Origin of the sequence: Azohydromonas caseinilytica (assembly GCF_012927045.1) — a bacterium.
Lineage (GTDB): Bacteria > Pseudomonadota > Gammaproteobacteria > Burkholderiales > Burkholderiaceae_C > Azohydromonas > Azohydromonas caseinilytica.
Window position 1 is genome coordinate 1 of the sequence record NZ_JABBFW010000033.1, and the last position, 55,651, is coordinate 55,651.

Consider the following 55,651-nt stretch of genomic DNA (forward strand, 5'->3'; position numbering starts at 1 on the left):
AGCAGTTCAGCAACCTCGACCCCTGGGGCGCGATGCTGCACTACATCAGCGATCGCATCGCGCCGTCCTTGCGCGCTTCTCCTGTACCTCCCGGCCTTCCGGCAACGGGGTAACTGCCGGATTTAGGCTGATTGGAATTCCACCTGGGTCGTGAAATGACCCGTTCGCACTGAGGTATCGAAGTGCGAATCCGTGGGCTGCGCGATGGTTGCACCCCGGCGAGGGCCGTTCACCCTTCGATACCTCAGGGCAAACGGAATACTTCATCACGGCATGAGCGTTACGGCGTCCAGAAGTAGCGCACGAGGTGGGAGAACACCGGCGCGGCGAAGGTGATGGAGTCCAGCCGGTCCATGTAGCCGCCGTGGCCGGCGATGCCGTGGCCCCAGTCCTTGGCGCCCAGCGAGCGCTTGACCGCCGACATCACCAGCCCGCTCAGCACGCCGCAGGCCACGATCTGCGCCGCCATCAGCGCCGCCACCCAGGGCCCGAAGGGCGTGACGCCGTGCAGCGCCGCGCCCAGCACGACGGTCGTGAGCGCGCCGCCGATCAGCCCCTCCCAGGTCTTGTTCGGGCTCAGCCGCGGCACCAGCTTGTGCCGCCCGAACAGCTTGCCGAACACGTACTGCAGCACGTCGCTGATCTGCACCGTGAAGGTGAAGAAGAACAGCAGCTCGACGTTGCGGCCTTCGAAGCCGGGGATGCGCAGCATCAGCAGCGCCGGCGCGTGGCTCACGCCGTACACGGCGGCCATGAGCGCGAAGATGATGCGGGCGTTGCGCGACAGGAAATCCTCCGTGTCCTGCGCCAGCGCCGAGGCCGAGGAGATCAGCCCGAACATGTAGACCGGGATGAAGATGGCGAACAGGCCGTACCACTGCACCCCCAGCAGCACGTACTGCACCGGCAGCGCCACGAAGAAGGCCAGGAACAGCGCCCAGTAGTCGCTGGACTTCGTCGGCGTGAGCGTGAGGAACTCGCGCAGCGCCATGAACGAGGAAAAGCCGAACACCACCACGGTGGCCAGCGGCCCCAGCGCCATGGCCACGAACAGCACCGCCACCATCACCCACCAGGCGCGGATGCGGGCATTGAGGTTGTGCACCGTCTCGCTGGCGCCGCCGGTGCGCGCGTGCAGCACGGCGCCGATGAGGGAGGCGATCACCAGGATCGCCAGCAGCAGCGCGCCGGTGCGCAGGAAGTACGGGCTCAGCGTGGGCATGGCATCAGCCTTGGGCCAGCGCGCACACCGCGTCGCGCATGCGGGCGAGGAACGAGGCCTTGTCCTCGCCGGGCTGCCGCGCCTGCGCGCTGCCGAAGTGCACCCGGCACATCAGCGGCAGCGGCACCGGCGCGCCCTTGGGCCACGAGCGGTACAGGTTCTCCAGGTAGGCCGGCACCAGCGCCACGCCGGGATGCGCCTGCGCCAGGTGGTAGAGGCCGGACTTGAAGGGCGCGGGCAGCGGCTGCGTGCCGCGCGTGCCCTCGGGGAAGACGATGAGCGAGTCGCCGGCGGCCAGCGCCGCGTGCAGCGGCTCCAGCGCCTGGGCACCGCCGGCGACGCGGTCGATCAGCACCACGCGCAGCAGCCGTTGCGCGACGTAGCGGCGCAGCGGCGTGGCGTCCCAGTAGTCGGCGCCGGCCACGGGGCGGACCAGGGCGCGCTGGTGGGCGGGCAGCGCCGCCAGCAGCATCAGCGTGTCGAGGTGGCTGCTGTGGTTGGCGAAGATGACGCAGGGCAGCTGCAGCGGCACGTCGAAGGCGGCACGCCCGCCGACGATCCAGTGCACCAGCGTGAGCAGCGCGTCGCGCTGCAGGCGGTGCCAGGCGTTCATGGCGTGCCTGCGGCCCGCAGCCGCCGCGCCAGGGCGTGGGTGCGCGTGGCGCAGGTGAGCACGCTGCCTGCGGCGATGGCGGCCACCGCCACGCGCAGCGGCCACGGTGCCGTGACGAAGGGCTGCAGCAGGCCCGCCGCGGTGAGCAGCGCCATGCGGTGCTGCTTGGCCATGGGGCCGCGGAAGTCGTGGCCCTGGCCGCAGGCGGCGCCGAAGACGCGCACGTAGGCGGTGAGCGCCGCGGCCAGCGCGCCGAACCAGCCCAGGGCCGGCCAGCCGCAGGCGTGGCCGGCGGCCACGATCAGCAGCGAATCGGCGATGCGGTCGGGGAACTCGTTGTAGATCACACCCAGCGCCGTCTGCCGGCCATGCTCGACCGCCACCATGCCGTCGAACAGGTTGCACAGCAGCCGGCCCTGGATGCAGGCCGCCGCCGCCAGGGTCCACCAGCCGCCGGCCCACAGCGCCGCGGCGCCCGCGGCGGCAAAGGCGATGCTCAGCACCGAGATCTGGTTGGGGCTCACGCCCCGCGCGGCCAGGGCACGCGCCAGCGCGCGGGCCCAGGCCGTGCCGCGCACGCGCAGCTCGCGGCGGTCGCCGGAAATGGGCGATGTCATGACGGCCTGCCTCCCTTGGTTCAGGTGGCCGCCATCGTAAGGCGATGCGGACGCGACGGCTTCGTACCCGTTGCGTCCTCACCAAATAGGCTCTGAAGCCTTCCGCGGCCTCAGAGCGGCGCGGCCAGGTCCATGGTCCAGTACATGCGGTAGGTGCTGGCGCTGTTGCTGACGCAGGCCACACCCACGTGCCTGAAGGCGGGCTTCATGAGGTTGGCGCAGTGGCCGGGGCTGGCCATCCAGCCGTCCACCACCTGCTGCACCGAGGTCTGGCCGGCGGCGATGTTCTCGCCCCAGGTGCGCCAGCTGTAGCCGGCCTGCGTGATGCGCGTGCCCGCGCTGCTGCCGTCCGAGCCGGTGTGGCTGAAGAAGTTCTTGCTGGCCATGTCCTTGGAATGCCGCGCCGCGGCGCTCTGCAGCGGGTCGTTCCAGGTGAGCGCCGTGGTCGGGGCGAAGCTGCCGTAGCTGCCGCAACTGGCGCCGCGCGCGCGGTAGGCGTTGATGCGCTGCATCAGCTCGGCCTGGAAGTTCGCCAGGCCGCAGTTGCTGCCGGCAACGACGGCCATGGCGCTTTCGCTGGGCAGCTCCGCGCCGGACGCCTCGGGCAGGCCCGCCGCCGGCGTCTCGCCCAGCGCCTGCGCCGAGGTGGAGGAGCTCACGGCCTGGGCCACGGTCTCGGGTGCCGTATCCGGCTCGTCGCCGCCGCCGCAAGCGGCCAGGCCGGCGGCCAGCACGAGGGCCATGGCGCTGCCGAGCCGAAAGGGAAGGTTCAGGGAAGAAGCAGAAATCGTCATGCCGGCAGCATCGGCCGGCCCGACGCGGGCGCGCTTCAGGATGAAACGCCCAGAGGCCAGCCGCAACCTCCGGCCACAAACACGAGCTTGAAATGTGGCGTGGCGTGAACTATGGACGCCGCGGGCCGCGGGCCGCGGGCCGCGGGCCGCGGCCCGCGGGCCGCGCCGCGCCGCTACAGCACCAGCGCCAGCCGCTCCAGCGCGATGACGCCGAAGAAGCCCAGGCCGGCGATCACGGTCCACTTCACGATCACGACGCCGCGCCGGCGCCAGCGCACGTCGCGCGTGCCGATGTACATCGCGAAGCACAGCAGCCCGGCCACCAGCAGCAGTCCGAAGACGAGGCGAAAGATCAGCATGTCGGGCGGGTCAGCGGCTTCACCAGGCCGAAGCCAGCTGCGTGAAGCCCTGCGGCGCCTGGCGCTCGTCGTCGAAGCTCACGATCTCCCAGGCGCCGCGGTCGTCCAGCAGCGCGCGCAGCAGCTTGTTGTTGAGGGCGTGGCCGCTCTTGTAGGCGCTGTAGGCGGCCAGCAGCGGGTGGCCGGCGATGTAGAGGTCGCCCATGGCGTCGAGGATCTTGTGCTTGACGAACTCGTCGTCGTAGCGCAGCCCGTCGGCATTGAGCACGCGGGTGTCGTCCACCACGATGGCGTTGTCCATGCTGCCGCCCAGGCTCAGGCCGCGCGCGCGCATGGCGTCCACGTCCTTGGTGAAGCCGAAGGTGCGCGCGCGGGCGATGTCGCGCTGGTAGCGGCCCGAGCCCAGGTCGAACTCCACGCGCTGGCCGGTGGAGTCCACGGCCGGGTGCTTGAACTCGATCTCGAAGCTCAGCCGGTAGCCGTGGTACGGATCGAGCCGTGCCCACTTCAGCGCCGCGCCCTCGCCCTCGCGCACCTCCACCGGCTTGAGCACGCGGATGAAGCGCTTGGGCGCGTTCTGCTCGACCACGCCGGCGCTCTGCAGCAGGAACACGAAGCTCGCGGCCGAGCCGTCGAGGATGGGCACTTCCTCGTTGGTGATGTCGATGAGCAGGTTGTCGATGCCCAGGCCGCAGCAGGCCGACATCACATGCTCGATGGTGTGCACCTTGGGCGCGCCGGGGTCGCCGCCGGGGGAGATGGTGGAGGCCAGCCGCGTGTCGCACACGGCCTGCGCGTTGACGGGGATGTCCACCGGCACGGGCAGGTCGATGCGGCGAAAGACGATGCCGGTGTCCGGCGGCGCCGGGCGCAGCGTCAGCTCCACCTTGTGGCCGCCGTGCAGGCCCACGCCGACGGCCCGGGTGAGCGACTTGAGGGTGCGTTGCTTGAGCATGCCGGGATTTTCCCTGATGCGCGCGCGCCGCAGCGCGTCAGGGCCAAGCAAAGAACGGCAAAGAAACGTGAACTCGTGAAGGGGCCGCCCCAAGCAAAAGGGCCGCCTCGCGGCGGCCCTGGATGCAGGCAGGTTCAGGAGACAGGCCGGAATTGCTGGCTCAGTCCGCCTGCTTGCGCAGGTAGGCCGGGATCTCGATCTCGTCCATGCCGTTGCTCGCCAGCGCGTCCACCTTGGCCGCGGCGCTGCGGCCGTGGCGCCAGACGCTGGGCACGCTGTAGTCGGCGGCGCCGGCCGGCGGCGCGGAGGCCAGGTTGTTGAGCACGGGCAGGTTGTCGGTGCCGGTGCGCGCGTTGCTGTGCACCATGCTGATCGCGGCCTGCGCGCGCTTGCTCGGGCTCAGGCCGGTGGCGATCACGGTCACGCGCAGCTTGTCGCCCAGGCTCTCGTCGTAGGCGGTGCCGTAGATGACATGCGCATCCTCCGCGGCGTAGCGGCGGATGGTGTTCATGGCGTTGCGCGACTCGGCCAGCTTGAAGGTGGCCTTGCTCGCGGCGATGAGCACCAGCACGCCGCGCGCGCCCGAGAGGTCGATGCCTTCGAGCAGCGGGCAGGCCACGGCGGCGTCGGCGGCCTTGTTGGCGCGGTCCGGGCCGCTGGCGGTGGCCGTGCCCATCATGGCCTTGCCCGGCTCGCTCATGACGGTCTTGACGTCCTCGAAGTCGACGTTGACCAGGCCGGGGATGTGGATGATGTCGCTGATGCCGCCCACGGCGTTGCGCAGCACGTCGTTGGCCTGGGCGAAGGCCTCGTCCTGCGTGATGTCGTCGCCCAGCGTCTCCAGCAGCTTCTCGTTGAGCACGACGATGAGGCTGTCCACGTTGGCTTCGAGCTCGTTGACGCCGGCGTCGGCCTGCTTCATGCGGCGCGCGCCCTCGAACTCGAAGGGCTTGGTGACCACGCCCACGGTGAGGATGCCCATCTCCTTGGCCGCGCGCGCGATCACGGGCGCGGCACCGGTGCCGGTGCCGCCGCCCATGCCGGCGGTGATGAAGACCATGTGCGCACCCTCAAGCGTCTGCTTGATGCGGTCCACCGCCTCCTCCGCCGCGGCCTGGCCCTTGTCGGGCCGGCCGCCCGCACCCAGCCCGCTGGTGCCCAGCTGGATGGTGTGCTGTGCGCTGGAGCGATTGAGTGCTTGCGCATCGGTGTTGGCGACGATGAACTCCACGCCCTGTACGCCCTGGGCAATCATGTGGTCCACGGCGTTGCCGCCGCCTCCACCGACCCCGATCACGCGGATCTGGGTGCCCTGGTCGAATTCCTCGATCATCTCGATAGCCATGGTTGCACCTCCTGATGTGCAAGTGTCCGTACGTTGGCCCAGCCGGGAAGCCTGCCGTGCCCGGCGTTCTCAAAAGTTCCCAAGAAACCAGTCGCGCGCGCGACCGAACATCGTTTTCACGGAGCCGGCCTGCGCCGCGGCCTTGATGCCGCGTGCACGGGCCAGCCGTGCCTCCTCCAGCAAACCCATCACGGTGGCCGACCGGGGGTTGGCCACCATGTCGTGCAGGGCGCCGTGATAGGTCGGCAGCCCCTTGCGCACGGGTTTCAGAAAAATGTCCTCGCCCAATTCCACCATGCCCGGCATCACGGCCGATCCGCCGGTGATGACGATGCCGCTGGAGAGCAGCTCCTCGTAGCCGCTGTCGCGGATGACCTGGTGCACCAGCGAGAAGATCTCCTCCACGCGCGGCTCGATCACGCCCGCCAGCGCCTGGCGCGAGAGCATGCGCGGTCCGCGGTCGCCCAGGCCCGGCACCTCGACCTGCTCGGCCGGGTCGGCCAGCAGCTGCTTGGCCACGCCGAACTCGACCTTGATCTCCTCGGCGTCCTTGGTCGGCGTGCGCAGCGCCATGGCGATGTCGCTGGTGATGAGGTCGCCCGCGATGGGGATCACGGCCGTGTGGCGGATGGAGCCGCCGGTGAAGATGGCCACGTCGGTGGTGCCCGCGCCGATGTCCACCAGCGCCACGCCTAAAGCGCGCTCGTCCTCGGTGAGCACCGCCGCGCTGGAGGCGCTGGGATTGAGCATGAGCTGCTCCACCTCCAGCCCGCAGCGGCGCACGCACTTGACGATGTTCTCCGCCGCGCTCTGCGCGCCGGTGACGATGTGTACCTTGACCTCCAGCCGCCCGCCGCTCATGCCGATGGGCTCCTTGACCTCGTGACCGTCGATCACGAACTCCTGCGGCTCCACCAGCAGCACCTTCTGGTCGTTGGGGATGTTGATGGCCTTGGCCGTGTCCACCACGCGCGCCACGTCCACCGGCGTGACCTCCTTGTCGCGCACGATGACCATGCCGGTGGAGTTCTGGCCGCGGATGTGGCTGCCGGTGATGCCGGTGTAGACGCGGCCGATCTTGCAGTCGGCCATCATCTCGGCTTCCTTGAGCGCCTGCTGGATGCTCTGCACCGTGGCGTCGATGTTGACCACCACGCCGCGCTTGAGCCCGTGCGACGAGGCCACTCCCAAGCCTGCCACCCGCAGCTCGCCACCGGGCAACACCTCGGCCACCACCGCCATCACCTTGGCGGTTCCGATGTCCAGCCCGACCACAAGATCCTTGTATTCCTTGGCCATTGCCTGCCCTATTTGCTTTTCTTCACTGCCGCCACCGGCAGCGTGGTCGTAATTCCCTGGAGCCGCACGACGTAGCCGTCCTTGTGCCTCAGATCGGCATATTGCAGCGGTCTTCCGTAATTCGTCGTGACCTGCGGCAGCGTGCGCACGAAACGTTCGCTGCGCGCGGCGATGTCCACGTCGGTGCCACGGCCGAGCTCGACCTGCGCGCCGCGGCCCGGGCCGGCGCCGTTGCCCGTGCCCAGCTCCACGCTCCACGAGCCGCGCTGGCTCAGCCGCAGCCGCCTGATGCCGCCCATGGGCGCGAACACCGGGGCCAGCCGCTCGTACAGGCCGAGCATGCGCATGGCGCTGTCCTCGCCGCCTTCAAACACGGGCAGGCCCTCGTCCTCCACGTCCCCGACGTTGGCCTCGAAGATCTCGCCCTGCGTGCTCACCAGCCGGTCCGCGCCCTCCTCGCCGCCGGCCCAGATGGCCGCGGCGCGGTGCTCCAGCAGCCGCACCTCCAGCCGGTTGGGGAAGACGCGGTGCAGCACCGCCTGGCGCACCCAGGGCAGCGCCTCGAAGGCCTCGCGCGCGGCCTGCAGGTCCAGCGTGAAGAAGTTGCCGCGCAGCTGTGGCACGGCCTCGTTGCGCAACTGCGCGGGGTTGCTGCGCTCGAACTCGCCGTCCACGCTGACGACGCGCAGCGCGAAGAGGGGCAGCCGCGACGCCCACTGCGCCGCCACGCCCAGCAGCGCCAGCAGCACCGCCGCGTAGATCAGGCTGGCCACCGCGTTGGTGAGCCGCACGTCGGGCGGCAGCGGGACCGTTGCACGAGCAGCCATGTGTCGTGTGCTCCCGCCCTCAGCCCCGCGCGCCGCCGTCCAGCGCGGCCGCGGCCAGCAGCCTCAGGCACAGCTGTTCATAGGTTATGCCCGCAGCGCGCGCCGACATCGGCACCAGCGAGTGGCCCGTCATGCCCGGCGAGGTGTTCATCTCCAGCAGGAAGGGCGCGCCGTCGCTCGCGCGCAGCATCAGGTCGGCGCGGCCCCAGCCGCGGCAGCCCAGCGCGCGGTAGGCCTTGAGCACGATGTCCTGGACGCGCGCCTCCAGCGCGGCATCGAGCCCGCTGGGCACCAGGTACTTCACCTCGTCGGTGAAGTACTTGTTGTTGTAGTCGTAGCCCGCCGGCGGCGGCACGATGCGGATCACGGGCAGCGCCTGCGCCGTCTCGCCCTCACCCAGCACCGGGCAGGTCAGCTCCGCGCCCTGGATGAACTCCTCGCACAGCACCACGCTGTCGTGGCGCGCGGCCAGCTCCACGGCGGCGGCCAGCTGCGAGGCCTGCTCCACCTTGGTCATGCCGATGGACGAACCCTCGTGCGGCGGCTTGACGATCAGCGGCAGCCCCAGCTCGGCCACCACCGCGGCGAGGCGCTCGGGGCTGCACTCGGGGCGCCGCAGCACCACCTGGCGCGGCATGGGCAGGCCCTCGGCGGCCCACACGCGCTTGGTCATGACCTTGTCCATGGCGATGGCGCTGGCCATCACGCCCGAGCCCGTGTAGGGGATGCCCAGCAGCTCCAGCGCCCCTTGCACCGTGCCGTCCTCGCCGTGGCGGCCATGCAGAGCGATGAAGCAGCGCTCGAAACCGTCGGTCTCGAGTTCGGCCAGCGGGCGCTGCGCCGGGTCGAAGGCGTGGGCGTCCACGCCCTGCGACTGCAGCGCCTGCAGCACGCCGCCGCCCGACAGCAGCGAGATCTCGCGCTCGGCGGAGCTGCCGCCCATGAGCACCGCCACCTTGCCCAGCGCTTTCACATTCACGTTGACGTTCATGTCCATGCCCCTCCCTCAGCCCGCGGCCTTGAGCATCTCGACCACGCGGGCCGGCACCGCGCCGATGGAGCCCGCGCCCATGGAAATCACCACGTCGCCCTCGCGCGCGAACTCGGCGATCGCCTGCGGCAGAGTCGCCACGTCGTCCACGAACACCGGATCGGCCTTGCCCGCCACGCGCAGCGCGCGCGCCAGGCTGCGGCCGTCGGCGGCCACGATCGGGCTCTCGCCCGCGGCGTAGACCTCGGTCAGCAGCACCGCGTCGGCCTGGCCCATGACCTTCACGAAGTCCTCGAAGCAGTCCCGCGTACGGGTGTAGCGGTGCGGCTGGAAGGCCAGCACCAGGCGCCGGCCGGGGAAGGCGCCGCGCGCGGCGGCCAGCACCGCGGCCATCTCCACCGGGTGGTGGCCGTAGTCGTCGATGAGCGTGAAACGGCCCTGCTCGCCCTGCAGCTCGCCGTAGCGCTGGAAGCGCCGGCCCACGCCGCCGAACTTGGCCAGCGCCGCGGCGATGGGCTCGTCGGGAATCTCCAGCTCCGTAGCCACCGCGATGGCGGCCAGCGCGTTGCGCACGTTGTGCTCGCCGGGCAGGTTGAGCGTGATGCGCAGGTCCGGCATCTTCGCGCCGTTGCGCCGGCGCACCGTGAAGCGCATCTGCCCGCCGGGCAGCGCCTGCACGTCCACCGCGCGCACCTGCACGTCCTCGCCCAGGCCGTAGCTGACGATGGGGCGCGACACCATCGGCATGATGGAGCGCACGCCGGGATCGTCGCCGCACAGCACCGCCGCGCCGTAGAAGGGCATGCGATGCAGGAACTCGACGAAGGCGCCCTTGAGCCGCGCGAAGTCGTGGCCGTAGGTGTCCATGTGGTCGGCGTCGATGTTGGTGACAACCGACAGGATCGGGCTGAGGTTGAGGAAGGAGGCGTCGCTCTCGTCGGCCTCCACCACGATGTGATCGCCCTTGCCCAGCGCCGAGTTCGCGCCCGCGCTGTTGAGCTTGCCGCCGATGACGAAGGTCGGGTCCAGCCCGGCCTCGGCCAGCACGCTGGTCACCAGCGAGGTGGTGGTGGTCTTGCCGTGCGTGCCGGCGATGGCGATGCCGGCCTTCAGGCGCATCAGCTCGGCCAGCATGATGGCGCGCGGCACCACCGGGATGCGCCGGGCGCGCGCGGCGATGACCTCGGGGTTGTCGCCGCGCACGGCGGTGGAGGTCACCACCGCCTGCGCGCCCTCGATCTGCGCGGCCTCGTGGCCGATGTGCACGCGGATGCCCAGCCCGGCCAGGCGCCGCGTGGTGGCGCTGTCGGCCTGGTCCGAGCCCGAGACCACGTAGCCCAGGTTGTGCAGGATCTCGGCGATGCCGCTCATGCCGGCGCCGCCGATGCCGACGAAATGGATGTGCTTGACGGCGTGTTTCATGTTTTCTTGACGAGCTGTTCGATGGTGTCGGCCACGCGGGCGGCGGCGCGCGGCCGGGCCAGCGCGCGGGCCTGCCGGGCCATGGCCAGGAGTTGCGGCCGCTGCAGCGCGGCCAATCGTTGCGCCAGCGACTGCGGCGAGAGCTCGGCCTGCGGCAGGTGGATGGCGGCGCCGTGCTGCGCCATGTAGGCGGCGTTGTCGCGCTGGTGCGAGGTGGTGCTCACGATCAGCGGCACCAGGATGCTGGGCACGCCGGCGGCGCAGAGCTCGCTCACCGTCACGGCGCCGGCACGGCACAGCACCACGTCGCAATCGGCCAGGCGCTGCGCCATGTCGTCGATGAAGGGCAGCAGCTCGGCCTGCATGCCGGCCTGGGCGTACGCGGCGCGCACGCTGTCGATGTGGGCCAGGCCGGTCTGGTGCGTCACCAGCGGGCGCTGCGAGGGCTCCAGCAGCGCCAGCGCCGCGGGCAGCGTCTCGTTGAGCACCTTGGCGCCCAGGCTGCCGCCCACCACCAGCAGCCGCAGCGGGCCCTGGCGCCCGGCAAAGCGCGCTTCGGGCGCGGGCAGCGCCTCGATCTCGGCGCGCACCGGGTTGCCGGTGACGGTGGCGCGCTTGGTGGCGGTCGCGGCCTGGCCGTCGAAGCCGAAGGCCACGCCGTCGGCCACCGGCAGCAGCGCCTTGTTGCTCAGCAGCAGCGCCGCATCCGCGTTCACCAGCACCAGCGGCTTGCCCAGCGCCGCGGCCATCATCCCGCCGGGGAAGCAGACGTAGCCGCCCATGCCCAGCACCGCGTCCGCGCGCCGGCGCCGCAGGATGCCCAGGCACTCGGCGAAGGCCTTGAGCAAGCGCATGCCGCCGGTGAGCGTGTGCACGAGCCCCTTGCCGCGCAGGCCGCTGAAGCCGATGCGGTCCAGCGTGATGCCCGAGGGCGGCACGAGGCGGTTTTCCATGCCCGCGGGCGTGCCCAGCCAGCTCACGCTCCAGCCGCGCTGCTGCATCTCGCGCGCCACGGCCAGGCCCGGGATGACATGCCCGCCGGTGCCCGCGGCCATGATCACGAGGTGGCGGCTCATGGGCGGCCTCCCCGCATCAGCTGCCGGTTCTCGATGTCCACCCGCAGCACGATGGCCAGCGCCACCAGGTTCATCAGGATGGCCGAGCCGCCGTAGCTCATCAGCGGCAGCGTCAGGCCCTTGGTGGGCAGCAGCCCCAGGTTCACGCCCATGTTGATGAAGGCCTGCCCGCCCATCCAGATGCCGATGCCCTGCGTCATCAGCCCGGCGAAGACGCGGTCCAGCGCGATGGCCTGGCGCCCGATGTGAAAGATGCGCCGCGCCAGCCAGAAGAAGGCAACGATCACCACCGCCACGCCGACGAAGCCCAGCTCCTCGCCCACCACGGCCAGCAGGAAATCGGTGTGCGCCTCGGGCAGGTAGTGCAGCTTTTCCACGCTGTTGCCCAGGCCCTGGCCGGTGAGCTCGCCGCGGCCCAGCGCGATGAGCGAGTGCGTGAGCTGGTAGGCCTTGCCCTGCGCGTAGCGCTCGTCCCAGGGATTGAGGTAGGCAAAGATGCGCTCGCGACGGAAGTCGCTGAACACGATCATCAGCACGAAGGCGCCCAGCAGCACCGCCACGCTCAGGAAGAACATGCGGCCGTTGACGCCGCCCAGGAACAGGATGCCCAGCGCCACGGCGGCGATCACGATGAAGGCGCCCATGTCGGGCTCGGCCAGCAGCAGCACGCCGATCACGCCCAGCGCCACGCCCATCGGCAGCACCGCCTTGAAGAAGCGCTCCTTGATGTCCATCTTGCGCACCATGTAGCTCGCGGCGTACATGGCGATGCCGAGCTTCGCGGCCTCGCTGGGCTGGAAGTTCATGATGCCCAGCGGAATCCAGCGCCGCGCGCCGTTGACCGACACGCCCACGTGCGGCACCAGCACCACCACCAGCCCGACCAGCGAGCCCAGGAACAGGTACGGCGCCCACTTCTCCCACTGCGCCACCGGGATCTGCACCGTCAGCAGCGCGGCCACGAAGCCGATGCCCAGCGCCGCCAGGTGGCGCACCAGGAAATACGTGGGCGAGTAGCGGGCGAAGCGCGGGTTGTCGGGCAGCGCCACGGTGGCCGAATAGACCATCACCAGCCCCAGCGCCAGCAGCCCCACCGTCACCCACAGCAGGCCCTGGTCGAAGCCCGAGAGCCGCGCGGGCTGCGCCGGCGCCGTGCGCACGAAGTCGCGCACGGGCAGCGGGTGCGCGCGCGCCAGCGAGCGCATCCCCATCAGCTTGCGCAGCAGCGCTTTCACAGCAGCGACTCCCCGCGCTCGGCGGCCAGCGCGGCCACCGCGGACACGAACACCTCGGCCCGGTGCGCGTAGTTGCGGAACATGTCCAGGCTCGCGCACGCCGGGCTCAGCAGCACGGCATCCCCCGGGCGCGCCTGCTCGAAGCACCACACGGTGGCGGCCTCCAGCGTGTCGAAGCGCTGCATGGGCACCTCGGTGGCGGCCAGCGCCTGCTGCAGCGCCGGGGCGTCGCGCCCGATCAGCGCCAGCGCCCGCGCGTACCGGGCCACCGGCTCGGCCAGCGGGCCGAAATCCTGGCCCTTGCCGTCGCCGCCCAGGATCACCACCAGCTTGGCCGGGTCGCGGTCCGAGCCCAGGCCGTTGAGCGCAGCCACGGTGGCGCCGACGTTGGTGCCCTTGCTGTCGTCGAAGGCCTCCACGCCGCCGACCTGGCCCACCGGCTCGACACGGTGCGGCTCGCCGCGGTACTCGCGCAGGCCATGCAGCATCGGGCTCATCGGGCAGCCGACGGCGCTGGCCAGCGCCAGCGCCGCCAGCGCGTTGGCGGCGTTGTGGCGGCCGCGGATGCGCAGCGCGTCCGCAGGCATGAGGCGCTGCAGCCGGATCTCGGGCTGCTCGTCGCGGCGGCGGCGCGGGCCGGGCTCCTCGTCGCCCTGTGCGCGCACCAGCCAGGCGATGCCGCGCTCCTCGATCAGGCCGAAGTCGCCCGGCGCGCGCGGCGCGTCCAGCCCGAAGCGCACCACCCGGCGCGAGACGCTGCGCGGGCGCCCGCCGCGCACCGAGGCCTTGACCACGGTGGGCGGCGGCACCATGGCCTCCACCTGCGGATCGTCGCGGTTGACCACCATCACCGCGTCGCGGCCGTAGATGGCGGCCTTGGCCCGGGCATAGGCCGCCATGTCGCCATGCCAGTCCAGGTGGTCCTGCGTGATGTTGAGCACCACCGCCGCGTCGGGCTCGAAGCCCTGCACGCCGTCGAGCTGGAAGCTGGAGAGCTCCAGCACCCAGGCCTCGGGCAGGTGCGAGAACACGGGTGCCGGCGCGGGCGGCGGAGGCAGCGCCGGCGTGTTGGCGGCAAGGTCCAGGTCCGCCACCTGGGCAACGACAGCGTCGGCCGCGCCGGCATCGGCACTGGCGAGATCGGTATCGGCGTGCGCCGCGACGGCCGTCACGGCGGCTCCTTCCGCCGCATCGACCTCGACGGCCGCCGGCTGCGGGAAGCTTTCCTGCGCCAGTGCCTGGGCCAGCGTGTCCAGCAGCGTCGGACCGATGTTGCCCGCGGTGGCCACGCGCAGCCCGCAACGCTGCAGCAGCAGCGAGGTCAACGACGTGACCGTGGTCTTGCCGTTGGTGCCGGTGACGGCCACCACGCGCGGCGCGTAGCCGTGGCGCGCCTTGAGCGCGGCCAGCGCACGCGCGAACAGGCCCAGCTCGCCCTCGATGCGCACGCCGGTGGCACGCGCAGCGGTGAGCAGCGGCTCGATGCGTGCATCGCCCGGCGCCAGGCCCGGGCTCTTGAGCAGCAGCTGCAGCCCCTGCAGCTGCGACAGCGCCAGCTCGCCGGAGAATACCGGCACCTCGGGCCACTGCGCCTTGAGCGCGGCGGCCTGCGGCGGCTCGGCGCGCGAGTCCCACACGCGCACCTGCGCGCCCTGCGCGGCGCACCAGCGCGCCATCGCCAGGCCCGAGTCGCCCAGGCCCAGCACCAGCACCTGTTGCCCTTGCAGCTCGGCCATCACGGGGGCGGAAGACGGGGAATCGGTGGAGCTCATCGGTGCCTCAACGCAGCTTCAGCGTGGCCAGCCCCAGCAGGCACAGCAGCATGGTGATGATCCAGAAACGGATGACGACCTGCGTCTCCTTCCAGCCGGATTTCTCGAAGTGGTGGTGCAGCGGCGCCATCAGGAAGATGCGCCGGCCCACGCCGTAGCGCTTCTTCGTGTACTTGAACCAGGTCACCTGCGCCATCACCGACAGCGCCTCCACCACGAACACGCCGCCCATGACCGCCAGCACGATCTCCTGGCGCGTGATCACGGCGATGGTGCCCAGCGCGCCGCCCAGCGCCAGCGCGCCCACGTCGCCCATGAACACCTCGGCCGGGTGCGCGTTGAACCACAGGAAGGCCAGCCCCGCGCCGGCCATGGCCGAGGTGAACACCAGCAGCTCGCCCGCACCGGGGATGTAGGGGAACAGCAGGTAGCGGCTGTACACCGCGCTGCCGGTGACGTAGGCGAACACGCCCAGCGAGGCGCCCACCATCACCACCGGCATGATCGCCAGCCCGTCCAGGCCGTCGGTGAGGTTCACCGCGTTGGAGCTGCCCACGATCACCACGTAGGTCAGCGCGATGAAGCCGAACACGCCCAGCGGGTAGCTGATGGTCTTGAAGAAAGGCACGATCAGGTCGGCCTTGGGCGGCAGGTCGTTGGAGAAGCCGCTCTGCACCCAGCGCGCGAACAGCTCGATCACGCGCAGCGCCGAGGTCTCGCTCACGCTGAAGGCCAGGTAGATGGCCGCCACCAGCCCGATGATCGACTGCCAGAAGTACTTCTCGCGCGAGCGCATGCCTTCCGGGTTCTTGTGCACGACCTTGCGCCAGTCATCGACCCAGCCGATGGCACCGAAGCCGAAGGTGACGATCATCACGATCCACACGAAGCGGTTGGCCCAGTCGAACCACAGCAGCGTGGACACGGCGATGCCCAGCAGGATGAGCACGCCGCCCATGGTCGGCGTGCCGCTCTTGACCATGTGCGCGGCAACGCCGTACTCGCGGATGGGCTGGCCGATCTTGAGCTCGGCGAGCTTGCGGATCACCAGCGGGCCGAAGCCGATGCCGATGAGCAGCGCCGTCATGGCCGCCAGCAGCGAGCGCAGCGTCAGGTACTGGAACACGCGCAGGAAGCCCAGGCGCTCGGGGTAGAGCTCGGCGAGCCATTGCGTCAGGAGCAGCAGCATCAGCGCGTCTCCCCCAGCAGCGGCAGCACGCGCTCCATGCGCATGAAGCGCGAACCCTTCACCAGCACCGAGGCGAAGTCGCCCACCGAAGGCAGCGCCGCCATCAGCTCATCGACCGTGGCGAAGTGGCGCGCCCCGGCGCCATAGGCCCGGGCCGCGTGCGCGCAGAGGTTGCCCGCGCAATAGAAATGCTCGATGCCGCGCCGCGCCGCCAGCGCGCCGACCTCGGCGTGGAAGGCCGGGCCCTGGTCGCCGACCTCGCCCATGTCGCCCAGCACCAGCAGCCGCGGCGCCGGCAGCGTGGCCAGCAGCTCGATGGCCGCGCGCACGGAATCGGGATTGGCGTTGTAGCTGTCGTCCACCAGCGTGAGCTCGCGCCCGCCGCGCTGCAGCGCCTTGAGCTGCGAGCGCCCGGCCACCGGCACGAAGGCCTCCAGGCCCTGCACCACCGCCGCCAGCGGCGCGCCCGCGGCCAGCGCGCAGGCGGCCGCCGCCAGCGCGTTGCGCACGTTGTGCGCGCCGGGCATGCGCAGCACGAGCCGCGCCGAGCCCATGGGCGTGTCCAGCGCCAGCGACCAGTGGTCAGCGAGCCATTGCGCCTGCCCGTCCACCTCGCCGCCCGGCCCGAAGCGCAGCACGCGCCGGCCGCCGGCCAGCGCCGCCCACAAGGGCGTGAAGGCGTCGTCGGCAGGGAACACAGCGCAGCCCTGCGCGTCCAGCGCCTGGAGCACGCTGCCGTTCTCGCGCGCCACCGCTTCCACCGTGGCCATGAATTCCTGGTGCTCGCGCTGCGCGTTGTTGACCAGCGCCACCGTCGGCCGCGCCAGCCGCGCCAGCTCGGCGATCTCGCCGGGATGGTTCATGCCCAGTTCCACCACCGCGGCGCGGTGCTGAGGACGCAGGCGCAGCAGCGTCAGCGGCAGCCCGATGTGGTTGTTGAAATTGCCCGCGGTGGCCAGCGCCGCGTCGGCGAGCCAGGCGCGCAGGATGGAAGCCGTCATCTGGGTGACGGTGGTCTTGCCGTTGCTGCCGGTGACGGCGATCAGCGGCAGCGCCTCGAAGCGCGCGCGCCAGCCCGCGGCCAGCGCCTGCAGCGCCGCCAGGGTATCGGGCACCTGCAGGCCCGGCAGCCCGGCCTCGTCCAGCCCGTGCTGGGCGATGGCGGCGGCGGCACCGGCCGCCCGGGCCGCGCCCAGGTGGTCATGGCCGTCGAAGCGCTCGCCGCGCAGCGCGACGAACAGGTCGCCCGGCTGCAGCGTGCGGGTGTCGGTGTGCACGCGCGCCAGCGCCGTTTCGGGCGCACCCGCCAGGGTGGAGCCCGGCAGCAGCGCCTGCACCTGGCGCAAGGTCAGCATCGTCATGCGCGCCCCCCGCGGAGGCCGCTCAATGCCAGAGGGCGGCCACGCCGGGCCGCCAGGGTCAATGGGTTTTGAGTCGAGTGAGTCATGGCTGCGCCTTTCGCGTCTGCAACGCGTTCAGCGCCTCGTCGATATCGGAGAAGGGCAGCTTCCGGCCGCCAATGTCCTGGTAGTCCTCGTGTCCCTTGCCGGCGATGAGCAGCACGTCGGCAGGGTCGGCCGAGCGCACCGCGTCGAGAATGGCCTTGCGCCGGTCCTCGACGATCGCGGCCTGGGTGCCCGAGGGCAGCCCGGCTGCGATCTGCGCCAGGATGGCCCCCGGCGGCTCGGACCGTGGATTGTCGCTTGTCAACACGACGGCATCTGCAAGTTCTTGTGCGATGGCGCCCATCAAGGGCCGCTTGGTGGGATCGCGGTCGCCTCCGCAACCGAACACGCACCACAGCCGCCCGCCGCGCGCGCGCGCCAGCGGGCGCAGCGCCGTGAGCGCCTTCTCCAGCGCATCGGGCGTGTGGGCGTAGTCCACCACCACCTCCGGGTCGCCGGGGCCGCCGCCCACCTGCTGCATGCGCCCGGGCACCGGCGTGAGCAGCGGCACCACCGCCGCGGCCTCGGCCGCTGCCACGCCCAGCGCGCGCAAGCCGCCCAGCACCGCCAGCAGGTTGCTGGCGTTGTAGTCGCCGATGAGGCGGCTGCGCACGGGCTGCGTGGCGCCGCCCGGCTCGGCCAGCTCGAAGGCCAGCCCGCCGGCCTCGTAGCGCAGGTGCTCGGCGCGCAGCCGCGCGGGCTGGTGGATGGAGTAGGTCCAGACGTCCAGATCGTTGCGCCCGGCCAGCTCGCGCGCCAGCGCCGCGCCCTGCGCGTCGTCGATGTTGATCACGGCCGCGCGCAGCCCCGGCCAGTCGAACAGCCCGCGCTTGGCGGCCCAGTAGCCCGCCATGTCGCCGTGGAAGTCGAGATGGTCGCGCGTGAAGTTGGTGAACAGCGCCACGTCGATGCGCGCACCCGCCAGGCGCTGCTCCACCAGGCCGATGGAGGAGGCCTCCAGCGCGCAGGCCTTGAAGCCGGCGTCGGCGAAGCGGCGCAGCGCGGCGTGGAAGCTGACCGGATCGGGCGTGGTCAGCCCGGTGAACTCGATGGCGCCGCCGCCCTGGGTGCCGGCGCGCGGCGGCTCGCCGATGCCCAGCGTGCCCACCAGCCCGCAGCGCCGCGACAGCGCCGTGAGCGCCTGCGCCGTCCACCAGCTCGTGGAGGTCTTGCCGTTGGTGCCGGTGCTGGCCACCAGCTCCAGCGCCGTGCTGGGCGCGCCGAAGAAGGCGTCGGCCACGAGCCCGGCGGCCGCCTTGAGCCGGGGCAGCGCGGCCACGCGCGGATCGTCGAAGCCGAAAGCCTCCACGCCCTCGCTGGCCACCAGGCAGGCGCTGGCCCCGGCAGCCAGCGCGCCGGCCACGAAGCGACGCGCGTCGTGCGCGGCGCCAGGCCAGGCCATGAACGCGTCGCCGGGCCGCACCAGGCGGCTGTCGCTGCGCAGCGTGCCGGTGGCGCGCCCGCGCAGCCACTGCGCGGCCGCGGCCGCATCCTCCAGGCGGCTCAAAGCCATGCTCCCTCCCCCTCTCGAACCCGGCACGGCGCCGCCTTGCCACAAACCATCACGGGCACCCGGGCCCGATGCTTCAATGCCGCGCCCATCAGAAGCTCTCCGGCTCGGCCGGCACGGCCTTGGTGACGATCTGGGGCTTGACCTCCAGGTCCGGCTCCACGTTCTTCAGCCGCAGCGTCTGCTGTACCACCTGGCTGAACACGGGCGCGGCCACCAGGCCGCCGAAATACTTGCCGTTGCTGGGCTCATCGACCATCACGGCCACGATCACGCGCGGCTTGTCGATGGGCGCCAGGCCCACGAACCAGGAGCGGTACTTGTTGCTCGCGTAACCGCGTCCTTCCTGCTTGTGCGCGGTGCCGCTCTTGCCGCCCACCGAGTAGCCGATGGTCTGCGCCAGCGGGCCGGTGCCGCCCGGGCCCGCGGCCATCTGCAGCATCTTGCGCACCTGCTGCGCGGTCTCGGGCTTGAACACGCGCGTGCCCGGCGGCGGCGCGTCCTGCCTGAACATCGACACCGGCACCACCTCGCCGTCGCGCGCGAAGGCGGTGTAGGCCTGCGCGATCTGCAGCAGCGAGGCCGACAGGCCGTAGCCGTAAGACATGGTGGCCTGCTCGATGGGCTTCCAGCTCTTCCACGGGCGCAGCCGCCCGGTGACGGCGCCGGGGAACTTGAGCTGCGGCTTGTGGCCGAAGCCCAGGTTCGAATACAGCTCCCACATCTCGCGCGGCGGCATCTGCATCGCCAGCCGCGCCGCGCCGACGTTGCTGGACTTCTGGATCACCTCGGCCACCGTGAGCACCGGGTGCGAGTGGGCGTCGCGGATGGTGCTGCCGCCGATGACCAGGCTGCCCGCGGCGGTGACGACGGGCGTGTCCACCCTCACGCGGCCGGTTTCCAGCATCTGCGCGGCGATGAAGGGCTTCATCGTCGAGCCGGGCTCGAAGGTGTCGGTGAGCGCGCGGTTGCGCAGCTGGTTGCCGCTGAGCTTGCCGCGGTCGCCCGGGTCGTAGCTGGGATAGTTGGCCAGCGCCAGCACCTCGCCGGTCTGCACGTCGATCACCACCACGCTGCCGGCCTTGGCCTTGTGCTCGGCCACCGCGTCACGGATGCGCTGGTAGGCGAAGAACTGCACCTTGGCGTCGATGGACAGCGCGATGTCGCGCCCGTTGACCGGGTCCACCTGCTGGCCCTTGTCCTCGATGACGCGGCCGAGCCGGTCCTTGACCACCTCGCGCGAGCCGTCCTTGCCCTGGAGCTCGCGCTGGAAGGCCAGCTCGATGCCCTCCTGCCCGGTCTGCTCCACGCCGGTGAAGCCCACCACGTGCGCGGCGGCCTCGCCCTCGGGGTAGCGGCGCTTGAACTCCGAGACCTGGTGCACGCCCTTGAGATTGAGCGCCTTGACGGCGGTCCAGGTCTCGTCCTCGACCTGGCGGCGCAGCCACACGAAGTTCGGGTTGTCCGACAGCCGCTTGTCCAGCTCGGCCAGGCTCATGCCCAGCAGCTTGGCCAACTCGGCCTTGTGCGCGGCGTCGGCCTCGAAGTCCTTGGGAATGGCCCACACCGAGGGCGCGGCCACGCTGGTGGCCAGCAGCGCGCCGTTGCGGTCGAGGATGCGCCCGCGGCTGGCGGGCATCTGCAGCGTGTGGACGTAGCGCTTCTCGCCCTGCTGCTGGAAGAAGTCCGTGTTGATGACCTGCACGTAGGCCGCGCGCCCGAACAGCGCGGTGAAGCCGATGCCCACCAGCGCCACCAGCAGCCGCGAGCGCCAGGGCGGCGTCTTGGAGGCCAGCAGCGGGCTGGTGGCGTAGTTGACGCTGCGCACGCTCACGGCGGCGCCGCGGGAGCCGGGTCGCAAGGCGCTCATCGCTGCGCCTCCGACGCCGCGGCGTCGACGTAAAACGTGACGGCCGGCGTGGCGGTGCGCATGGCCAGCCGCTCGCGCGCGACCTTCTCCACGCGCCCCGAAGTGGCCTGCGCCTCGCGCTCGGCCTGCAGCCGCTTGAAGTCGCGCTCCAGCAGCCGCTCCTCGTTGCGCGCGCGGTCCAGGGCCGTGTAGAGCTGGCGGCCCTCGTAGGCGATCTTCACCAGGTACATGCAGCTGCCCACCAGCGCGATCAGCAGCAGCACGTTGAGCCGCGTCATCGCCCCCTCCCGCCGGCCTGGGCGCGCGCGCCGCGCGCCGCGCCCGGCTGCACGCCGGCCCCGAACGGCACCTCGGTGCGCTCGGCCACGCGCAGCACCGCCGAGCGCGCGCGCGGGTTGGCCGCCACCTCGGCCTCGGAGGGGCGGATGCGCCCCAGCAGCCGCAGCCGCGAGGGCGCCGGCGGCGCGAAGGGCGCGCGCCGGTCCACCTCGGCGCGGCTCTCGCGCGCCATGAAGGTCTTGACGATGCGGTCCTCCAGCGAGTGGAAGCTGATCACGGCCAGCCGCCCGCCCGGGGCCAGCAGCGCCAGCGCCGCGCTCAGGCCCTGCTCCAGCTCCTGGAGCTCGCCGTTGACGTGAATCCGAAGAGCTTGAAAGGTGCGCGTGGCTGGGTCCTGGCCCGGCTCGCGGGTCTTGACCGCACGAGCCACGAGGTCGGACAGCTCGGCGGTGCGCTGCACGGGCTGGCCGCCTGTTCGGCGAGCCACAACCGCCTTTGCAATCTGGACAGCAAACCGTTCTTCACCATAGTCGCGTATCACCTGGGCTATCTGGCGCTCGTCGGCACGGGCCAGGAAATCGGCCGCGCTCTCGCCGCGCGTGGGGTCCATGCGCATGTCGAGCGGGCCGTCGAAACGGAAGCTGAAGCCGCGTTCGGGCGTGTCGATCTGGGGCGAGGACACGCCGATGTCCAGCAGCACGCCGTCCACGCGTTCCACCCCCAGCGCGGCCAGGGCCTCGGCCATCGCGCCGAAGTTGGCGTGGTGGATGGAAAAGCGCGGGTCGTCGATGGCGGTGCCGCCGCGCGTGGCCGCGGCCAGCGCCTCGGGGTCGCGGTCCAGCGCGATCAGCCGCCCGTTCGGGCCCAGCCGCTGCAGCAGCAGCCGCGAGTGCCCGCCACGGCCGAAGGTGCCGTCCACGTAGGTGCCATCGGGCGCGCCGAACACGGCGTCCACGGTTTCATGCAGCAGCACCGTCTGGTGCTGCCCGGGGAGAGAGGTGCGCATCACGCGACGAAATCCTGGATCGCAGCCGGCATTTCAGAGCTCATGACCTGCGCCTCGTGCGCCGCCAGGCGCGCGCGGTCCCACAGCTCCAGACGCGAGCCCATGCCGATGAGCATCACGTCGCGCACCAGCCCGGCGGCCTCGCGCAGCTCCGGCGCCACCAACACACGTGAGGCGCTGTCCATGTCCACATCCAGCGCGTTGCCCAGGAACACGCGACGCCAGCCGTCGGCCGCCATCGGCAGCCCCAGCAACTTGTCGCGGAACTGTTCCCACGCCGGGCGCGGAAACATGAACAGGCAACCCGCCGGACTCTTGGTGAGGGTGAGCTGGCCGCCCGACAGGTCCATGAGCGCATCGCGATGACGGGCCGGGACGGTAAGACGCCCCTTACCGTCCAGCGTCAGCGCCGCAGGACCTTGAAAGACATGACCAGCCACAACACCCCACTTCCAACCACTTTTCTCCACTGTACCGGAGCGGGACACCCCGGTCAACTTTTGCGGCGCAAAAAATTCAATGAAATCAACAGGTTAGGCGTGGATTTGAATCTGGTTTGAGAGTAAAAAAGTGCTGCAGAAATAAGGACTTGCGCCCCCCACTGAAAGTGAATGCTGAGATGCCGACGGGGTTTTCGAGAAATTCACGGCGCTTTATCTTCCCGGCGCATCGGGAACGGGGCTTGCCGCCTTTTCTGAAGGACTTATTGCTTCAGGAGGACCCCATGAAGGACGCCCACAGCCAGCAGCAGGAGGCCAAGCGGCTCGAAGGCCAGGCCCAGCAGCCCGAGGAAAAGGTGCCCACCTACCAGGAACTGCTCGACGAGGCGGTGGACGAAACCTTCCCCGCCAGCGACCCGATCTCGCCCAGCGCCGCCATGCACGCCGACCGCAAGATCTCCACCGACAAGGACAGCCACGACTGGACCCTGCAGCCCGGCGCCTGCCCGCCGACGCAAGGCGGCGACGCACAGCCAAAGCCCCAGTCGTCCAAGGACGACCCCCAGGCCGCCGACAAGCGGTGACGCGCGGGCGGCGATTGTCGCCGCGGCCGCCGGGGCGGCGGCCGGGTGGCGCGCGGATGCGGCGCCGTCAGCGCCAGCGCTGGGCCGGCACCGTGAAGCTGTAGCGCTCGCCCGGGCGCAGCACCTGCACCTTGTCCTGCAGCCCGGCCGCGCGCGCCGCGGCCAGGAACTCCTCCAGCGAGGACTTGAACACCGGGTAATCGTCGTTGTGGATGGGGATGGCGCGCCGCGGCTGGATCAGCTGCAGCGCCTGCACGCCTTGCTGCGCGTCCATGGTCAGCAGCACGCCGAACAGCCGCGTGCCGCCCAGGTGCAGCAGCGCCAGGTCGATGTCCGGAAAGCGGCGCGGGATCTCGGCCAGCTCGTCGTAGACCAGCGTGTCGCCGCTGATGTAGAGCCGCCACGCCGGCGCGCCGCCCGGCGCCAGCAGCTCCACCAGGCTGCCCATGGTTTCCGGCAGCGCCGCGTACAGCACCGGCGGGCCATGGCGCGCCGGCAGCGCCGTGATGCGCAGCCGCGCTGCGCCCTTCTCCAGCTCGATGGCCTGCCAGGTGTGGAGCCCGTGCAGCGACCTGAAACCCCGCTCGGCCAGCTGCCGCACCGCGTGCGGCGTGCTGATGATGGGCAGCAGCTTGTCGAGCTTCTGCTCGGCCACCTGGTCGAAATGGTCGCCGTGGTAGTGCGACAGCAGCACCGCGTCCAGCGGCGGCAGCTGCTCGATGCCGAGCGCCGGCTCGGTCAGCCGCGGCGTGTGGATGCCGTAGCCCAGGTGCGCATGGTCGCCGCGGTGCAGGAAGTTCGGATCGGTCAGCAGCGTGAAGGGCCCCAGGCGCAGCACCACGGTGGCCGTGCCGATGAACTGCACCGAGCCGCCCGGCACGCCTTCCTCGGCGCTGCCCGGCGCGGGCAGCGGCAGCTTCAGCGTCGGCTGCGCCGCCTCGGTCTGGGCACGCGGCAGCGTGGCGCCCCCCACCAGCCAGGCCAGGCCGCCACTGAGCAACAGCCGCCTGCAGCGGCGCCGGTCCATGTCCATGCGCGCGTCGGCGGCAAGCCTCATTCCCGGCGCAGGGCCGGGGAACGACGCTTGCCGGCAAGGCCCACACCCCAACCCAGGAGATGCCGATGAGTGCCGTTCCTCCCTCCAGTGACCAGCCCGCCGGCGGCCGCGAAGCCCCGGACCCCAACGCGCAGGCCTCGATGAATCCGGGCGACCAGGCGCCCCCGGGCACGCCCGGCACCGGCGAGGACGTGTGCCCGCGCTGCGGCGGCAGCGGCAAGCAGGGCGCCAGCGCCTGCCCGGACTGCGGCGGCACGGGCCGCGTCAACGTGGGCATCGGCGGCGCGTGACGCGGGCGCGGCGGCCGGCCACCCGGGCCGGCCGCCGCCCGATGCACGGCCTGCGCGCGGCACGCCCGCCCTGCCGCCCCTTTCTCCTTCCACTTTCTTGCGCGGGCCGACGCCGCCGCCACGGCGGCAGGCGATGGCCCGGAGGCCGCCATGACTTCCCCAGAGGAACCCTTTGACTGCGAGGTCGCCGTCGTCGGCGGCGGCCCGGCCGGGCTCACCGGCGCCATCTACCTGGCCCGCTTCAAGCGCAGCGTGCGCGTGCTCGACGCCGGCTGCAGCCGCGCCGTGAAGATCCCGCGCAGCCACAACATGCCCGGCTACCCGCAGGGCGTGGTGGGCGCGGAGCTGGTGGCCGCCATGCGCGCCCAGGCCGAGCGCTACGGCGCACGGGTGCAGAACACCCACGTGCAGCGGCTGCAGCGCATCGAGGGCGGCTTCGCGCTGCACCCCGACGACGGCGGCGAGCCGCTGCGCAGCCGCCTGGTGCTGCTGGCCACCGGCGCCAGCGACAACGAGCCCGCCATGCCGCACCTGGCCGAGGCCGTGCGCGAGGGCGTGCTGCGCTACTGCCCGGTGTGCGACGGCTTCGAGGTCATCGGCTGCTCAGTGGGCATCGTCACCGACGGCCCCCGCGGCGTGCGCGAGGCGCTGTACCTGCGCCATTTCACCGACCGCCTCACCGTCTACTTCACGCAGCCCGTAGAGGTCACCGAGGAGGACCGCCGGCGCCTGGCCGCCCAGGGCATCGGCATGCAGCCCGCGCCGGTGCGTGCGCTGCGCCTGCGCGAGGGCGGCGGCGCACGCGTGGAGTACGACAGCGGCAGCGACGAACACGATTCGCTCTACGGCGCGCTGGGCCTGCGCGTGCACTCGGTGCTGGCCACCGCGCTGGGCGCGGAGCACGACGAGGACGGCTACCTCGTCACCGACGCGCGCCAGCAGACCAGCATCGAGGGCCTGTACGCCGCGGGCGACGTGGCGCAGAGCCTGAACCAGATCACGGTGGCCACCGGCGGCGCCGCCATTGCCGCCGCCGCCATGCACCGCGTGCTGGGCCTGCCCGGCTGAGCGGGGGTGCAGGCACAGCGGTTGCCGAAGAGGTCTGCCAAGCCGCGACAGGCGCGCTGCGCACAGCCGAGCCGGCCCCGGCCCTGCTCCCCGAGCGAGGGCCCGACGCTGCCGGACGTCTCCCGCCGCCTCGCCTTCCGCCGCCTCCGCCGGTCCCGGCTTGGCCCCTATCCCACCGGCCATGGGCCGGCCGCTGCCGGGTCGGTCCGGCCCCAGCGGGCCGGCCTTGGCTTCCCATCCCAACCTTAGCCTGCGCCGCCGCCTTGAACGCCCCGGGAACGACCTTGGAACAGAAATGGCCTGACCTGCTGTGGGTCGTGCGTCACGGCCAGAGCGCCGGCAACGTCGCGCGCGACCTTGCCGAGTCCGCCGGGCTGCCGCTGATCGACATCGCCGAGCGCGACGTGGACGTGCCGCTGTCGGACCTGGGCCGCCATCAGGCGCAGGCGCTGGGCGACTGGTTCGGCACGCTGCCGCCCGAAGAGCAGCCCAACGTGGTGCTGTGCTCGCCTTACGTGCGCGCGCGCCAGACGGCGCACCTGGTGCTGGAGGCCGCGGGCATCGACCGCGACGGCGTGACCTGGGTGGTGGACGAGCGGCTGCGCGAGAAGGAGTTCGGGCTGCTGGACCGCCTCACCCGCCACGGCATCCGCCTGAAATACCCGGAGCTCAGCGAGCAGCGCCGCCATGTCGGCAAGTTCTACTTCCGCCCGCCCGGCGGCGAGAGCTGGTGCGACGTGATCCTGCGCCTGCGCAGCATGGTGGAGATGGTGGTGCGCGAATACCGGCGCGAGCGCGTGCTGATCGTGGCGCACCAGGTGGTGGTCAACTGCCTGCGCTACCTGCTGGAGCGCATGGACGAGGCGCAGATCCTGGAGGTGGACCGCCAGGCCGACGTGCCCAACTGCGGCGTGACCAGCTACGCCTTCGACCCCAGCGCCGGCAAGCGCGGGCGGCTGGTGCTGCGCCAGCTCAACTTCGTGTCGCCGCTGCGCCAGGCCGGCGCCCCGGTCACGGCCGAGCCCGACGTGCCGGCCGCGCCCAAGTCCTGACCCCCTGGCCCGGCCCGGCGGCGCAGCGCCGGGCGCCCTTCACACCCAGAACCCCAACGAGCCGAGGAGGAGCCATGGACCCGATACCCGTTGACGACGATCTGCTGCGCGGCTGGGCGCTACCGAAGCCGTCCGCGCATGACGACAAGGAGCAGCGCGGCCGCACCATGGTGGTGGGCGGCAGCGCCGAGATCCCTGGCGCCGTGCTGCTGGCCGGCACCGCGGCGCTGCGCGCCGGCGCGGGCAAGCTGAGCGTGGCCACGGTGCAGCGCATGGCGCTGGCCATGGCCATGGCGCTGCCCGAGGCGCGCGTGATCGGCCTGCCCGAGACCGCCGGCGGCGGCATCGACGCCGCCGGCGCGCTGCTGCTCAAGCCGCTGGCCGCGCGCACCAATGCCCTGCTCATCGGCCCGGGGCTGCAGGACGAGGCCGCCGCGCCGCTGCTCGTGCAGACCTTGCTGCAGCACTTGCCACCCGGATTGCCGCTGCTGCTGGACGCGCTGGCGCTGTGCGCGGCGCCACAGGTGGGCCCGCGCGAGGGCGGACTGCTGATCACGCCGCACGCGGGCGAGATGGCGAACCTGTGCGGCGACTCCAAGGACGAGGTGCGGTCCGACTCGGCGCGCGTGGCCCAGGACGCGGCCCGGCGCTTCCATGCCGTGGTGGTGCTCAAGGGCGCCACCACGCACATCGCCGCGCCCGACGGGCGGCTCTGGGTCCACGACGGCGGCAACCCGGGCCTGGCGACCTCGGGCTCGGGCGACATCCTGGCCGGGCTGATCGCCGGGCTGGTGGCGCGCGGCGCGCCGCTGGAGCAGGCGGCGGTGTGGGGCGTGGCGCTGCACGCACGCGCGGGCGAGCAGCTCGCCGCCCGCGTCGGCGGCCTGGGCTTCCTGGCGCGCGAGCTGGCGGCGGAGATCCCGCACCTCATGGACACCGGCACCTGAGAATTGTCCCCTCCCAGGCAACGCTTTCCCCACCGATTGCCACCCAGTGAGCCGACCGGGAGTCGTGGGGAAACAATCCGGACGACCGAAGGCCGCCTGAAATGAAAACTCCCGTCGCGCCTCGCGGCGGACGGGAGTCCAGTGTGTGTTGTGAAGCAGGCCGATGGGCCGGATTCTGTGCGGCCTCGGCGCCCTTGCGGGCGCGTCGGCCGTGACCGCCATTCCTCTGGGCCGTGGATCGCTCGCACGGCTCGATGCCACCTACCCGCCGGCTCCGCGGAGCCACATCATCGCCGGCCTATTTGGTGTTGCTGCGCGTAGAGATTGCCCGTTTCACCCCATGAGCCGAAGCTCATGGACTCGTCTCTGTTGCTCTGATCCTCACCTCGCGGTGGACAGCCGTTAGCTGCTACGCTGCCCTGTGCAGTCCGGACCTTCCTCCAGTGCCGCCTTGCGGCGTGGTGCACCAGCGGCGGTCTGGCCTGCTTCACCCTGACATTATCGCCGCCCCGGCAACGGAGACCTCCAGTGAAGGCCAACACCATCCTCGACACCATCGGCAACACGCCGCACATCCGCATGCAGCGCCTCTTCGGCGCCGCGGAGGTGTGGATCAAGTCCGAGCGCAGCAACCCGGGTGGCTCCGTCAAGGACCGCATCGCGCTGTCCATGGTCGAGGCGGCCGAACGCGACGGGCTGCTCAAGCCCGGCGGCACCATCATCGAGCCCACCTCGGGCAACACCGGCATCGGCCTGGCCATGGTGGCCGCGGTCAAGGGCTACCAGCTGATCCTGGTCATGCCCGACAGCATGAGCGTCGAGCGCCGCCGCCTGATGCTGGCCTACGGCGCCAAGTTCGAGCTCACGCCGCGCGAAAAGGGCATGAAGGGTGCCATCGCCCGCGCCCAGGAACTCATCGCCGCCACGCCGGGGAGCTGGATGCCGCAACAGTTCGACAACCCGGCCAACATCGAGGTGCACGCACGCACCACGGCGCAGGAGATCCTGGCCGACTTCCCCGAAGGCCTGGACGTGCTCATCACCGGCGTGGGCACCGGCGGCCACATCAGCGGCTGCGCCCAGGTGCTCAAGCAGAAGTGGCCAAACCTGAAGGTGTTCGCGGTGGAGCCCAGCGCCTCGCCGGTGATCAGCGGCGGGCAGCCCGCGCCGCACCCGATCCAGGGCATCGGCGCCGGCTTCGTGCCCAACAACCTCAAGACCGAGCTGCTCGATGGCGTGATCCTGGTCGAGGCCGAGGCCGCGCGCGAGATGGCGCGCCGCTGCGCGCGCGAGGAAGGCGTGCTGGTGGGCATCTCCAGCGGCGCCACGCTCAGCGCCATCGCGCAGAAGCTGCCCGAGCTGTCCTCAGGCAGCCGCGTCCTGGGCTTCAACTACGACACCGGCGAGCGCTACCTCTCCATCGAGGGCTTCCTGCCGACCGAGTAAGCTCGCGGCCCGCCGGCCTGGCCCCGCGGCCTGCGGGCCGGCGTTCCCTCCCCGCTCCTTCCGGCCGCGTTGTCTTGAAGAGAAAGAAGCTTTACCGCCGCACCGCCGCCGCGGCTCCAGTCGCCGGGATGCCGCCGGCCGTGGCCGGCGCGCTGCTGGCCACGCTCTCGGCCTCCGAGCTGCTGGTGGCGCTGTACGACGCGCAGGACCGCCTGTGCTGGTGCAACGACGCCTACGCGCAGCGCTTCCTGGACGGCCTGACGCTGCCGCTGCCCTTTGCCGAGCTGCTGCGCCACGATTTCCGCCGCGGCATCGGCGTGCGCATCGACTGCGGCGACATCGAGGCCTTTCTCAGCGACATCTTGCCGCGGCGCCGGCAGCAGCCCTTTCGCGCCATCGAGGTGGACACCCTCGACGGGCGCTGGTGGCGCATGGCCGAGACGCTGCTGCCCGAGGGCTGGCTGCTGTGCGTGGCCACCGACATCACGCCGCTCAAGCGCGGCGAGCTTCGGCTGCGCGAGGCCCGTGCCCAGGCCGAGACCGAGGCCCGCACCGACATGCTCACCGGCGCGCCCAACCGGCGCCACGTGTTCGAGTTCGGCGCGGCCACGCTCTCGCGCTGCGCCGCGGCCGGGCAGGCCTGCAGCGTGGCACTGATCGACCTGGACCACTTCAAGCAGATCAACGACCGCCACGGCCACGACGTGGGCGACGCGGTGCTGCGCGCCTTCGCCGGCCAGGCGCGGGCCCGGCTGCGCGGGCGCGACCTGTTCGGGCGCCTGGGCGGCGAGGAGTTCCTGCTGCTGCTGCCCGGCGTGCGCCAGGAGCAGGCGCGGGAGGTGACGCAGCGGCTGCGCCAGGCGCTGCAGCCGCTGGCGTTGCACCAAGGCGCGCTGCACTACGCCTTTTCCGCCGGGGTGGCCCAGGCCGCGCCGGGCGACGACATGGACCGCCTCATTGCCCGCGCCGACCGCGCGCTCTACCGCGCCAAGCTGCTGGGCCGCGGCCGCACCGAGCTGGCGTCCGAGGGTGACGACGACGGCGGCGGCAGCGGCCTGAACACCGCGGCATCGTCGTAGAACGCGGCCTCGGCATTGGCCGGCCACCACGCCGGCACGCCCAGCACCGGCAGCGGCAGGAAGGGCCGCGGCTGCAGAGCCGACACGCCCGCGGCCAGCGCCTGCGCCGAGACACCCGGCCAGACATGGGCCGTGATGCCCTTGTAGGGCTGCACCAGCTGCTCCATCAGCGCATGGCCGATGAGGCGCAGCCGGATGTCCCCGCCCGGCAGCCAGCGCGCGCGCTGCCTCACCAGCAGCTCGTGCCAGCGCCGCGCACGCAGCAGTTCGACGGCGTCCGACGGGGCCTCCAGCAGCGCGCCGCTCTCGTCGGCCAGCGTCAGCGCGTTGCGCGCCGGGCTGCGTTGCGGCTGCACGCCCTCGGCGGCCAGCACCTGGGCATGCACCTCGTTGAGCTGCTTCTTCAGTGCCGGCTCGGCCAGCCACACCAGCCCGTTGAAGAAGTCGTGCAGGTGGTCGCGCGTGGGCACGCCCGCGGTGCGGAAGATGAAGCTCTCATACGCCTGCCCGGCGGGCAGCTCGGCCTGGGGCACGAACCGCAGCGTGCCGGCGGCGAGTTGCAGCGGCTGCCGCGCCGCCAGGGCATTGAGCGCCTGCGCCACCGTCGCCCCGCCCAGCACCGCGGCGCAGGCGGCCTCGCCGTGCACGCGGTACGGCGCCAGCCAGGGGCGCGCCCAGTCGATGCTGCTGAATGCCTCGCGCAGCGGCAGGCGCGCCACGGGCAGGCGTGAGTGGCGGGGGGCGGTCATGCGGCTTGGCCGATCAGATTGGGCTGACCCGCGTCGCCAACCACGTCGTCATCCCCGCGCAGGCGGGGACCCAGGCGGTCCCACATCGGAGCGCGAGAGTCAACGTAGGCGTCACGATGCCCAGAAACCTGGACGTGCTGCCCAAGCAGCTCACGGTCAGCTTGCGGACCGCCTGGGCTCCCGCCTGCGCGGGAATGACGAGGCAGAAAACGTTGCTTCTCGGCCTCCGGGCTGCCGTCAGGCACCGCTTTTCCCGAACCACATTGCGCTTTTGCCGACCAGCCTGAGATCGAAATCACGCGCGACGGGCAACGGCTCTCAGGCCAGCTTCCAATGCAGCACTTCCCCGGCGCACAGCGGCTTGAGCGTGGCGTCGCCGAAGGGCACGGTCTCGGGCAGGGTCCAGTCCTCGCGCACCAGCGTCACGGTGCCGCGGTTGCGCGGCAGGCCGTAGAAGTCCGGGCCGTGGAAGCTGGCGAAGGCCTCCAGCTTGTCCAGCGCACCGGCGGCCTCGAAGGCCTGGGCGTAGAGCTCCAGCGCCGACAGTGCCGTGTAGCAGCCGGCGCAACCGCTGGCGTGCTCCTTGAGGTGTGCCGCATGCGGGGCGCTGTCCGTGCCCAGGAAGAACTTGTTGCTGCCCGACGTGGCCGCCTGCACCAGGGCCTGGCGGTGCTCCTCGCGCTTGAGCACCGGCAGGCAGTAGTAATGCGGGCGGATGCCGCCGGTGAAGATGGCGTTGCGGTTGTAGAGCAGGTGGTGCGCGGTGATGGTGGCGGCGGTGTGGGCGTCGGCCTGGGCCACGTACTGCGCCGCCTCGCGCGTGGTGATGTGCTCGAAGACGATCTTGAGCTCGGGGAAGTCGCGGCGCAGCGGAATGAGCACGCGGTCGATGAACACCGCCTCGCGGTCGAAGAGGTCGATGTCGGCGTTGGTGACCTCGCCGTGCACCAGCAGCTTCAGGCCCTCGCGCTGCAGCGCCTCCAGCGTGGGATAGGTGAGCTTGATGTCGGTGACGCCCGCGTCGCTGTTGGTGGTGGCGCCGGCCGGGTACAGCTTGACGGCGACCACGCCGGCGTCCTTGGCGCGGCGGATCTCCTCGGGCGGCAGCCGGTCGGTGAGGTACAGCGTCATCAGCGGCTCGAATTCCACGCCCGCGGGCACGGCGGCGAGGATGCGCTCGCGGTAGGCCCGGGCCTGCGCGGCCGTGGTCACGGGCGGGCGCAGGTTGGGCATGACGATGGCGCGGCCGAACTGGCGCGCCGTGTGCGGCACGACCGATTGCAGCGCCGTGCCGTCGCGCACGTGCAGGTGCCAGTCGTCGGGGCGGGTGAAGGTCAGCGATTGCGGGGCATTCATGGGGCGGATTTTCTCACTGGGCTTGTCGGACCCCTTGTCCGAGGGCTTGTGCTGCGGTGCACAATAAACCTTCAAAGCACCATGGACATACCCCGTCCCCGCCCGCCCGCCGCCCTGGCCGCCATGCCGCTGCCCGGCGCGGGAGCACTGTCGTCCGAGCGCGCCGCGGACGGTGGCGCCTGCGCCATCGGCATCGGCGCAGCACCCGGCCCGTGGAACAGCCGTGCGGCACAGCGGCGCCCTGGCATCGGGCGCCCGGAGCGGATCGCCGCGCGGCTGCCGGCGGACGCGCCACCGCCGGCCAAGGGGCGCCACCAGGCATGAATCCGCCCACCACACAGCCCAGCCTGGCCACGCGCATCACCGCCGCGGCGGTGCTGGTGGCGCTGGGCACGGTGCTGATGCTGGGGCTGGGCGCGGGCGTCCTGCTGCACCGGCAGCAGGTCCGCGCGCAGCAGGCGCTGACGCTGCAGCTGCTGTCGGAGCAGGCGCGCCGCATCGCCGACCGGCTCGATGCCTTGCACGAGCGCATGGAGCAGGCCGCGGCCAGCAGCCTCATCGCCACGGCGCTGGTGGACAGCGCCGGCAAGGAGCTGTACCTGCAGCCCTACCTGCAGCAGCTCGACCACATCGGCGGCACGCCGGTGGCGGTGATGCTCACCGACTTCGAGGGCAACCCCATTGCCACGACGCGGGACAGCCGCTTCGACGCCGCGCAGCGCCACTGGCTGGCCCAGGCGGTGCAGCGGGACGAGGCGGCGGTGGCGCTGTTCGGCACGGGCGAGCAGGCCGAGCTGGGCTTCGTCACGCTGGTGCGCCAGGCGCGCACGGCCGGGCCCAAGGGCGCGCTGGTGGCACGGCTGCCCCTGGCCGAGCTGGTGCCCGATGCGCGCTACGAGATCGTCGCGCCGGCCCAGGCGCACGAAGATCCGGAGCGGCCGGTGGCGGCCATCCCGGCCACGCCGCGCCTGGCCGCGCTGAGCCTGGGCGTGCGCCGCAAGGCCAGCGCGCAGGAAGCGCCGCCGCTGCGCGACGACGCCCTGATCCTGGCGCTGGGCGTGCTCGGGGTGACGCTGGTCCTGGCCACGGCGACGGGGCGCTTCTTCGCGCGCCGCCTCACGCGCGACCTCGACACGCTGGTGGCCGCCGCCGCGCGCATGCAGAACGACCAGCGCCCCGACGCCGAGCAGGGGCTGCGCCTGCCGCGCGCGCAGACGCGCGAGATCGACATGCTCAACCAGCGCCTCAACGCCCTGCTCGACCAGCTGCAGCAGGCGCACCGCAGCCAGATCGAGGCCGAGCAGGCACGCGCCGCGCAGGCGCTGTCGGAAGCGGCCAACCGGCAGAAGTCGCTGTTCATGGCCCGCGTCAGCCACGAGCTGCGCACCCCGCTCAATGCCATCCTGGGCTTCAGCGAGCTGCTGGCGCAGCGCACGGCGCTGGAGCCGCTGCAGCGCGAGTGGCTGCAGTACATCGACAGCGCCGGCCAGCACCTGCTGGCGCTGGTCAACGACCTGCTGGACATCTCGCGCATCGAGAGCGGCGCGCTGGAGCTGCAGATCGGCACGGTACCGCTGGGCGGGCTGCTCGACGCCGCGCTGCGCGACCTGGAAGGCCTGGCCCGGCGCGAGCAGGTGGCGCTGCATCTGGCGCCGCTGCCGCCGGCGCTGGGCGCGCGCGCCGACGCCACGCGGCTGCGCCAGGTGGTGCAGAACCTGGTGTCCAACGCCATCAAGTACAACCGCCCCGGCGGCCAGGTCCACCTGCGCGCGCACCGCGTGGGCGAGGAGGTGGAGCTGGTGGTGGAGGACGACGGGCTGGGCATGGACGAGCAGCAGCTGGCGCAGCTGTTCCAGCCCTTCAACCGCCTGGGGCGCGAGCGCAGCCGCACCGAGGGCACCGGCATCGGGCTGGTGCTGTCCAGGAGCCTGGTCGAGTCGATGCACGGCAGCATCAGCGTGCACAGCCGCCCGGAGCACGGCAGCCGCTTCGGCGTGCGGCTGCCGTATTGCGCGGTGCAGCACGAAGAGGCGGTGGAGGCCTGATACCGATTCCACTTTGGTCGTGAAATGACCCGTTCGTACTGAGGTATCGAAGTACGAATCCGACAGGCGGCGACGGTGGCACCGCGGCAGGGGCCGTTCATCCTTCGATACCTCAGGACGAACGGGATGACTTCACTCAGAAGCCAGAAGTGGAATGAGAGGGGCGGCCGGCCGATGGGCGGGGCGCGCCATGCGGGGCCCCGCAGCGGACGCGGCCCTCACCCCACCGCCATCAGCCGCGGCGCCGGCTCCGCGTCGGGCCGGCGCAGCAGCGGGCGGCCGCTGAGCCAATCGCGCAAGCGCTGCACGTCCAGCACCTGGATGAGCTGGCGGCCCTCGTCGGCCGTGAGCAGCTGCGTCACCAGCGGCGGGTGCGCGTCGCCGCTCCAGGGCGCCTGCTGCGCCTGCGAGGCCGGGAAGGTCCACACGCCGTGCAGGTCGCTCACCAGCAGGCCCAGCTCGAACTGCTCGCTGCGCAGCACCACCACCTGCCCGCCCGCGGCCAGGTCGGTGCCGGGCCCGCCCAGCAGCGCATCCAGGTCGAACACCGACACGTGGCGCAGCACCACCCCGTCGCGGCGCAGCGCCAGCATGCCCACGCGGTGCGTGCGGCCCGCCGAGGGCAGCCGGTGCACCTGCGACGCGGGCTGCGCCTCCACCACCTGATCCGCGCGCACCGCGAACATCTCGTCGCCCAGGCAGAAGGTGGCGTACTCCATGCCCGGCTCGCCGCGGCCCGCGGTCGGCGGCACCAGCTGCGTGCGCCGGCGCGCCGCGGCGCGGCCCTCCTGCACCGGGCCCAGCGGCTGCAGCGTCACCGCCAGCACCTCGTCGCCGTAGCCGTCGCACAGCTTGAACTCGCGGTAGCCGGGCGAGGCGGCCACGCCCAGCACCATGTACTGCCCATCGCGCACCACGATGCGCGCCCCGCCCTGCCCGCGGCCGAGCTGCAGCATCTCCGGCGGCAGGCCTTCGAGCCGGCCCAGCGCCGCCAGCCTGGGATCGTTGGCGCAGACGATGCGGCCCTCGCGGTCGATGAAGGCGGCGAGCTCGTCGGCGCGGCCCGCCAGCGCGCCGTGCAGCATCGCTTCGAGCTGCGGAGCGGTGTCGAAGACGATGCCGATGCCGCCCAGCACGCGGACGTCACCGGGGTCGCGGATCGCGGCGTGGTAGACCCAGGTGGGCCGCCCGCCGTAGAGCGCACTGGGGCGCAGCGGCGTGACGTGGTACTGCTGCCCGTCGCGCAGGCCCAGCACTGCCTCCAGCGTGTCGCCTTCGATGCGGGTGCCCACGACGCTGCTGCCATGGCCGTCCATCGCATGGCTGGCGGCCACGATGCGCCCGCCGCGGTCGTACACCACCAGCCGCGTGTAGACGGTGTAGAGCGAGTTGATGTGCTTGAGCACGCGCGAGGCCTCGTCGGCCAGCTGCCGGCTGTCGGGCGCGGCCAGGCAGGCGCCGAGCTCGGGCGCCAGTGCCCACCAGCGACAGTCATTGGCGCGCTCGTACAGGTTGCGGTCCAGCAGCTCCACCAGCCACTGCGCCGTGAAGCGCGCGTCGCTCAGGCGCGAGGCCAGCGCGGTGTCGCACAGCTCGTGGATCGAGCGCGTGAACAGCGCGTCGCTGCGCGAGCCGTTGCTGGTGATCTGCTCCAGCACGGTACGCAGCGCGCGCTCGTCGCGGTGCTGCGTCGGCGCCATGACCTGCCCGTTCCACACCACGCGGCGCACGGCGTCGGCGGCCACGATGATGTCGTGCAGCGGCGGGCAGAAGCTGGCCGAGTGCCCCAGCAGCCCGTCCACCACCGGCTCCTCCAGGGTGTCGACCACGCCCGCGCGCGCGGTGCTGAAGGCCAGGTCCAGCGGCACCATGGTCTGCGTCTTCCACCCCGGCGGGCCGGGGTAGCCCTGGAAGCCCTGGGCCAGGAAGGTCTGCACCAGGTACTTGCGCCCGGCCCAGGTGCGCAGCGCCACTTCCTCGCCGGTGTTGGTGGGCACCTGCACGCCCACCGGCATCCAGGCCGGCTCGGCGCTGGCGATGATGCGGTCGTCGCCGTCGAGCACCACCAGGTTGGCGCGGCCGTTGCGCGTGTGGCGCGAGGCGAAGATGCCCGCCATCTCGGTGCTGAAGCCGAACACCAGGCACAGCACGCCCACGGGCTGGCCGCTGAGCGGATGCAGCATGCGCTGCGAATACACCAGCGCCGAGGCGCCGCCGGGCTCCAGCGCCGTCGGCCCGAAGGTTTCCACGTAGCCGTCCGTCGCCAGCGTGCGCGCCACGAAGGTGTCCTCGCAGCGCTTGAGCCCCTCGGCACAGCCCGCGGCGGCCTGCACGTGGCCGTCCGGGCCGAGCAGCGCGATGGTGTCGTACACGGTGTACTTCTCGCGGTAGGCGCGCAGCCGCTCGGTGGCCTGTGCCCTGTCCATGCCCTCGCCGGCCAGGAACTCGCGCAGCGCGCGGTCGGTGGCCAGGAAGCCCACGTCGGCCGTGCGCTCGTAGAGGTTGCGCACCAGGGCATCGATGGCGTGGCGCGCGGGCGTGCCCACCTCCACCATCAGGTTGGCCACCTTCTGGCGCGCGAAGCTGGCAATGAGGTCGCGCTCCAGCGCCTCGAAGCCTTCGCGCGTGGCCGCCAGCATCGACAGCAGCCCCTGCGTGCCGTCCGGGCAGCTCATCCGCGCCGTGGCTTCGATCAGCCGCCACATCAGGCTGATGTCGCGCAAGGAGGCTTCACAGCTCACGACATCCCGCATGTGCGGCAAGCAGTCGTCGTAATTCATGGAAAGGATGTCGCCCAAAGAGAAGTTGCATCTTGTTTCGCAATGCGCGTGCCACAAGCCTCCAGAGGCCGCCATAAGGACATCGCCTCAAGGCCGCACCTGGTTGATGCCCGTCAAGCACGCTGCTGGTGCCTTGCGCACCAAGACGGGCCACGGCGTCTGGCCGGCATGAGCCGGCGCACCGTGAGAGGACGGTTGCGCCCGCGACCGCTTCAAGCCGGTGCGCACCGCACCAGCATTGGGAGCGTGCCTAGCTGCCGAGCGTCCCGACTGTGCGGCAAAGGGCTGGACGTCTTGAATACGGACAGCGGCACCGAATTCCCGGTCCGCAGCACCCCAGTCCAGCAAAGGAGCGCACCATGAACACCATCGGTCCCGGCGGCTGCATGCCGCCCTCGCCCAACCACGTCGTCAACGGCACCTCGGGCGACGACACCGTTCACATCTCCAAGGCCGACGGCCTGCTCGGGGCCCTGGGCCTGTACGAGGTCAACGTCAACGGCCAGACGCAGCTCATGACCAAGCAGCAGCTGGAGAACACCCAGTTCAACCTCGGCGCCGGCAACGACGTGCTGGTGGTGGACAAGGACGTCAAGGCCAACATCAGCGCCAACGGCGGCAGCGGCAACGACGTGCTGATCGGCGGCGGCGGCAACGACAACCTCAAGGGCGGCAGCGGCAACGACCTCATCGCCGGTCGCGGCGGCAACGACAGGATCGATGGCGGCAGCGGCAACGACATCCTGCTCGGCGGCAAGGGCAACGACTGCATCCGCGGCGGCAGGGGCAATGACTACATCGACGGGGGCCGCGGCAACGACGATCTGCGCGGTGGCCGCGGCAACGACCACATCGATGGCGGACGCGGCAACGACTACATCGACGGCGGGCGCGGCAACGACCGGCTGCACGGCGGCCCCGGCAACGACCACATCGACGGCGGACGCGGCAACGACCACCTCAAGGGCGGCTCCGGCAACGACCGGCTGCATGGCGGTCCCGGCCGCGACCACCTCGACGGCGGGCGCGGCAACGACCGCCTGGACGGCGGACCGGGCCACGACCACAACCACGGTGGCCCGGGGCTGGACCACGTCCGCTTCGACTGGGCCGACCTGTTCCATCGGCGTTGAGCCTCCGCTTGCCGGCGTGGGCCGCGGGCCGACGCTGCAAACGTTCTTTCAGGCCCGCGCAAGCGGGCCTTGTTTTGGCGGTGGCTGCTGTCCGGGGGAAGTTGCCGGTTGTTGGCGGCCAGCTGATGCGGTCCGCTCACCACTGCGTCATTCCCGCGAAGGCGGGAACCCAGGCGGTCCCCAAGCTGCCCGTAAGCCAGTCGATTGGGGTGGGTGCCAAGGATTTGTAGCGTCGTGATGCCTACATCAGCTCTGGCGCTCTGGCGTGGGACCACCTGGGCGCTCACCAAGGGTGGGCGCCTCCGCGGGGATGACGAAAGGTAACCAGGGCGGCTCACGGCCAACCGCCAAAGGCTTTCCCCGCACTGCGGCGCACCAAGCGCGCGCGCCCGCGAACCGCCCAAGGCCGCTACCGCGGGCCGCCAGCAGACCAATGCCTGCCGGCGACCCGCGGTGCGCCTCCCGCGCTTCTCCCCATCTTGGCGACAGGCACCATGGTGCTGCCACTCCCTCCAAGGTCCTGACGTGCAGCAACGGCACGCCGCGCCGGTGCGTTGTACGGGCAAACCCTTGCCATGGTCTTGATCGTCCTCAGCGCCCGGCCATCGCCGCCAGCACATCGGCCCGGGGCTGCTGCAAGGCGCACAGGAAGCGGGCGCTGGCGTCGAAGGAGTCCGCGCCCTGGCTCCAGGCCAGCGCCAGCGCGCGCAGCGCCTCGCGCGTGGCACGCGACAGCGCCCCGCCGATGGGGTCGCCCGCGTCGGCCAGCAGCTTCTCGCAGTACAGCAGCCGCGCCTCGGGGCAGCAGGCGATGAGGTCCATCAGCGCGCGCGCCGCGACGTGGAACTGCGCCGCGCTCAGCGCGCAGGCCGGCTCGGTCTGCGCATGCCAGGCGCACAGGTATTCCAGCGGTCCCAGCTGGCGCGTGCGGCCCCAGGCCGCCGCCTCGGCGCCGGGCGCGCCCGCGCCCCAGGCGCTGCGCCGCCCGCTGGGCAGCCGGCCCGTGCGCAGCGCATGCACCAGCGCGCGCGCCACCGCCGCCTTGGCGGCATGGTCGCCCTGCCGGCCCACCAGCCACAGCAGCCGGATGAAGGCCGGATAGAGCTCGTCGCCCAGGCCCTGCGCCACGGCCGCCAGCAGCGCCACGCGGTCCTCGTCGCCCGGCAGGTCGATGCAGCCGTCCACCAGCGCCTGCGCGGCGGCGGCCCATTGGGGTTCGGACAACAGGGCAGCCATGGTGCGAAGCCGTGCGCGCGTGAGTCTCAGGCCGGGCCGCGCCCGTCCAGCAGGAAGTCGAGCACCCGCGCCGCATGCGCCTGCACGCTCAGGCCGCGCGCCGCGGGAGCCACGTCGGCAGCAATGCCGTCGCAGCGCAGCGTGTCATCGAACCATGCCGCAGCGCCGTTGCGGCCGTCCGCGGCCGGCGCGGGGCGCGGCGCGGCGGGCCAGCCCGCAGCGCCCAGGGACCAGGCGGGAATGCCGCTCATGCCGTGCCCCCTTCGGGCCCCTTGTCACCGGCCCCGCCAGCCCTGGCCCGCGCATCACCCTCATGGCGCTGCGCCGGCTCCAGCCGGGCCGGCTCGTGCGGCTCGCGGCGCAGCGGCACGGGCGGCTCCAGGCGGCGGACGGCCCGCTCCTCCTCCGCCCGCACCGCGCGGTCGTGGATCTCGGCGGGGTCGTTGTCCACGCAATGGTCCCAGCCGGGATTGACCATCGGGAGCCACACCGCCACCGGCCGCCATTCGTAGCCCTTGAGCACCCAGCGCGTCTCCAGCGACTCGGTGGCGCGCCAGGCCGGCGCGTCCGGCTCCAGCGTTCCGGTTCGGTCCGTGCGCGCGTCCTGCACGGGCTCGATGATCGGGACGGACCTGAAGAAGAAACCGTAGATGGGAGCGATGGGGAAGATCACGGCCGGCCTCCGTCGTGTCGTGGCTAGCGCAGCGCCAGGCCGCGCTCGGTGAGCTGCACGCGCTCGGCATCGACCTTGAGCAGCTGCTCCAGGTAGTCCTTGCCGGCGGCGCGCAGGCGCTGCTCCAGCGCGGGATCGGGCTGCTGCTGCAGGCCGAGCTGCGCGGTGACGGTGAGCATGCCGACGATGGCCAGCTGCTCGTACATCTCCTGCCTGTCCTGCAGCGGCGCGCCGGTCTGGGCCGGCTCGGCGGCGAGGATGGCGCGCATCTGCGCCACCAGCGGCGGGAAGTACCCTTCGGGCAATTCGACGTTGCGGTAGGCCGAGTAGGCCCCGGTGAGATAGACCGCGGCCGCCCCGGCCAGGTCGCGCGGCGGCAGGCCGTACTTCTTCTCGACCAGGCGGTAGCCCGCCAGCAGCTGCTCGAAGTTGCGCTGCGCGCGCGCGCGCTGCTGCGGCGGGTACTGCGCCGCCATCGCCGCGGGCACCTGCGCCGCGCGCTCGGGCAGCACGGTGCTGGCGGCCGCGGCCCGGGCGCTGCCGGGGGCCGGCGTGGCGGCGGCCTGGGCGTTGCGGCGCACGGCGCGCGCCACCGGATCGACCAGGCTGCGCTGGTGGCGCCACATGAAGCTGTCGAGCTGGCGCGTGGCGAACTCGTTGTCGCGGCTGGCCCAGCTGTAGTCCTCGGCATGCAGCGGCAGCGCCGCCGCGGCCACGCACAGCACGGCAAGCACCTTCCTGGCATCCATGCACGGCTCCTTGAAGAGACGGCGGCGGCAGCTGCCCTCCACGGGCACCCCCGCCGCCTGGCGCACCGTGGACAAGCGCGAACTTACTGCGCGCGGGCCACCGTGGAGATGGAATTGCCAATGGCGTCGCCGATGGATTTGGTGACGTTGGCCAGCACCTCCTGCAGCTTGGACTCGGCCTTGAACTCCTCCATCTTGTCGAACTGCGCCTTCTGCGAGCCGGCGGAGTCGTTGCCCGCGCCCAGCACGTCCGACACCTCCTTGGACAGCTTCTCCAGCTTGGCCGCCTGCTGGTTCTGGACCTCGCCCAGCGCCTGCATCAGCGCCACGAACCAGCTCTTGCCGCCCTTGCCGCCGCCTTCGGCGCCGTTGGCCCCGCCCTTGCCGTCGCCCTTGCCGTCACCGCCACCCTCCTTCTTGTACTGCTGGAAGGCATCGACGATGTCCTTCATCAGGCCCTTGGAGAAGTCCTCGAAGGCCTTGCCCAGCTTGCCGCCGAGGAAGTCGCTGACGTCGTTGCCGCAGTGCTGCTTGTTCTGGCCCAGGGCCTCGTCCACGGCGCCCTTGACGATGTCGCCGATGAACTTGGGCATGCCCAGGTCCTTGCAGATCTGGTCCACCGCGCCCTTGACCGCGTCGCCGATGGCGCCGCCCATCAGGTTGTTGAGGGCACTGGCCATCTGCAGCTGCGGGAAGGCCATCTTGCACATGTCCAGGCCGCTGCTGATCAGGCCGCCGATGAGACCGCCGCCACCGCCACCGATAATGCCGCTCAGGATAGACATGATTCACTCCTTCGTGTTTCGGGCGCCGATGGGTTGGAAACCGCGCCCTGGTTGCTGAAGTAACCGCCCGCGTTGCCACGGGCCTTGCTTTCGCCTGCGCTGCCTGCGGCCGGTGGGCCGTTTGCATCGCTGACGGAACCGATTAAAGGCGCTGGCCGCCTTCCCCGACAGTCCGGACGTGCGGCAGCCCGTAGCGGCCGCAGTCAGGAACGTTCCTAGTCGGAATCCCCGCCGGTCAGGGCTTTTTCGGCTGCCTCCACCGGCGCGGGCCAGTGGGCGATGGTGCTGATGCCGCCGCTGGCGACACCCAGCAGCCAGCGCTCGCCGCGGTGCTCGACCAGCACCACGCGCTCCTTGGTGCCCACGGGCAGCGCCCGCACGAAGCGCAGCGCGTCGCTGCCCACGGAGCCCGGCAGAGCGCGCGACGCGCCACCTGAGAGCCGGCCGCGCAGCAGGCGCAGCGCGATCCACGCCAGCGCCAGCACCAGGGCCAGCGCCGCCAGCATGCGGGCGAAGTTGCTCACGAACGCTTCCATGACGGGTCCGGGTAGTGGGTCAGGTCCTCGCCCGGCGCGGCAATGCGCGGCGCGGGCAGCGGGGATTGGGCTTCGCCCTCGGCCTCGCGGCGCTGGGCCTCGACACGCTCGCGCACCTCGCGCGCCCACAGGATCACCTCGGCGATGATCTCGAACAGGTCGCCGGGCACGATCTCGCCGGGCTCGCCGCGCTTGAGCAGGTCCCGCGCCAGCGGCACGTTGCGCACGATGGGCACGCCGGCCTCCTCGGCGGCCTCGCGCATGGCGCGCGCCACGTGGTCCTCGCCCTTGGCGGCGATGGTCGGTACCGGCGAGCTCTCGCGGTCGTAGTCGATGGCGATGGCCACGTGCGTGGGATTCACCACCAGCACGTTGGCGTTGCGCGCGGCCTGCGCCTGGTTGCGCTGCGACCATTCCTGGTGCGCCTGCTTGCGCTGCTGCTTGATGATCGGGTCGCCCTCGCTTTCCTTGTACTCCTGCTTGATGTCGCGCAGGCTCATGCGCATCTTTTTCTCGAAGGCATGGCGCTGGTAGACGAAGTCCAGCATCGCCACGAGGGCGAACACGCCCAGCGTCCACAGCACCAGGCGCGAGGTGAGGTCCCAGGTCAAGGCGCCGATCACCTGCGGCGACTGCTGCGGCGAGCGCGCCAGGCCCACGAGCTGCGGCAGCGCCGCGCGCAGCACCAGCCAGCCGATGCTCAGCAGCAGCGCCGCCTTGATGATGGCCTTGAGCACCTCGACGAGGTTGTCCAGCGAGAACATGCGCTTGACGCCGCCCACCGGGTCCATGTTCTCCAGCTTCGGTTTCACCTTTTCGAAGGTCAGGATCGGGCCCGTTTGCAGGAACTCGATGAGCAGGCCCGCGGCGGCCACCGGCGCCAGCAGCAGCGCGGTGAGCATCAGGCCCGCTTCGAGCGCCTGCATGCCCAGCGCGCGCACCGCGCCGGCAAAGCCCGTGACGGCCCAGCCGCGGCCGATGGTGGTGAAGAAGGCCTCGAACAGCGCGCCCAGGCGCTGCGTGGCCTCGCCCACGGCCAGTCCGCCCAGGCCCAGCCACACCCCCAGCAGCAGCGTGCTGCCCAGCTCCTTGCTCTTGGGTACGTCGCCCTTCTTGCGCGCGTCCTGCAGGCGCTTGGGTGTGGGCTTCTCGGTCTTGTCGCCGCTGTCTTCGGCCATGGCGCGGACTCCTGAGGGGTCGTGACGGCCCTGGGTTGCGGCTGCTTCCGATCAGGTTCATTCCCAACTGCGGGTGTTCCCAATCGGCTGCGCTGGGGCGGCGGAACGTGCAACGCACTGCGCAACCGTGAACTGCTGCATGGATGGCGACGGCAGGCTCTCGTGATGGGCGGCTCCGCCCTGCCCGCCCCAAGGAGGGATGAACCGCCCGGGCCGCCACGGCAACCCAGCGCCACTAAGGGTCACGCCTGGAGCCGACATGAAGCCGCCCGCCGTCCGAACCATCCCTGCCCGCCGCACGCCGCGGCCGCTCATGCTCATGACCAGCGGCCTGCTGCTCGCCACGCTGCTGGCCTGTGTTCCCCAGGCCCGCGCGCAGCAGCCCTGCCAGGGCAAGCTGCCCGACGCCAAGGCCGCGGAAAAGGGCCCCGACACCGAGAAATTCCGCCTCATCGCCCAGCAGTGCAACGTGCTGGAGGAGCCGGGCAGGCTGCACCGCGCGGCGCAGCTCGATCTCTACGACCGCGGCCCGGCCTCGGTGACGATCCGCATGTCCGAGCCCGAGGCCGACCCCTACGCCGCGCCGCTCGCGCCACCGGCGGTGCAGCCGCAGATGCTGCCCGCTCCACGCCGTACGCCCTCGCTGGACAGCCATGGCCGCCGCGTGCTGGTGGTGGCGCCGGCACTGCTGAGCGCGGCGCGCGCCAACGGCATCGACCCGCTGCTGATGCACGCCATCGCGCACGTCGAGTCGCGCCACAACCCCGGCGCCATCTCGCACGCCGGCGCGCGCGGCGTGATGCAGGTGATGCCCGCCACCGGCAAGCGCTTCGGCGCGGGCGGCGACGCCGAACGCAGCCTGCTCGACGCCCACACCAACACCCAGGCCGGCGCGGCCTACCTGCGCACGCTGCAGCAGCGCTACGGCGGCGACCTGACGCGCATCCTCGCCGCCTACAACGCCGGCGAAGGCGCGGTGGCCAAGTACAACGGCGTGCCGCCCTACGCCGAGACCCAGGCCTACGTGCGCGAGGTCGCGGCGGTGTACCGGCGGCTGCAGCAGGAGTTCGGCGTCTCGCCCGGCGGCGAGATCGTGGCCAGGCTCGGGGGGCAATGATGAGCACTTCCGCACGGCCGCTCCGAAGGGAGTGCTCCGCCCCCCGTGGGGGGGCCGCGCGCAGCGCAAGGGGGTTCAAATGAGCATGGCCGACTTCTTCCGCAGCTCGGCCAAGGCGCACGAGAGCGTGCTGGCGCGCTACAGCGACCTGCTGCTGGTCGCGGGCGTGGTGGCGATCGTGGCGCTGATGGTGCTGCCGCTGCCGCTGTGGCTGATCGACCTGCTGGTGGCGGCCAACATCGCCTCGGGGCTGATGCTGCTGCTGCTGGCCATCTACATCCAGTCGCCGCTGGAGTTCTCGGTGTTCCCCAGCGTGCTGCTGATGAGCACGCTGTTCCGGCTGTCCCTGTCCATCGCCACCACGCGCATGATCCTGCTGCACGGCGAAGCGGGCCACATCATCGACACCTTCGGCAAGGTGGTTGCGGGCGGCAACCTCGTGGTCGGCCTGGTGGTGTTCCTGATCATCACTGTGGTGCAGTTCATCGTCATCGCCAAGGGCGCCGAGCGCGTGGCCGAGGTGGCGGCGCGCTTCTCGCTGGACGCCATGCCCGGCAAGCAGCTGTCCATCGACTCCGACCTGCGCTCGGGCCTGCTCGACAAGGACGAGGCCAAGCGCAAGCGCAAGGCGCTGGAGCAGGAAAGCAAGCTCCACGGCAGCCTCGACGGCGCCATGAAGTTCGTCAAGGGCGACGCCATCGCCGGCATCGTCATCATCGCCATCAACCTGCTGGGCGGCCTGGCCGTGGGCGTGATGCAGCAGGGCCTGGACATCGGCACCGCCATCTCCAAGTACTCGATCCTGACCATCGGCGAGGGCATGGTGGCGCAGGTGCCGGCGCTGCTGGGCGCGATGTCGGCGGGCCTGATCGTCACGCGCAGCGGCGACGATGACGACAAGCACCTGGGCGACGCCATCCGCAAGCAGCTCACCGCCAAGCCCCGCGTGCTGCTGGTGGCCGGCGGGCTGTGCGTGCTGATGGCGCTGGTGCCCGGCTTCCCGGTGGGCGCCTTCCTGGCGCTGGCGCTGCTGGGCGTGAGCGCCGGCGTGCTGCTCACCCCGGCCTGGCGCGAGCGGCTGCAGCAGTCGCGCCACCCGGCCGTGCGCGGCCTGATGCGCAAGCTGCAGACGGCCCCGCCGGTCACCGCCACCGCGCTGCCGCAGGCGCGGCCCTCGGTGCCGCTGCTGCTGCGCGTGCCGCAGCGGCTGCTGGCCAACGAGGGCGCCACGCGCCTGAGCCGCGCGCTGGAGCAGGTGCTGAACGATTTTCAACTTCAGCTCGGCCTGAGCTTGCCGCGCGTGCACCTGCATGGCGCGGGCGAGGACGGCTGGGAGCTGCTGGCTTTCGAAGTGCCGCTGGCGCAGGGCGAGCTGCCGGCCGAGGACATCCACCACGGCCTGGCCGAGGCGCTGCGCCGGCACGCGCCGCTGTTCCTGGGCATCCAGGACACCACGCAGCTGCTCACGCGCGCCTCCAACGACATGCCCGATGTCATCAAGGAGGTGCTGCGCGCGCTGCCCGTGCAGCGCGTGGCCGAGGTGCTGCGCCGCCTGGTGGCCGAGGGCGTGTCCATCCGCAACCTGCGCGACATCCTGGAGGCGCTGTCCGACGCCGCCCAGCGCGAGAAGGACGCGCACTCGCTGGCCGAGATGGCGCGCGTGGCGCTCAAGCGCCAGATCAGCTGGCAGGTCGCACCCACGGGGCAGCTGCGCGCGCTGATGCTGGAGCCGGCGCTGGAAGAGCTGCTGCGCCAGGGCGTGCGCACCAACAGCGCCGGCTCGCAGCTGGCGCTGGAGCCGGCCGTGGCGCAGCGCATCAGCCAGGCGCTGTGCGCGGCCGTGCGCCGGCACCAGCCCTCGGCGGTGCTGACGCCCATCGACATCCGCTGGCACGTGCGGCGGCTGGTCGAGGCCGAGTGCTTCGACACCCCCGTGCTGTCCTACCACGAGCTCATGCCCACGCTGCAGCTCGACGTGATCGACCGCGTGGCCCTGCCGGCCGCGCCGATGCTGGAGGCCGCGTGACCGCTCTCATACCCATTCCATCAAGCCGTCGGTCCTTCCGATCCGTTCGTCCTGAGGTATCGAAGGACGAATCCGACAGGCTCGGAGGCCTGCCACACAGCGGGGGCCGTTCATCCTTCGATACCTCAGGACGAACGGAAAACCAACACGGCGTTCTGGCGCCTCACGGGGTTCGTATCAGCCGTGGTCTGCGCGCCCTGCGCCGCGCCCTCTGCGCCCTGCTCTTCGCCGCCACGGCCGCCGCCACGGCTGCGCCCATGCCCAATGCCGGGCGGCCGGTGTCGATCACCGCGCGCGAGCAGCCCATCGCCGCCTTCCTGCAGAACCTGTTCGCCTCGGTGGACGTGCCGGCCGTGATCAGCCCGCAGCTCGCGGGCAGCGTCAACGGCAGCTTCAGCGGCCCGGCCGAGCGCGTGCTGCGCGACGTGGCGCGCGTCTACAACCTGGTGGCCTATTACGACGGCTCGGCCATGCACGTGGTGCCCGCGGCCGAGCTGGTCACGCGCAGCCAGGCGCTGTCCGCGCCCGCCGCCGACCGCGTGCTGCGCGAGGCCCAGGCGCTGGGCCTGCCCGATGCGCGCAACTCGCTGCGCCTGACCTCGGGCGGCCAGCTCGTCATCAGCGGCACCAGGCGCTTTGCCGAGCAGGTCGATGAGCTGATCCGCAGCGCGCAGTCGGCCCAGGCCGCGGCCACGGCACCGGCCGCGCCGGGGCAGATGGACTTCAAGGTCTTCTACCTGCGCTATGCCTGGGCCCAGGACACGACGGTGAACCTCGGTGGCCGCCAGATCGTGGTGCCGGGCGTGGCCTCGATCCTGCGCTCGCTGGTGGGCACGCGCCCCATCGGCGCCGGCGCGCAGGACGTGGCGCTGCGGCCCACCCTTCCGAAGCTCAAGGGCCAGGGCCTGGCCTCGCAGGGCATGGCGCCCACCGCGAGCGAGCGCGGCAAGGAGTCGGCCGACGCCGCGCGCGGGCGCGCCGTGGACGCGCTGGTCAACGCCCTCAACAGCACCGCGGTGCAGCCCGGCGAGGCCGGCCTGGCGGCCAGCGCCCCGGCCGCGGCGGGCCCGGCCTACGACCCGCGCAGCGTGAGCATCGAGGCCGAGCCGCGCCTGAACGCCATCATCGTGCGCGACGTGGCCGAGCGGCTGGCGCGCTACGAGCAGCTCATCGCCGCGCTGGACGTGGAGCCGCAGTCGCTGGAGATCGAGGCGACGATCATCGACGTCAACACCGACCGGCTGCGCGAGCTGGGCATCAACTGGCGCTGGAGCAATGCCGGCAACTCGGCCTCCTTCGGCAGCCTGGCGGCGGGCACGATCGGGCGCGGCGCGGTGGTGTCCACGGTGCTGGGCTCGATCGGGCAGTTCATCGCCCGCATCAACGCGCTGCAGGCCGAGGGCGCGGCGCGCGTGGTGTCCAGCCCGCAGGTGGTGACGCTCTCCAACGTGGAGGCGGTGTTCGACAACACCTCCACCTTCTTCGTGCGCGTGGCCGGGCGCGAGGAGGTGGACCTGTTCAACGTCAGCGCCGGCACCTCGCTGCGCGTGACGCCGCACGTGTTCCGCGACCGGGAGCAGACGCGCATCAAGCTGCTGGTCAACGTCGAGGACGGCTCGCTCACCGGGCGCCAGGTGGACCAGATCCCGATCATCGAGCGCTCCTCCATCAACACGCAGGCGCTGATCGCCGAGGGCGAGAGCCTGCTCATCGGCGGCATGACGCGCGAGGTGTCGTCCGCCAACGTGGACAAGGTGCCGGGCCTGGGCGACGCGCCGGTGGTGGGCAACCTGTTCAAGAACCGCACCAACTCCAGCGCGCGCGTGGAGCGCATGTTCCTGATCACGCCGCGCCTGGCCTCCTCGCGCCCCGCGCCCACCAACACCGCGCTGCAGCCGGCCGTGGCGCCGGTGGCGGCCGCACCGGCCGCCGGCGCGCGCTACACGCCGGAGCGGCCGCCGGTGGAGATCGATCTGGAGGCGATGGGGGCGGGGCGATGAGCCACACGCAATTCACGGAGTTTCTGAACCCACCGCCCCGTTCGTCCTGAGGTATCGAAGGTCAAACCCGCAAGGCTGTAGCGATGCCCGTGGAGTCGTCGCCTCCCGACCCGTTCGCCCTGAGGTATCGAAGGGCGAATCCGGAAGGCTCATACGCCTGCCGCATGGCAAGGGCCGTTCATCCTTCGATACCTCAGGACGAACGGAAAAACCAACGCCCTTCCAGGGCGAACGGGAAAGGCCAATGAGCGAGCCACCCATGGATTCCAACGCTTTCAACTCTGATAACGCCCCCCTGGAGCTGCGCGTCCTGGAAGGCCCGCAGGCCGGCGCGCGTGCGCCGCTGGCGGGCACCTGCCTGCTCGCCCTGGCCGACGGCAGCGCGGCCGACGAGGAGGCCGACCTGCTGCTGCACGACGCCGCCGGCCAGGCCGCGCGCGTGCGCATCGCCGCCGCCGGCGGCCACGCCCTGCTCGAAGTGCTGGCCGGCACGGTGGAGCTCGATGGCGAGCCGCTGGAGGCCGGGCGCGTCGCCCCCTGGCCGATGCAGGCGCGGCTGCGCCTGGGCACCACGCTGCTGGCCTTCGGCCCGGCCGGGCGCGAGCACGGGGACGCGGCGGACGCGGAGCCGAAGTCGGAGGCGCAAGCCACCGCCGAGGCCTGGGCCGCCGCGCAGGCACGGTCCGGCGGGCTGCCGGCCATGGTGAAGCGCCGTGGCCGGGCCGCGGCCTGGATGCTGCCGGCCGGCCTGTTCGCCACGCTGGGCGGGCTGGCGGCGCTGACGCTGGCGCTGGTGTGGGGCGCCGGCAACAAGGCACCCGCGCCCGCGAAGCCGCCCGCGCTGGTCGAGGCGCTGCAGGGCAGCGAGTTCGCGTCGCTGGACGTGGTGCGCGACGCCTCGGGGCGCCCCGAGATCCGCGGGCGCCTGGCGACGCTGGCCGAGCGCGCGCGGCTGGACGCTTGGCTGGCGGCGCGGCAGTTCACGCCGGCGGTGCAGGTGCAGGTCGATGAGGGCCTGGCGCGCGACGTGACCAACACCTTCCGCGTCAACGGCGTGGCGGTGCAGGCGCGCGTGCTGGGCGCGGGCGAGGTGGCGGTGGAGGCCAGCGAGCCCGATGCGCAGCGCCTGGAGCGCGCCCAGGAGGTGGTGCGCCGCGACGTGCGCGGGCTCAGGCAGCTCGCGGTGGCCAACCGCGCCAAGCCCGAGCCGCCGCCGGCGCCGCCGGTGCCCGACGACCCCGGCAAGCGCATCGCCTCGCTGGTGCCGGGCGACCCGGCCTACCTCGTCACGGCCGACGGCGCGCGCTACTTCGTCGGCGCCATGTTGCCCACCGGGCACCGCATCACCCGCATCGACGGCCAGCGCGTGACGCTGGAGCGCGCCGGCGAGGAATCGAGCTTGAACTTCTGACGCAGTCCCTGCAACCCACGGCCCATCACGCCTCACGAGGAAAGGAGACCCGCCATGACCACCAACACCAACTACACCCACCCGCTGGCGCTGATAGCCGCCGCGCCCATGCAGCAAAGCGGCAGCAAGGGCGGCAGCGGCCACTGGTTCGAGGCCATGGCCCGGGCCTGGGGCCAGACGCTGGACGCGCAGGCCGGGCGCATCCAGCAGCAGTCGGAGATCGTCGCCAACGGCGACGACACGCCGGCGGCGATCACGGAGCTGTCCACGCAGTCGCTCAAGATGAGCTTCCTGTCCAACAGCTCGCACACCGCCATCTCCTCGGTCGGCCAGGCGCTCGACACGCTGGCCCGCAAGCAGTGAGCGGGAGCGCGCCATGAGCATGGACATCGCGGCCCTGGCCTCCGGCCTGGGCTCCTCGGGCGGCGCGATGAGCGCCCTGCACGCCGCGGGCGCGTCGGCCGGTGGCGGCAACCCGGTGCAGGCCGGCTACGGCCTGTCGCTGGGAGATTTCAGCGGCTTCGAGGGCGCGCTGGCCCGCGTGGGGGCGCGGCTGGAGGCGCGCCCGGTGCAGGCCACCACCGAGGCCGCGCGCCAGCTCATGCGGCCCTTCGACCACATCAACACCGAGGCGGCCAAGCTCGCGGCGGAGGCGCACCAGGCGCAGGCCAGCGGCGCGGCCATGACGCCGGGCGAGGTGGTGATGCTCACGGTGCGCGCGCAGGAGTTCATGTTCCATTGCCAGCTCACCACGAACATCGCCAACCGCACCTCGGACGGGCTGCAGCAGTTGTTCAAGCAACAGTCCTGAGTGAGCCATGGCCGCCCCGATTTCTCTCGATCTGCACCCCGGAGGCTGACACGCCAGCCTCCCCTCGCCCGCACCGCGGGAGAGGGGCGGGTTGCCGCCCGGTGTTCGGGAGCCGCCTTTGAAGGAAACGCCTTCCCAGCACCCTGAAGGAGTCCCGCCATGCCCCGCGTCCCGCGCTTGAAACGGCTGTTCCTGCCCTTGGCCGTTGTCGCTCTCACCGCCTGCAACGAGCAGGCCCTGTACTCGCAGCTCTCCGAGCGCCAGGCCAACGAGATGGTGGCGGTGTTGCGCAGCGCCGGCATCGAGGCCGAGAAGCAGGGCAAGGACGGCGCGTTCTCCATCCTCACCCAGGCCGACGATTTCCCGGCCGCCGTGCGCGCCCTCTCCGCCCAGGGCTACCCGCGCGAGCAGTTCGACAGCATCGGCTCGGTGTTCAAGCGCGAGGGTTTCGTGTCCTCGCCGCTGGAGGAGCGCGCGCGGCTGGTGCACGCGCTGTCGCAGGAGATCGCCAACACCCTGGCCAGCATCGACGGCGTGGTGCATGCGCGCGTGCACCTGGTGGTGCCCGAGCGCCATCCGCTGGCCGACAAGGCCACGCCCTCGGCGGCCTCGGTGTTCATCAAGCACCGGCCGGACAAGGACATGACGGCCCAGGTCGCGCAGATCAAGGCGCTGGTGGTCAACAGCATCGAGGGCCTGCCCTACGACAACGTGACCGTCGCCCTCTTCCCGGCCGAGGAGCTGCCGGCCGAGCGCCCGGCCAAGGCCGCCGCCCCGGTCGGCGCGTCCGGCGCGGGGCTGCCCCTGCCGATGCTGGCCGGCTCCCTGGGCGGCGTGCTGCTGCTGGGCGGCGGCGGGATGCTGTGGCTGCGCCGCCGCGGCGCGGGCAGCCGGGACGACGGCGTCTCCATGGCGCCCAAGGCCCTGCCCGGCCCCGAGGCGCCGCATGAGGAGCTGCAAGCCATGCTGCGCCGCGCCGCCGGCGCCAAGCAGCCATGAGCGCGACGGCTGAAACGATGGCGCCACCGGCCGTCGCCACCCGCGCCCGCCGCCGTTGTCGCGCCGCCACCGCCGCGCGGCTGCTGGCCGCTGCGCCGGAGGCCGCCGCCGACATCGAGTGGGATGTGCTGGACGCCGCGCCCGCCTGGCTGGCACTGGACGCGGTGGCCTGCGCGCGGCTGCAGTGCCGTGTCGGCGCGCTGCTGTGCCAGGCCGAGCTGCGGCTGTGGATCGACCGCCCGCGCGTGGCCGCCGCGCGCGCCGCCGTGGGCGAGGCCTTCTGGAAAGCGCTGCTGGCGCGGCCCCCATTGCCGCTGCCGGCGCCGCCGCGGCTGGGTGAGGCCGCGCAGGTGCCGGAGCGGCTGCAGGCGCTGGGCGCGGCCGTGTTGTGGACGGCGCTGCCCGCGGGCCTGCGCCGCGCCGTCACGCCGCTGCTGGCCGCGCCGGCGCCGCTGGAGCTGCATCCCGAGGCGGCGCGCCAGCTGCTGGCGGCTGTCGAGACGCTGGAGATCGAGCCATGAGCTGGCTGCTGTGGCAGGCGGATGGGGCCACGCGCATCGCCTCGCCGCGCCTGGTGCTGCGCGCGGCCGAGGTGCCGGTGCTGCAGGACGCGCAGCGGCTGTGCGGCGAGCTGGCCGAGCTGCAGCGCGCCGAGGCGCAGCGCATCGCGGCCGTGCTGGAAACCGCGCGCACCGAGGGCGAGGCGCGGGGGCTGGAACAGGGGCGGCGCGCGGCGCGTGAAGAGCTGTCCGCCGCACTGCTGGCGCTGGGGCAGTCGGCCGAGGCCGAGCGCGCGCGGCTGCGCCGCGACACCGGCGTGCTGGCGCTGCAGGTGGTGCGCAAGCTGCTGGGCCGCTTTGCCCCGGACGAGGTGCTGGCGGCGCTGGCGGAGACCGCCGCGGCCGAGGTGGTGCCGGCGCAGCCGCTGGTGCTGCTGGTGCATCCCGACCAGGCCGACGCGGTGCGCGCGCGGCTGGCGGCGCGGGACACGCCGTTGGCGATCGAAGTGCGCGCCGACGCCGCCTGCGCGCCCGACGGCTGCCGCCTCGACACCGAGCACGGCAGCATCGACGCCTCGCTCGAAGGCCAGCTGACGCGGCTGGAGCAGGCCTGGGCGCCGCGGACTGAGCCAAGTAACGAAATTCCGGTATCCCAACCGATCCGTTCGCCCTGAGGTATCGAAGGGTGAATCCGACAGGCTGCAATGGCGGCCGAACAGCAGGGGCCGTTCATCCTTCGACGCGCCCGCAGGGCGCGCCCTGTGCTGAGGTTTCGAAGCATCAGGACGAACGGAAAAGCGGGCTGCGTACTTGGCGCTTCAGCGCCCGAGAGTCATGACCACCACTTTCACCACCGAATCCGACCGCCTGCTGCGCGCGCTGCACGGCACGCGCACGCTGGCCGAGCAGGGCCGCGTGGTGCAGGCCGGCGGCACGGTGCTGCGCGCCACCGGGCTGCGCGCGCGCATCGGCCAGCAGTGCCAGGTCTTCGACAGCGCCGAGGCCGGGCGCGAGCCGCTGCTGGCGGAGGTGATCGGCTTCTCGGGCCCGGAAGCCATCCTGGCGCCCTACGGCCCGCTGCTGGGGCTGAGCGTGGGCGCGGCGGTGCAGGCCCTGTCGGACGAGGCGCAGGTGCCCTACGGGCCGGCGCTGCTGGGGCGCGTGATCGACCCTTTCGGCCGCCCGCTGGACGAGCAGCCGCTGGACCCGCGCACGCTGCAGCACACCCCGCTGCATGCCGAGGCGCCCTCGCCGCTGAAGCGGCGCGGCATCGACACCCCGCTGCCCACGGGCGTGCGCGCCATCGACGCGGCATTGACCGTGGGCGAAGGGCAGCGCGTGGGCATCTTCGCCATGGCCGGCGGCGGCAAGTCCACCCTGCTGGGCATGCTGGCGCGCTGCGCCAAGGCCGACGTCAACGTGATCTCGCTCATCGGCGAGCGCGGACGCGAGGTGCGCGAGTTCCTGGACGACGCCCTGGGCGAGGACGGGCTGGCACGCTCGGTGGTCGTGGTCTCGACCTCGGACCGCCCGGCGCTGGAGCGCGTGCGTGCGGCCTATGCCGCCACCGCCATCGCCGAGGGGTTCAGGCGCGAGGGCAAGCGCGTCCTGCTGCTGATGGACTCCGTGACCCGCTTCGCGCGGGGGTTGCGCGAGCTGGGCCTGTCGGCGCTGGAGCCGCCGGTGCGGCGCGGCTATCCGCCCTCGGTGTTCGCGGAGATGCCGCGGCTGTTCGAGCGCGCGGGCAACGACGCGCACGGCTCCATCACCGCCTTCTACACGGTGCTGGCCGAGGACGAGGACAACAGCGACCCGGTGGCGGAGGAGGTGCGCTCCATCCTGGACGGGCACATCGTGCTGTCGCGCAAGCTGGCGCAGGCGCACCACTACCCGGCCATCGACGTGCTGGGCAGCGCCAGCCGCGTGTTCACGCGCGTGGCCGGCGCCGAGCACCGCGCCGCCGCGGCGCGGCTGCGCACGCTGATGGCGCGCCATGCCGAGGTGGAGTTCCTGCTGCGCGTGGGCGAGTACCAGGCCGGCAGCGACCCGGTGGCCGATGCCGCCATCGAGCGCATGCCGGCGATCAAGGCGCTGCTGCAGCAGCACGCCGAGGAGCCCACGGGCTTCGAGGAAACGATTGACCGGCTGCGGGAGACGGTGGAGTGATCCGCGAGGCCCGCGAGCTGCTGCGCCTGCGCGCGTTGCGCGTGCAACGGCTGCGCGCGCGCTGCGCCGAGGCGCAGCAGGCGGTGGACGAGGCGCTGCGCGTGCTGCGCGAGCGCCAGCGCTCGCTGGAGGCGCGCCGGCGCGAGATGGCGCAGCTCACGCACAGCCTGGTGCACGAGCTGGCGCCGGCGCTGCCGCGCTGGGCCGGCGTGGCCGGCGCCGAGCGCGAGCGCCTGGCCGACCGGCTGGAGCGGCTGGAGGTGGCGCTGATCGACGACGAGGAACACCTGGAGGCGATGCAGGAGAAGCTGCAGCAAACGCGCGCCGAGCTCACCCGCGCCCTGGCCGGCGAGGACGCCGTGCGCAGCCTGGCCGACGCGGCGCTGCGCGAGCGGGCGCGGGCGCAGGAGCTGCGGGGAGAAATGGAGGTGGAGGACCAGGGGCGCAGGAGGGGATGAACCTGGCACGTGGGAGGGGCAACTGAAGGAGGGACAGCCCCGTGATGGCGCGGGCTGTCCGAGAGGAGTTGCAGAGCGTTGGCCGCGAGCTGACGTGGATCGCTTACTACTTCGTCATTCCCGCGCAGGCGGGAACCCAGGTGCTCCCCACGCTGACCGTGAGCCAGCTGCTCAGCGTGCCGAGGACTTGGTGTCGCAATGCCTGCATCAGCGCTGACGTGCTCACGTGGGACCGCCTGGGTCCCCGCCTGCGCGGGGATGACGAAGTGGTGGGGAGAGCGAATCGGCTCACGGCCGGCATCCACCAGCCACTCCAGACAGCCGCATATCTGTGCGGCGCAACAGCTGTCCTTCTTAGCTTGCCTGGAGAAACCGTGAATTCCACCACCACAACGACTTCCCGCACCAGCTCCGCGGCCCCGGCCCACTCCCGCGACGACGACCGCCGCGCCGCCCCCGATAAGCGCAGCGTCGCCGACTTCGAGCGCGCGCTGCGGCAGCGTTCCAAGCTGCAGGACCAGGGCGGCCGGCAGGACCAGGCCGGGGACACCGAGCCGCCGCCGCTGGAAGCCGCCCTGCCCGCGCCGCCGCCTTCGTTCCCCGCCCCCTTTGCCCTGGTGCTGGCCCAGGCGCAGGCGCAGGCCACTCCCATCGAGGCACCACCGCCCGCGCGCGGCCTGGTGGAGCCGCCGCCCGCCGCGCTGCGCGCCGAGTTGTCGCAGCCCGCGCCCGGCGCTGCCGACGCCGCGCGCGCCTTCGAGGTGTCGCTGCGCGAGCCGCTGGGGGGCGGGGTGACGCTGCACGCCGTGGCGCCGGTGGCCGGCGCGGGCTGGACCTTGTCGGTGGGCGCGCATGGTTTGAACCCGCAGGAGCTGCGCCGCAACCTAGGACGACTCGAAGAGCGGCTGCGCGCCAAGGCCCTGCCGCACGAGCCGCTGGAGCTGCATCGCCACCCCGACCACCACCGCGAAGAAGACACGCCGTGACCGCCGACCTCCACACCCCAGCCGACCCCGGTGCCGCCGCGCGGCGGATCGCCCCCCGGGGCCGCACGCCGCGGCCCGCATCCCCGAGCACGACCGAGGAGACCTCCGCATGAACCTGCCCCAGCTCGCCAACGGCGCGGCCCGGACGCTGTCGCAGCACCTGCGGCA

Annotated in this window: 55 protein-coding genes and 1 other RNA gene (1 of these 56 cut by a window edge); 23 read left to right on the forward strand and 33 right to left on the reverse strand. The window is 72.1% G+C overall.

All coding sequences use genetic code 11. The features are described from left to right. Positions 1-280: 280 nt before the first annotated feature. The 21 genes from HHL10_RS26175 to HHL10_RS26275 all read right to left on the reverse strand — a co-directional run bounded on the left by HHL10_RS26175 (position 281) and on the right by HHL10_RS26275 (position 22,266). A complete protein-coding gene (locus HHL10_RS26175; protein ID WP_375138986.1) occupies positions 281-1,213 on the reverse strand; it encodes a phosphatidate cytidylyltransferase in 933 nt (310 codons plus the stop codon). Between the two features lie 13 nt (positions 1,214-1,226). Next, positions 1,227-1,835 (reverse strand): lysophospholipid acyltransferase family protein, encoded by a 609-nt coding sequence (locus HHL10_RS26180; RefSeq protein ID WP_169163364.1) that lies wholly within the window; start codon positions 1,833-1,835, stop codon positions 1,227-1,229. Further along, entirely contained in the window at positions 1,832-2,452 is a 621-nt protein-coding gene (locus HHL10_RS26185; protein ID WP_169163365.1) for a CDP-alcohol phosphatidyltransferase family protein, read from the reverse strand. The genes HHL10_RS26180 and HHL10_RS26185 overlap by 4 nt, the downstream gene beginning before the upstream one ends. 110 nt (positions 2,453-2,562) lie before the next feature. Further along, positions 2,563-3,195, reverse strand: coding sequence for a CAP domain-containing protein (locus tag HHL10_RS26190; protein WP_235971809.1), 633 nt, complete (start codon positions 3,193-3,195; stop codon positions 2,563-2,565). Between the two features lie 224 nt (positions 3,196-3,419). Then, on the reverse strand, positions 3,420-3,605 hold the full coding sequence (locus HHL10_RS26195) for a hypothetical protein (RefSeq protein WP_169163366.1): 186 nt from the start codon (positions 3,603-3,605) through the stop codon (positions 3,420-3,422). 19 nt (positions 3,606-3,624) lie between these two features. Beyond that, the gene (gene lpxC / locus HHL10_RS26200) at positions 3,625-4,560 is read right to left on the reverse strand and encodes a UDP-3-O-acyl-N-acetylglucosamine deacetylase (protein WP_169163367.1); all 936 of its coding nucleotides are present in this window, start codon (positions 4,558-4,560) and stop codon (positions 3,625-3,627) included. A gap of 160 nt (positions 4,561-4,720) precedes the next feature. Continuing rightward, entirely contained in the window at positions 4,721-5,905 is a 1,185-nt protein-coding gene (gene ftsZ, locus HHL10_RS26205; protein WP_169163368.1) for a cell division protein FtsZ, read from the reverse strand. A gap of 69 nt (positions 5,906-5,974) precedes the next feature. Beyond that, the gene (gene ftsA / locus HHL10_RS26210; protein WP_169163369.1) at positions 5,975-7,204 is read right to left on the reverse strand and encodes a cell division protein FtsA; all 1,230 of its coding nucleotides are present in this window, start codon (positions 7,202-7,204) and stop codon (positions 5,975-5,977) included. Between the two features lie 8 nt (positions 7,205-7,212). After that, on the reverse strand, positions 7,213-8,031 hold the full coding sequence (locus tag HHL10_RS26215) for a cell division protein FtsQ/DivIB (RefSeq protein WP_169163370.1): 819 nt from the start codon (positions 8,029-8,031) through the stop codon (positions 7,213-7,215). Between the two features lie 19 nt (positions 8,032-8,050). Then, on the reverse strand, positions 8,051-9,028 hold the full coding sequence (locus tag HHL10_RS26220) for a D-alanine--D-alanine ligase (RefSeq protein ID WP_375138985.1): 978 nt from the start codon (positions 9,026-9,028) through the stop codon (positions 8,051-8,053). 9 nt (positions 9,029-9,037) lie between these two features. Continuing rightward, complete coding sequence (gene murC / locus HHL10_RS26225; RefSeq protein WP_169163371.1) at positions 9,038-10,444, reverse strand: UDP-N-acetylmuramate--L-alanine ligase; 1,407 nt, start codon at positions 10,442-10,444, stop codon at positions 9,038-9,040. Continuing rightward, entirely contained in the window at positions 10,441-11,520 is a 1,080-nt protein-coding gene (gene murG, locus HHL10_RS26230) for an undecaprenyldiphospho-muramoylpentapeptide beta-N-acetylglucosaminyltransferase (RefSeq protein WP_169163372.1), read from the reverse strand. Before murG ends, murC begins: the two co-directional genes overlap by 4 nt. Beyond that, positions 11,517-12,731, reverse strand: a complete 1,215-nt coding sequence (ftsW, locus tag HHL10_RS26235; protein ID WP_169163415.1) for a putative lipid II flippase FtsW — start codon at positions 12,729-12,731, stop codon at positions 11,517-11,519. Before ftsW ends, murG begins: the two co-directional genes overlap by 4 nt. Positions 12,732-12,751: 20 nt before the next feature. Then, positions 12,752-14,527: a Mur ligase family protein gene (locus HHL10_RS26240; RefSeq protein ID WP_235971810.1), complete on the reverse strand. Its 1,776-nt coding sequence runs from the start codon at positions 14,525-14,527 to the stop codon at positions 12,752-12,754. Positions 14,528-14,534: 7 nt separating this feature from the next. Further along, positions 14,535-15,716: a phospho-N-acetylmuramoyl-pentapeptide-transferase gene (gene mraY / locus HHL10_RS26245; RefSeq protein WP_169163373.1), complete on the reverse strand. Its 1,182-nt coding sequence runs from the start codon at positions 15,714-15,716 to the stop codon at positions 14,535-14,537. Then, positions 15,716-17,077, reverse strand: coding sequence for a UDP-N-acetylmuramoyl-tripeptide--D-alanyl-D-alanine ligase (locus tag HHL10_RS26250; protein WP_169163374.1), 1,362 nt, complete (start codon positions 17,075-17,077; stop codon positions 15,716-15,718). Before HHL10_RS26250 ends, mraY begins: the two co-directional genes overlap by 1 nt. Positions 17,078-17,159: 82 nt before the next feature. Beyond that, on the reverse strand, positions 17,160-18,674 hold the full coding sequence (locus HHL10_RS26255) for a UDP-N-acetylmuramoyl-L-alanyl-D-glutamate--2,6-diaminopimelate ligase (RefSeq protein WP_169163375.1): 1,515 nt from the start codon (positions 18,672-18,674) through the stop codon (positions 17,160-17,162). Between the two features lie 88 nt (positions 18,675-18,762). Then, entirely contained in the window at positions 18,763-20,541 is a 1,779-nt protein-coding gene (locus HHL10_RS26260; protein WP_205833226.1) for a peptidoglycan D,D-transpeptidase FtsI family protein, read from the reverse strand. After that, positions 20,538-20,819, reverse strand: coding sequence for a cell division protein FtsL (gene ftsL / locus HHL10_RS26265; protein ID WP_169163376.1), 282 nt, complete (start codon positions 20,817-20,819; stop codon positions 20,538-20,540). The genes HHL10_RS26260 and ftsL overlap by 4 nt, the downstream gene beginning before the upstream one ends. Further along, complete coding sequence (rsmH, locus tag HHL10_RS26270; protein WP_169163377.1) at positions 20,816-21,826, reverse strand: 16S rRNA (cytosine(1402)-N(4))-methyltransferase RsmH; 1,011 nt, start codon at positions 21,824-21,826, stop codon at positions 20,816-20,818. The genes ftsL and rsmH overlap by 4 nt, the downstream gene beginning before the upstream one ends. After that, entirely contained in the window at positions 21,826-22,266 is a 441-nt protein-coding gene (locus tag HHL10_RS26275) for a division/cell wall cluster transcriptional repressor MraZ (protein WP_169163418.1), read from the reverse strand. Before HHL10_RS26275 ends, rsmH begins: the two co-directional genes overlap by 1 nt. Before the next feature lie 284 nt (positions 22,267-22,550). On the opposite strand from HHL10_RS26275, the gene HHL10_RS26280 reads away from it, so the two are divergent. Then, on the forward strand, positions 22,551-22,850 hold the full coding sequence (locus HHL10_RS26280; RefSeq protein WP_169163378.1) for a hypothetical protein: 300 nt from the start codon (positions 22,551-22,553) through the stop codon (positions 22,848-22,850). 67 nt (positions 22,851-22,917) lie between these two features. Here HHL10_RS26280 and HHL10_RS26285 read toward each other — a convergent pair whose 3' ends face one another. Next, positions 22,918-23,907: an MBL fold metallo-hydrolase gene (locus HHL10_RS26285; RefSeq protein ID WP_205833228.1), complete on the reverse strand. Its 990-nt coding sequence runs from the start codon at positions 23,905-23,907 to the stop codon at positions 22,918-22,920. Positions 23,908-23,972: 65 nt separating this feature from the next. Here HHL10_RS26285 and HHL10_RS26290 point away from each other — a divergent pair, with 65 nt between their 5' ends. The 4 genes from HHL10_RS26290 to HHL10_RS26305 all read left to right on the forward strand — a co-directional run bounded on the left by HHL10_RS26290 (position 23,973) and on the right by HHL10_RS26305 (position 27,264). Further along, positions 23,973-24,197, forward strand: coding sequence for a hypothetical protein (locus tag HHL10_RS26290; protein ID WP_169163362.1), 225 nt, complete (start codon positions 23,973-23,975; stop codon positions 24,195-24,197). Between the two features lie 150 nt (positions 24,198-24,347). Next, on the forward strand, positions 24,348-25,265 hold the full coding sequence (locus HHL10_RS26295) for an NAD(P)/FAD-dependent oxidoreductase (protein WP_169163379.1): 918 nt from the start codon (positions 24,348-24,350) through the stop codon (positions 25,263-25,265). 284 nt (positions 25,266-25,549) lie between these two features. Beyond that, positions 25,550-26,317: a histidine phosphatase family protein gene (locus tag HHL10_RS26300; protein WP_169163380.1), complete on the forward strand. Its 768-nt coding sequence runs from the start codon at positions 25,550-25,552 to the stop codon at positions 26,315-26,317. A gap of 74 nt (positions 26,318-26,391) precedes the next feature. Then, positions 26,392-27,264, forward strand: coding sequence for an NAD(P)H-hydrate dehydratase (locus HHL10_RS26305; RefSeq protein ID WP_169163381.1), 873 nt, complete (start codon positions 26,392-26,394; stop codon positions 27,262-27,264). A 148-nt stretch (positions 27,265-27,412) separates the two neighbouring features. Here HHL10_RS26305 and rnpB read toward each other — a convergent pair. Next, positions 27,413-27,753, reverse strand: an RNA gene (rnpB, locus tag HHL10_RS26310) — RNase P RNA component class A. Between the two features lie 39 nt (positions 27,754-27,792). On the opposite strand from rnpB, the gene cysK reads away from it, so the two are divergent. Both cysK and HHL10_RS26320 read left to right on the forward strand, forming a co-directional pair. Next, positions 27,793-28,710, forward strand: coding sequence for a cysteine synthase A (gene cysK, locus HHL10_RS26315; protein ID WP_169163382.1), 918 nt, complete (start codon positions 27,793-27,795; stop codon positions 28,708-28,710). 74 nt (positions 28,711-28,784) lie between these two features. Beyond that, on the forward strand, positions 28,785-29,789 hold the full coding sequence (locus tag HHL10_RS26320; RefSeq protein WP_169163383.1) for a GGDEF domain-containing protein: 1,005 nt from the start codon (positions 28,785-28,787) through the stop codon (positions 29,787-29,789). Here HHL10_RS26320 and HHL10_RS26325 read toward each other — a convergent pair. Further along, entirely contained in the window at positions 29,690-30,538 is an 849-nt protein-coding gene (locus HHL10_RS26325; protein ID WP_169163384.1) for a DUF3025 domain-containing protein, read from the reverse strand. The two genes, HHL10_RS26320 and HHL10_RS26325, sit on opposite strands and share 100 nt — an antisense overlap. A 318-nt stretch (positions 30,539-30,856) precedes the next feature. Then, entirely contained in the window at positions 30,857-31,894 is a 1,038-nt protein-coding gene (pyrC, locus tag HHL10_RS26330; protein WP_169163385.1) for a dihydroorotase, read from the reverse strand. Between the two features lie 81 nt (positions 31,895-31,975). On the opposite strand from pyrC, the gene HHL10_RS26335 reads away from it, so the two are divergent. Together HHL10_RS26335 and HHL10_RS26340 are read left to right on the forward strand one after the other, a co-directional pair. Continuing rightward, complete coding sequence (locus HHL10_RS26335; RefSeq protein WP_169163386.1) at positions 31,976-32,218, forward strand: hypothetical protein; 243 nt, start codon at positions 31,976-31,978, stop codon at positions 32,216-32,218. Further along, positions 32,215-33,939: a sensor histidine kinase gene (locus HHL10_RS26340; protein ID WP_169163387.1), complete on the forward strand. Its 1,725-nt coding sequence runs from the start codon at positions 32,215-32,217 to the stop codon at positions 33,937-33,939. The genes HHL10_RS26335 and HHL10_RS26340 overlap by 4 nt, the downstream gene beginning before the upstream one ends. Positions 33,940-34,157: 218 nt before the next feature. Here the strand turns inward: HHL10_RS26340 and HHL10_RS26345 are convergent, their stop codons facing one another. Then, positions 34,158-36,719, reverse strand: a complete 2,562-nt coding sequence (locus HHL10_RS26345; protein WP_169163388.1) for a chemotaxis protein CheW — start codon at positions 36,717-36,719, stop codon at positions 34,158-34,160. 359 nt (positions 36,720-37,078) lie between these two features. Between HHL10_RS26345 and HHL10_RS26350 the strand changes: the two genes are divergently transcribed. After that, positions 37,079-37,852 (forward strand): calcium-binding protein, encoded by a 774-nt coding sequence (locus HHL10_RS26350; RefSeq protein ID WP_169163389.1) that lies wholly within the window; start codon positions 37,079-37,081, stop codon positions 37,850-37,852. A gap of 591 nt (positions 37,853-38,443) precedes the next feature. Here the strand turns inward: HHL10_RS26350 and HHL10_RS26355 are convergent. The 7 genes from HHL10_RS26355 to sctU all read right to left on the reverse strand — a co-directional run bounded on the left by HHL10_RS26355 (position 38,444) and on the right by sctU (position 43,009). Beyond that, positions 38,444-39,088 carry a hypothetical protein gene (locus HHL10_RS26355; RefSeq protein ID WP_169163390.1) on the reverse strand — a complete coding sequence of 215 codons (645 nt, stop codon included), beginning with the start codon at positions 39,086-39,088 and terminating at the stop codon, positions 38,444-38,446. A 26-nt stretch (positions 39,089-39,114) separates the two neighbouring features. Further along, positions 39,115-39,339: a hypothetical protein gene (locus HHL10_RS26360; protein WP_169163391.1), complete on the reverse strand. Its 225-nt coding sequence runs from the start codon at positions 39,337-39,339 to the stop codon at positions 39,115-39,117. Beyond that, positions 39,336-39,761 (reverse strand): hypothetical protein, encoded by a 426-nt coding sequence (locus tag HHL10_RS26365; RefSeq protein ID WP_169163392.1) that lies wholly within the window; start codon positions 39,759-39,761, stop codon positions 39,336-39,338. Before HHL10_RS26365 ends, HHL10_RS26360 begins: the two co-directional genes overlap by 4 nt. Positions 39,762-39,784: 23 nt before the next feature. Continuing rightward, on the reverse strand, positions 39,785-40,510 hold the full coding sequence (locus tag HHL10_RS26370; RefSeq protein ID WP_169163393.1) for a DUF6683 family protein: 726 nt from the start codon (positions 40,508-40,510) through the stop codon (positions 39,785-39,787). A gap of 83 nt (positions 40,511-40,593) precedes the next feature. Further along, positions 40,594-41,295 carry a hypothetical protein gene (locus tag HHL10_RS26375; protein WP_169163394.1) on the reverse strand — a complete coding sequence of 234 codons (702 nt, stop codon included), beginning with the start codon at positions 41,293-41,295 and terminating at the stop codon, positions 40,594-40,596. A gap of 215 nt (positions 41,296-41,510) precedes the next feature. Further along, positions 41,511-41,819: a FliO/MopB family protein gene (locus HHL10_RS26380; protein ID WP_205833229.1), complete on the reverse strand. Its 309-nt coding sequence runs from the start codon at positions 41,817-41,819 to the stop codon at positions 41,511-41,513. Further along, positions 41,816-43,009: a type III secretion system export apparatus subunit SctU gene (gene sctU / locus HHL10_RS26385; protein ID WP_169163396.1), complete on the reverse strand. Its 1,194-nt coding sequence runs from the start codon at positions 43,007-43,009 to the stop codon at positions 41,816-41,818. Before sctU ends, HHL10_RS26380 begins: the two co-directional genes overlap by 4 nt. Before the next feature lie 259 nt (positions 43,010-43,268). On the opposite strand from sctU, the gene HHL10_RS26390 reads away from it, so the two are divergent. From HHL10_RS26390 to HHL10_RS26450, 13 genes are all read left to right on the forward strand, one after another. Then, entirely contained in the window at positions 43,269-44,126 is an 858-nt protein-coding gene (locus tag HHL10_RS26390; RefSeq protein WP_169163397.1) for a lytic transglycosylase domain-containing protein, read from the forward strand. Positions 44,127-44,205: 79 nt separating this feature from the next. After that, complete coding sequence (locus HHL10_RS26395; RefSeq protein ID WP_169163398.1) at positions 44,206-46,152, forward strand: flagellar biosynthesis protein FlhA; 1,947 nt, start codon at positions 44,206-44,208, stop codon at positions 46,150-46,152. 257 nt (positions 46,153-46,409) lie between these two features. After that, the gene (sctC, locus tag HHL10_RS26400) at positions 46,410-48,152 is read left to right on the forward strand and encodes a type III secretion system outer membrane ring subunit SctC (RefSeq protein WP_169163399.1); all 1,743 of its coding nucleotides are present in this window, start codon (positions 46,410-46,412) and stop codon (positions 48,150-48,152) included. A 259-nt stretch (positions 48,153-48,411) separates the two neighbouring features. Next, positions 48,412-49,563 (forward strand): SctD/MshK family protein, encoded by a 1,152-nt coding sequence (locus HHL10_RS26405; protein WP_169163400.1) that lies wholly within the window; start codon positions 48,412-48,414, stop codon positions 49,561-49,563. Positions 49,564-49,617: 54 nt separating this feature from the next. After that, on the forward strand, positions 49,618-49,926 hold the full coding sequence (locus HHL10_RS26410; RefSeq protein WP_169163401.1) for a hypothetical protein: 309 nt from the start codon (positions 49,618-49,620) through the stop codon (positions 49,924-49,926). A gap of 13 nt (positions 49,927-49,939) precedes the next feature. Continuing rightward, on the forward strand, positions 49,940-50,374 hold the full coding sequence (locus HHL10_RS26415; RefSeq protein WP_235971811.1) for a hypothetical protein: 435 nt from the start codon (positions 49,940-49,942) through the stop codon (positions 50,372-50,374). A gap of 159 nt (positions 50,375-50,533) precedes the next feature. Beyond that, positions 50,534-51,373, forward strand: a complete 840-nt coding sequence (sctJ, locus tag HHL10_RS26420) for a type III secretion system inner membrane ring lipoprotein SctJ (protein ID WP_169163402.1) — start codon at positions 50,534-50,536, stop codon at positions 51,371-51,373. Next, entirely contained in the window at positions 51,370-51,894 is a 525-nt protein-coding gene (locus tag HHL10_RS26425; protein ID WP_169163403.1) for a hypothetical protein, read from the forward strand. Before sctJ ends, HHL10_RS26425 begins: the two co-directional genes overlap by 4 nt. Next, a complete protein-coding gene (locus HHL10_RS26430) occupies positions 51,891-52,547 on the forward strand; it encodes a FliH/SctL family protein (protein ID WP_169163404.1) in 657 nt (218 codons plus the stop codon). The genes HHL10_RS26425 and HHL10_RS26430 overlap by 4 nt, the downstream gene beginning before the upstream one ends. Positions 52,548-52,707: 160 nt before the next feature. Further along, the gene (locus HHL10_RS26435; RefSeq protein WP_169163405.1) at positions 52,708-54,039 is read left to right on the forward strand and encodes a FliI/YscN family ATPase; all 1,332 of its coding nucleotides are present in this window, start codon (positions 52,708-52,710) and stop codon (positions 54,037-54,039) included. Beyond that, complete coding sequence (locus HHL10_RS26440) at positions 54,036-54,497, forward strand: hypothetical protein (protein WP_169163406.1); 462 nt, start codon at positions 54,036-54,038, stop codon at positions 54,495-54,497. Before HHL10_RS26435 ends, HHL10_RS26440 begins: the two co-directional genes overlap by 4 nt. A 374-nt stretch (positions 54,498-54,871) precedes the next feature. Next, the gene (locus HHL10_RS26445; protein WP_169163407.1) at positions 54,872-55,483 is read left to right on the forward strand and encodes a hypothetical protein; all 612 of its coding nucleotides are present in this window, start codon (positions 54,872-54,874) and stop codon (positions 55,481-55,483) included. Positions 55,484-55,592: 109 nt separating this feature from the next. After that, positions 55,593-55,651, forward strand: partial view of a DUF6683 family protein gene (locus HHL10_RS26450; RefSeq protein WP_169163408.1) — the 5' end (the start) only. 571 nt of this gene lie beyond the right edge of the window; 59 of the gene's 630 nt are visible here — the first part of the coding sequence; its start codon is at positions 55,593-55,595; its stop codon lies beyond the right edge, outside the window.

Coding starts and splice junctions, on each gene's coding strand:
- HHL10_RS26180 (WP_169163364.1), bottom strand. CDS start 1,835: ATGAACGCCTGGCACCGCCTGCAGCGCGACGCGCTGCTCACGCTGGTG.
- HHL10_RS26185 (WP_169163365.1), bottom strand. CDS start 2,452: ATGACATCGCCCATTTCCGGCGACCGCCGCGAGCTGCGCGTGCGCGGC.
- HHL10_RS26190 (WP_235971809.1), bottom strand. CDS start 3,195: ATGGCCCTCGTGCTGGCCGCCGGCCTGGCCGCTTGCGGCGGCGGCGAC.
- HHL10_RS26195 (WP_169163366.1), bottom strand. CDS start 3,605: ATGCTGATCTTTCGCCTCGTCTTCGGACTGCTGCTGGTGGCCGGGCTG.
- lpxC (WP_169163367.1), bottom strand. CDS start 4,560: ATGCTCAAGCAACGCACCCTCAAGTCGCTCACCCGGGCCGTCGGCGTG.
- ftsZ (WP_169163368.1), bottom strand. CDS start 5,905: ATGGCTATCGAGATGATCGAGGAATTCGACCAGGGCACCCAGATCCGC.
- ftsA (WP_169163369.1), bottom strand. CDS start 7,204: ATGGCCAAGGAATACAAGGATCTTGTGGTCGGGCTGGACATCGGAACC.
- HHL10_RS26215 (WP_169163370.1), bottom strand. CDS start 8,031: ATGGCTGCTCGTGCAACGGTCCCGCTGCCGCCCGACGTGCGGCTCACC.
- HHL10_RS26220 (WP_375138985.1), bottom strand. CDS start 9,028: ATGGACATGAACGTCAACGTGAATGTGAAAGCGCTGGGCAAGGTGGCG.
- murC (WP_169163371.1), bottom strand. CDS start 10,444: ATGAAACACGCCGTCAAGCACATCCATTTCGTCGGCATCGGCGGCGCC.
- murG (WP_169163372.1), bottom strand. CDS start 11,520: ATGAGCCGCCACCTCGTGATCATGGCCGCGGGCACCGGCGGGCATGTC.
- ftsW (WP_169163415.1), bottom strand. CDS start 12,731: ATGGGGATGCGCTCGCTGGCGCGCGCGCACCCGCTGCCCGTGCGCGAC.
- HHL10_RS26240 (WP_235971810.1), bottom strand. CDS start 14,527: ATGAGCTCCACCGATTCCCCGTCTTCCGCCCCCGTGATGGCCGAGCTG.
- mraY (WP_169163373.1), bottom strand. CDS start 15,716: ATGCTGCTGCTCCTGACGCAATGGCTCGCCGAGCTCTACCCCGAGCGC.
- HHL10_RS26250 (WP_169163374.1), bottom strand. CDS start 17,077: ATGACGATGCTGACCTTGCGCCAGGTGCAGGCGCTGCTGCCGGGCTCC.
- HHL10_RS26255 (WP_169163375.1), bottom strand. CDS start 18,674: ATGGCTTTGAGCCGCCTGGAGGATGCGGCCGCGGCCGCGCAGTGGCTG.
- HHL10_RS26260 (WP_205833226.1), bottom strand. CDS start 20,541: ATGAGCGCCTTGCGACCCGGCTCCCGCGGCGCCGCCGTGAGCGTGCGC.
- ftsL (WP_169163376.1), bottom strand. CDS start 20,819: ATGACGCGGCTCAACGTGCTGCTGCTGATCGCGCTGGTGGGCAGCTGC.
- rsmH (WP_169163377.1), bottom strand. CDS start 21,826: ATGCGCACCTCTCTCCCCGGGCAGCACCAGACGGTGCTGCTGCATGAA.
- HHL10_RS26280 (WP_169163378.1), top strand. CDS start 22,551: ATGAAGGACGCCCACAGCCAGCAGCAGGAGGCCAAGCGGCTCGAAGGC.
- HHL10_RS26285 (WP_205833228.1), bottom strand. CDS start 23,907: ATGAGGCTTGCCGCCGACGCGCGCATGGACATGGACCGGCGCCGCTGC.
- HHL10_RS26290 (WP_169163362.1), top strand. CDS start 23,973: ATGAGTGCCGTTCCTCCCTCCAGTGACCAGCCCGCCGGCGGCCGCGAA.
- HHL10_RS26295 (WP_169163379.1), top strand. CDS start 24,348: ATGACTTCCCCAGAGGAACCCTTTGACTGCGAGGTCGCCGTCGTCGGC.
- HHL10_RS26305 (WP_169163381.1), top strand. CDS start 26,392: ATGGACCCGATACCCGTTGACGACGATCTGCTGCGCGGCTGGGCGCTA.
- HHL10_RS26325 (WP_169163384.1), bottom strand. CDS start 30,538: ATGACCGCCCCCCGCCACTCACGCCTGCCCGTGGCGCGCCTGCCGCTG.
- pyrC (WP_169163385.1), bottom strand. CDS start 31,894: ATGAATGCCCCGCAATCGCTGACCTTCACCCGCCCCGACGACTGGCAC.
- HHL10_RS26335 (WP_169163386.1), top strand. CDS start 31,976: ATGGACATACCCCGTCCCCGCCCGCCCGCCGCCCTGGCCGCCATGCCG.
- HHL10_RS26340 (WP_169163387.1), top strand. CDS start 32,215: ATGAATCCGCCCACCACACAGCCCAGCCTGGCCACGCGCATCACCGCC.
- HHL10_RS26345 (WP_169163388.1), bottom strand. CDS start 36,719: ATGAATTACGACGACTGCTTGCCGCACATGCGGGATGTCGTGAGCTGT.
- HHL10_RS26350 (WP_169163389.1), top strand. CDS start 37,079: ATGAACACCATCGGTCCCGGCGGCTGCATGCCGCCCTCGCCCAACCAC.
- HHL10_RS26355 (WP_169163390.1), bottom strand. CDS start 39,088: ATGGCTGCCCTGTTGTCCGAACCCCAATGGGCCGCCGCCGCGCAGGCG.
- HHL10_RS26360 (WP_169163391.1), bottom strand. CDS start 39,339: ATGAGCGGCATTCCCGCCTGGTCCCTGGGCGCTGCGGGCTGGCCCGCC.
- HHL10_RS26370 (WP_169163393.1), bottom strand. CDS start 40,510: ATGGATGCCAGGAAGGTGCTTGCCGTGCTGTGCGTGGCCGCGGCGGCG.
- HHL10_RS26375 (WP_169163394.1), bottom strand. CDS start 41,295: ATGTCTATCCTGAGCGGCATTATCGGTGGCGGTGGCGGCGGTCTCATC.
- sctU (WP_169163396.1), bottom strand. CDS start 43,009: ATGGCCGAAGACAGCGGCGACAAGACCGAGAAGCCCACACCCAAGCGC.
- HHL10_RS26390 (WP_169163397.1), top strand. CDS start 43,269: ATGAAGCCGCCCGCCGTCCGAACCATCCCTGCCCGCCGCACGCCGCGG.
- HHL10_RS26395 (WP_169163398.1), top strand. CDS start 44,206: ATGAGCATGGCCGACTTCTTCCGCAGCTCGGCCAAGGCGCACGAGAGC.
- sctC (WP_169163399.1), top strand. CDS start 46,410: ATGCCCAATGCCGGGCGGCCGGTGTCGATCACCGCGCGCGAGCAGCCC.
- HHL10_RS26405 (WP_169163400.1), top strand. CDS start 48,412: ATGGATTCCAACGCTTTCAACTCTGATAACGCCCCCCTGGAGCTGCGC.
- HHL10_RS26410 (WP_169163401.1), top strand. CDS start 49,618: ATGACCACCAACACCAACTACACCCACCCGCTGGCGCTGATAGCCGCC.
- HHL10_RS26415 (WP_235971811.1), top strand. CDS start 49,940: ATGAGCATGGACATCGCGGCCCTGGCCTCCGGCCTGGGCTCCTCGGGC.
- sctJ (WP_169163402.1), top strand. CDS start 50,534: ATGCCCCGCGTCCCGCGCTTGAAACGGCTGTTCCTGCCCTTGGCCGTT.
- HHL10_RS26425 (WP_169163403.1), top strand. CDS start 51,370: ATGAGCGCGACGGCTGAAACGATGGCGCCACCGGCCGTCGCCACCCGC.
- HHL10_RS26430 (WP_169163404.1), top strand. CDS start 51,891: ATGAGCTGGCTGCTGTGGCAGGCGGATGGGGCCACGCGCATCGCCTCG.
- HHL10_RS26435 (WP_169163405.1), top strand. CDS start 52,708: ATGACCACCACTTTCACCACCGAATCCGACCGCCTGCTGCGCGCGCTG.